Here is a 55318-nt window from a genome sequence, read left to right as displayed (position 1 = left end):
GGCATGAGCCGGATGACGTCGGCGGCGGGCGCGTTCACGAGGAAGCCGGCCTCCTGGGCCGCCTGCTGCGCCTGTTGCGCGTGCGGTCCGGTGAGCACGATACCCAGGAGCAGCCCCGCGCCCCGGACACGGTCGACCAGCGGGTGGCCGAGGGACTCGATCCCCTCGCGCAGTTTCTCGCTCTGCCGCTTGACGTTCTCCAGCAGGCCCTCGTCCTCGATGGTGTCGAGCACGGCGAGTCCGGCGGCGCAGGCGACCGGGTTGCCGCCGAAGGTGGTGCCGTGGTGGCCGGGCCGGAGCAGGTCGGCCGCCCGCCCGAAGGCGACGGTCGCGCCGAGCGGCAGCCCGCCGCCGAGCTGCTTGGCGAGGGTGACGACGTCGGGCAGCACACCCTCGTGGGCCTGGTACTCGAACCAGTTGCCGGTGCGGCCGATGCCGGTCTGCACCTCGTCGAGGACCAGCAGAGCGCCGGACGCGGCGGTGATCGCCCTGGCCGCCTTCAGATAGCCGGCCGGGGGGACCACGACGCCGTTCTCGCCCTGGACGGGCTCGATGACGACGAGCGCGGTCTCCTCGGTGACCGCGGCGGCCAGCGCGTGTGCGTCGCCGTAGGGGACGTGGGTGACGTCGCCGGGCATCGGCTGGAACGGCTCGCGCTTGCCGGGCTGGCCGGTGAGCGCGAGGGCGCCCATCGTACGGCCGTGGAAGCCGCCGTCGGTGGCGACCATGTGGGTGCGCCCGGTCAGCCGGCCGATCTTGAAGGCGGCCTCGTTGGCCTCGGCGCCGGAGTTGCAGAAGAAGACGCGGCCCTCGCGGCCGAAGAGCCGCAGCAGCCGCTCGGCGAGGGCCACGGTCGGCTCGGCCATGAAGAAGTTGGAGATGTGGCCGAGCGAGCCGATCTGGCGGCTGACCGCCTCCACGATCGCCGGGTGGGCGTGGCCGAGGGCGTTGGTGGCGATGCCGCCGACGAAGTCCAGGTACTCGTTGCCCTCGGTGTCCCACACCCGGGTGCCGGCGCCGCGCACGAGCGGCAGGCGCGGGGTGCCGTAGTTGTTCATGAGGGCGCCCTGCCACCGCGCGGTCAGTTCGTCGTTGCTCATGACTTCCCCTGTTTCTGCTGTTCGTCCGGCTTCTCGTCGGGCACGACCATGGTGCCGATGCCCTCGTCGGTGAAGATCTCCAGCAGGATCGAGTGCTGGACCCGGCCGTCGATGACGCGGGCGGTGGTGACGCCGTTGCGGACGGCGTGCAGGCAGCCCTCCATCTTCGGCACCATGCCGGCGGACAGGTCCGGCAGCAGTTTCTCCAGCTGGCTGGCGGTGAGCCGGCTGATCACCTCGTCGGAGTTCGGCCAGTCCTCGTAGAGGCCCTCCACGTCGGTGAGGACCATGAGGGTCTCGGCGCCCAGTGCCGCAGCGAGTGCCGCAGCCGCCGTATCAGCATTGACGTTGTAGACATGATGATCGTCCTGGGAGCGGGCGATCGAGGAGACGACCGGGATGCGGCCGTCGGCGAGCAGGGCCTCGATGGCGCCCGTGTCGATGTCGGTGATCTCGCCCACCCGGCCGATGTCGACCGGCTCGCCGTCGATCTCGGGGGTGTGCTTGATGGCGGTGATGGTGTGCGCGTCCTCGCCGGTGAGGCCGACGGCGAGCGGGCCGTGCTGGTTGAGCAGCCCGACCAGCTCCCGCTGGACCTGCCCGGCCAGCACCATCCGTACGACGTCCATGGCGTCCTCGGTGGTGACGCGCAGGCCCGCCTTGAACTCGCTGACGATGCCGTGCTTGTCCAGGGCGGCGCTGATCTGCGGGCCGCCGCCGTGCACGACGACGGGCCTGAGGCCCGCGTGGTGCAGGAAGACGACGTCCTGGGCGAAGGCCGCCTTCAGGTCCTCGTTCACCATGGCGTTGCCGCCGAACTTGATGACGACGGTCCTGCCGTGGTGGCGGGTCAGCCAGGGCAGCGCCTCGACGAGGATCTGGGCCTTGGGGAGCGCGGTGTGCTTCCGCGTGGATCCGTTGCTCATGACGAGTACGCGCTGTTCTCGTGGACGTAGTCGGCGGTGAGGTCGTTGGTCCAGATGGTGGCGGTCTCGGAGCCGGCGGCGAGGTCGGCGACGATGTGCACCTCGCGGTAGCGCATGTCGACCAAATCCCGGTCCTCTCCCACCCCGCCGTTCTTGCACACCCAGACGCCGTTGATCGCGACGTTGAGCTGGTCGGGCTCGAAGGCGGCCTTCGTGGTGCCGATCGCGGACAGGACGCGGCCCCAGTTGGGGTCCTCGCCGTGGATGGCGCACTTGAGGAGGTTGTTGCGGGCGATGGAGCGGCCCACCTCGACGGCGTCGTCCTCGGTCGCGGCGCCCACCACCTCGACCTTGATGTCCTTGCTGGCGCCCTCGGCGTCCCGGATGAGCTGCTGGCCGAGGTCGTCGCAGACCGTGCGCACGGCGGCCGCGAACTCCTCGGCGCCGGGGGTGACCCCGGAGGCGCCGGAGGCGAGCAGCAGCACGGTGTCGTTGGTGGACATGCAGCCGTCGGAGTCGACCCGGTCGAAGGTGACCTTCGTGGCGGCGCGCAGCGCCCCGTCCAGGGCGTCGCTGTCGAGGTCGGCGTCGGTGGTGAGGACGACGAGCATGGTGGCCAGGCCCGGGGCGAGCATGCCCGCGCCCTTGGCCATGCCGCCGACCGTCCAGCCGTCCCGGGTGACGACGGAGGTCTTGTGGACGGTGTCGGTGGTCTTGATGGCGATGGCGGCCTTCTCGCCGCCGTGCTCGGACAGCCGGGCCGCGGCGGTCTCGATGCCGGGCAGCAGCTTGTCCATCGGGAGCGGGACGCCGATGAGGCCGGTGGAGCAGACGGCGACCTCGACGGCGCCCGTGCCGAGCACCTCGGCGGCCTTCTCGGCGGTGGCGTGGGTGTCCTGGAAGCCCTTGGGGCCGGTACAGGCGTTGGCGCCGCCGGAGTTGAGGACGACGGCCGAGAGCCGGCCGGACTTCAGGACCTGCTCGGACCACTGCACCGGGGCGGCCTTGACGCGGTTGGAGGTGAAGACGCCCGCGGCGGCGCGGCGGGGACCGGTGTTGACCACGAGGGCCAGGTCCGGGTTGCCGTTCTCCTTGATCCCGGCGGCGATGCCCGCCGCTTGGAATCCCTTGGCGGCCGTGACGCTCACGGTGCGACTCCGATCGTGGAAAGTCCGGTGGTCTCGTCGAGTCCGAGGGCGATGTTCATGCTCTGCACGGCGCCGCCCGCGGTGCCCTTGGTCAGGTTGTCGATGGCGCTGATCGCGATGACGCGGTGCGCGGCCGGGTCGTAGGCCACCTGGATCTGGACGGCGTTGGAGCCGTACACGGAGGCGGTGGCGGGCCACCGCCCCTCGGGCAGCAGGTGGACGAACGGCTCGTCGGCGTACGCCTTCTCGTAGGCGGCGCGCACCGATTCGGCGGTGACGCCGTCCTTGGCCTTCGCGCTGCACGTGGCGAGGATGCCGCGGGGCATCGGGGCGAGGGTGGGCGTGAAGGAGACGGTGACCGGCTCGCCCGCCGCCGCGCTCAGGTTCTGGATCATCTCGGGGGTGTGCCGGTGGCCGCCGCCGACGCCGTACGGGGACATGGAGCCCATGACCTCGGAGCCGAGCAGGTGGGGCTTGGCGGCCTTGCCGGCGCCGGAGGTGCCGGAGGCGGCGACGATCACGGCCTCGTTCTCGGTGAGGGAGGCGGCGTAGGCCGGGACGAGCGCGAGGGAGGCGGCGGTCGGGTAGCAACCGGGCACCGCGATGCGCTTGGACCCCTCCAGCGCGGCGCGGGCGCCCGGCAGTTCGGGAAGGCCGTAGGGCCAGGTGCCGGCGTGGGGGGAGCCGTAGAACCGCTCCCAGTCTGCCGGGTCCACGAGCCGGAAGTCGGCGCCCATGTCGATGACGAGGACGTCGGGGCCGAGCCGCTCGGCCACGGCCGCGGACTGACCGTGCGGCAGGGCGAGGAAGACCACGTCATGGCCGGCGAGCGCCTCGGGGGTGGTCTCGGCGAGCACCCGGTCGGCCAGCGGCAGCAGGTGCGGCTGGAGTGCGCCGAGCCGCTGCCCGGCGTTGGAGTTGCCGGTCACGGCGCCGATCTCGACCTCGGGGTGCGCCAGGAGCAGGCGCAGCGCCTCTCCGCCCGCGTACCCACTCGCTCCGGCGACCGCCACACGTACAGCCATGAACCCTCCTCCTCGATGGCATGACTATACGTATCGATGCACGTTTATGCAATCCTATGCGGGGTCTCCCTCTCCCGGCCCGGCCAGTGCCGCGTCCACCTTGGGCAGCATGATCATGCGCGAGACGACGAAGGTCACCGGGATCGCCGCGGCCGAGGCCAGCAGCGGGGCGAAGCGGCTCCCGGCGTGCAGCACGTCGACGATCACGTACACGCCCACCGTGGTGATCACGAAATTGGTGGCGTTCGTCAGCGGGAACAGCAGGAACTTCCGCCAGGTCGGCCGGATCCGGTAGGTGAACCGCGCGTTGAGGAAGAACGAGCCGACCATGCTGATCGCGAAGGCGAGAACGTGCGCGGCCAGATAGGGAAGACGCATGAGGAACAGCAGGTAGAGCAGGTAGTACGTGAGGGTGTTCACCACGCCGACCACGGCGAAGGTGACGATCTGCCTCGTCACCGGGCGTGCGAGCGTCGAGTGCATCAGGGAATGAGGTCCTTCTTCGTGCCGCGCGGCGCACGGCCGTCCGTCGCTTCCACGTTGCTCGCCTTCACCAGGAAGTGCGGGCGGCCCTTGACCTCGTAGTAGATCCGGCCGGTGTACTCCCCGATGACGCCGAGCATCACCATCTGCACCCCGGCGAGCGCGGTGACGGCGGTGATGATCGTGACATAGCCGGGTGTCTCGACTCCGTTGACGAGCGCGGCGCCCACGATCCAGGCAGTGTAGAGCCCGGCGCACAGCAGCAGGCCCATGCCGAGGTGCAGGGCGGCCCGCAGCGGCCGGTTGTTGAACGACAGCAGCCCGTCCAGGCCGTAGTTGAGCAGGGACTTCAGGGTCCAGGAGCTGCGGCCGTGCTCGCGCACCGCGTTCTCGTACTCGAAGGTGGTGGTGGGGAAGCCCACCCAGGCGAACAGGCCCTTGGAGAAGCGGTTGTACTCGGTCAGGGCCAGCACCGCGTCCACCACACGGCGTGACAGCAGCCGGAAGTCCCCGACGCCGTCCTTGAGTTCCACGTCGACGAGCCGGTTGACCAGCCGGTAGTACAGGCGGGCGGTGAGGGTGCGGGTGAAGCGGTCGCCGGCCCGGCTGCGCCGGGCGAGCACCTGGTCGTAGCCCTCGCCGCGCAGTTCGACCATGCGCCGGATCAGCTCCGGCGGGTGCTGGAGGTCGGCGTCCATGACGACCACGCAGTCGCCGGTGGCGTGCCGCAGCCCGGCGAGCAGGGCGGCCTCCTTGCCGAAGTTGCGGCTGAAGGAGACGTAGCGCACCCGCGGGTCGCGGTCCGCCAGTCGCTCCAGCAGGGTCAGGGTGCGGTCGCGGCTGCCGTCGTCGACGTACACGAACTCCATGTCGTGGCCGAGCGGCAGCAGGTCGTCGGCGACCTTCTGGACCGCTTCGTGGAAACGGTCGACGACGTCTTCCTCGTTGTAGCAGGGTGCGACGATCGAGATGAGCATGGTTCTCCCCGGTGCGCGGTCAGAGCGCGGCGGTCGTGCGCTCGCGCGGTGGTGTGGTCGTCGGTGTCGCGGGGCGGTCGGCGGCCCGCCGGCGGCGGACCGTTCCGACGGCGCCGAGCACGGCGAGGGCCAGCAGCGACGCGCCGCCGACGGCGCCGCCCAGGCGCAGGCCCGGCGGGTGGAAGGTGCAGGTGACACTGGTGGCGGTGCCGTCGAGGGGGACGGCGATCAGGCCGTAGTACTGCCGGGCGGGCGCGGCGGGGCCGTCGCCGGCCGCGCACCGCCAGCCGGCGATCCGGGGGGCCGCGACGACGGCGGTGCCCTTGCTGCCGGCCGGGAGCTGGGCCCGGAGGGTGCCGTCCGAGACGCTCACCTTCGTCGCTCCGGCGGTCCTGAGCCGCTGGACGGCGGCGCGCAGCCGGGCGGTGTCGAGGCAGCCGACCGCCTGGTCCGGGACGGCGCCGGCGCGGCTGGGCGACAGCTCGATCCGCAGCCGGCCGGAGGCCGGGACCGTGCCCAGCCGCTGCATGGCGGCGATCTTGGCCGCGTCCGAGGTGAACCGACCGGTCGGGCCGTACGGGCCGCCGCGGGAGCCGTCCGCCGGTTCGGCGGTGAGCCGCGCGGTGCCCGAGTAGTGCGGCGCCCACAGGTAGACCTCGCTGCCGGCCGGGCACAGCGCCGTGATCGTGGGCCCGTGCGAGCCGTCCCCCGCGCGGCGCGGGGCGTCGATCGTCAGGCTGCGCCGGTCGTCGCGGCTCGGCTCCGGCCGCTGCCCGTCGGCGGTGCGCACGGTGAGGCCGGGCACGGTGTAGACGCGCGCGCCGAGCAGCAGCTCCTGGTTGCGGTACGGCGACGGGCCGAGGGCCGCGACACCGCGCGCCGCCCGCGCGGCGTCGTCCGCGGACCGCACGGTGACCAGCGGCGGCGCCTCCTGCCGGGACACGGTGGCGGGGCTGTGGTCCCGCGGGTTCCACCGCTGGTGCTGGTCGGGCGGTGAGTGCACCCGGGCGCCGACGGAGAAGACCGCGTCGGTGACGGCGTTGTCCAGGCTCTGCAGATTGCGGCCGCGTGAGGTCCAGCCGTCGCCGAGGGCGGTGAGCAGGCGGCTGAGGACGTCGGCGGTGAGGCTGCTGTAGTACTGGGCGCCCTGGCCGCCGACCACCATCGGGTCGTTGCCCACCGTCTGTTCCCGGCCCGGGTCGGTGCGGTAGCGGGGCCAGCCGTCGGCCTCGGCGATCAGGTCGGCCTGCTGCCGCTGGCGTGTCCCCCAGGGCGCGTAGTCGTCCAGGTGGGCCAGCCGCAGCCGGGTGGCCACGGCGGAGGTGGCGGTGGCCTCGCCCAGCTGCGCGCCGGTCAGCAGGACGACGGCGAGCGCGGTGAGCAGGGCGCGGCGGCGGCGGAGGGCGGGGCCGCGTCCCGGGGCCGCCCCGGGTGCGGGGGACGCCGGCGCGGGGCTCGCTTCGGGCGTGGGGGCCGCTCCGGGTGTCAGGCCCGCCAGTGGTGCGCGACCCGTCGGCTCGTGGCTCGTCGGCTCGTGGCTCGTCGGCTCGGCGCCCGTCGGCGCGGGAGTCGCGGTGCCGCCCGGCGCCGCGGTGGCTCCCGCCGCCGGGGCGTCCCCCGTTTCCGTACGGGCCAGCAGGAGCAGCCCGCCCAGGGCGCCCGCCGCCCCCAGGAGCAGCACCGGCCAGGCGAAGGGGCGCACCAGGCCGCTGCCGCTCGCGACGGCCGCGACGAGCGCGAGCAGCGCGCCGGCGGCGGCGAGTGCGCGCCGGTCGGGCACGCCGTGGGAGAGGGAGTGCCAGGCGGCGATCACCAGCAGCGCGCACAACACGAAGGCCTGGCGGTACGGGCTGCCGTTCGGGGTGGCGAAGGCGTGCCAGGCAAGGTGGGTGGGCGTCCACTGCATCGACAGCGTCACCGCGAGCACCAGCAGCGGCCATCCGGCGCGCACCCGGCGGGGGGCCCCGCGGTGGAAGGGCAGGGCGAGGGCGAGCAGCAGGGCCGTGGTGCCGACGAAGAGGGCCGGGGAGCCGAAGCCGTAGGTGGTCGGCAGCAGGCGGGCCAGCAGGTCCTGGGTGTCCACCGGCGCGAAGTGCGTGACCCGGCCCGGGTAGGCGTGCTGGGTGCCGAGGTAGATCACCGTGACCAGCGGCGCGGACAGGCCGATGCCTAGGACGACGGTGGCCGCTGCCCGGCCGGCCGTCGTGAGGGCGCGCCGGCGCGGCAGCCCCAGGAGCCACATCCGCAGCAGCAGCACCAGGGCGGCGCCGATGGTGGCCATGTAGGCGGTGTAGAAGTTCGCGATCCAGGCGAACGCGACGACCACCACGCCCAGCAGCCTGTGCCGCCCGGCCAGCGTCCACTCGCCGACCAGGCACAGCAGGGGCAGGGCGACGAGCCCGTCGAGCCACATCGGGTTGTAGGAGGCGTCCGCCACGGACCAGCCGCACAGGGCGTAGGCGGCGCCGAGCAGGCCGGCCGCCCACCAGCGGCCCGGGCGCAGCCGCAGCAGCAGCCAGGCCATGGCGGCTCCGGCGCACGCCGTCTTCAGCACGGTGACCGCGTACACGGCGAGGTCGATCTCGTCGCGCGGGAAGAGCGCCACGAGCAGGGCGAACGGGCTGCTGAGGTACGTCCCGAGGTCGGGCAGGAAACTGGAGCCGTAGCCCGACTGCCAGTTGACGAGGAGTCCGCCGTCGGCCCTGCCGTGCAGCAGGTCCCACAGGTGGGCGTGGAACGGCACGTACTGGTTGCCCAGGTCGTTGACGGCGCGGGTGCGCGGGCCGAAGGGGTAGCTGCCGGCGACGGCGTCGGCCGCGCAGAAAGCGGTGACGGTGATCGCCGCGGCGAGCAGGGCGGCGGCCTGCCGCGGTTTTCCGCGCAGGGTCGGGCGTTGCATTTCCGGCGGGCTCCCAGGCGATTCGGGACACGGGGTGTCTCGGCCGGGGAAGTGGCTCCCCGGACGCGGTCCATTCGCCGGCGCGGGCGGGCGGTCCTCGCGGAAAGTGCGTGCCGTCGCCCGAGAAAATGCCGCGTACATGGAATGCGTAGAGTGGAATTTCGATGAATTCCATGACGCCCGGGGAAACGCGTCCCGTCCCTTGAATGATGCCGTGGTTAATGATGTCCGCGGCCGTTTCGGGCCGGTCGCCGGCGAGGTCGCCTGCCGCCTCCGGAAGAAGATCACGGGCGCGGCTTGACCTGGAGCACGCTCCAGGTTCTACGGTCTTCTCATGACCAGCGGACAGCCCCTCCCGCGGGACCCGGAAGCGACGTTGACCATCGCCCAGGTGGCCGAGCGCACCGGTCTCACGCACGACACCCTGCGCTACTACGAGAAGGCCGGCCTCATCGCGCGGGTCGGCCGCACCACCGGCAACCAGCGGCGCTACGAGGCCGCGGACCTGGCGTGGCTGGAGTTCCTGCTGCGGCTGCGCGAGACCGGCATGTCGATCGCCGACATGCAGCGCTTCGCGCGGCTGCGGGCGGCGGGGGACGCGACGGTCGCCGGCCGGCTGGCGATGCTGCGCGAGCACCGCGCCGAACTGGCCGCACGCATGCGGGCGTTGCGGCGCAGCGCGGGCGCGCTGGACGACAAGATCCGACATTACGAAGGGCTGCTCGACACCATGCCCGAGCAGCCGGGAACGGGAGATGCCCCATGAGCGAGACCACCACCCGCGAGGAGCGCTTCGCCCACGGCCTGGAGGTCCTGAGGCGGGTCGACGGCGAGGCCGGGCAGCGGGTCGTCGACTCGCTCGCCGACATCAGCCCGGAACTGGGCCACCAGGTCGTCGCCTGGGCCTTCGGCGAGGTCTACGACCGTCCCGGGCTCGCCCCTCGCGACCGGCAGTTGGTCACCCTGGGCATGCTCACCGCGCTGGGCGGCTGCGAGGCCCAGCTCGACGTGCACGTCAACGCGGCGCTGAACGTGGGCCTCACGCCCGAGCAGATCACGGAGGCGCTGCTGCACTCGGCGGTCTACTGCGGCATGCCGAAGGCGCTGAACGCCACGTTCGCCGCGAAGAAGGTCTTCGCCGAGCGGGGTCTGCTGCCGCTGGGCGAGCGGCGCGCGCGGTCCGCGCGCTGCTCATAGCGCAGTCCGCGCGGTGCTCGCAGTCCGCGCACTCCTCGTAGCCGCGCACTCCCGCGGTCCGCGCAGCCCGGCGCCGAGTCCGTCTGCGGGCGGTGGGCGGTGGGCGGTGGGCGGGACCACGGTGTCGGCACGGCCGCGAGTGCCTCGTAAGCTCGGTGCCACGGATGCGCACGCCGCCCGCCGCGCGATCCGGGCCCACGCCGGGCGCGGGCCGCCCACCGAGGTCGCGGCCGGGGCCGTGCGGGTGTGCGGGAAGGGACGACGATGGACGCGTGGTGGCCCGTGACGGACGTGCTGGCGCACCTGGCCGGGCGCTGGCGCGTGGAGCGGAGCGTGCGGGACCTGGCGAGCGGTGACGAAGGGGAGTTCGCCGGTGTGACGGTCTTCGGCCCGCTGGAGGGCGGCGGGCTGCTGCACGAGGAGTCGGGGGACTTCACCTGGCAGGGCGTGACCCGGCCGGCGACGCGCACCCTGCGGTTCCTGCCGGGGGGCGTGCCGGGCACGGCCGACGTGCGCTTCGCGGACGGGCGGCCCTTTCACGACCTGGACCTGCGCTCGGGACGGCACGTGGCCGGTCATCCGTGCGCGGCCGACCTCTACCGCGGTGAGTTCACCGTCCGGGACGCGGACCACTGGCGGTCGGTGTGGCGGGTGGGCGGTCCGGCGAAGGACCTGGTGCTCGTCACCGGCTACACCCGCGAGGGCTGAGCCCGCGGCCCCTCGAGACGCAGGTTCCAGCGGCCCGCCCGGCCGGTGACGGTGGCCGTCGACAGGGGGCGGACGTCGATGTTCCAGTACGTCGCCGGCGGCGCCTTCAGCGCGTGGACGAGGGCGGCGCGGATCACCGAGGGCTCGGCCACGGCGACCACGCTGCCGCCGTCCTCGACGGGCCGGGTGTCCAGCCAGCCGCCGACCCGGCCGATGAAGGACAGCAGCGACTCGCCGCCGTGCGGGGTGGCTCGCGGATCGGCGAGCCAGAAGTCCACCGCCTGCGGTTCGCGCGCCATCGCCTCCCCCAGCGTGAGACCGCGCCACCGCCCCATGTCGCAGTCACGCAGGGCGAGTTGGGCGAGGGGGGCGTAGCCGAGCGCGTCGCCGGTGGCGCGGCTGCGCGGGGTCGGCGAGCAGTAGCGCAGGTCGGCGGCGGCCAGCGGCAGCAGGTCGGGGGCCACGCGGCGCACCTCCTCCCAGCCCGCCTGGTCGAGCGGCCGGTCGTCGTCGAACCGTTCGGCGAGCAGCGGGGAGTCGCGCGCGGCGGCGACGAACGTGACCCGTAGTGCCATGCGGCGATCGTGGGCCGCGCGGGTGCGCGGGTCAAGGGGTGTCACACGGGTGTCGGTCGAGAACGAGTGCCATCCACCGCCCGGGGCGCTCCAGCGGCCGGAAGCCGATCTTCTCGTAGACGCCGTGCGCGTCGGCGGTGGCGAGCAGGATCCTGCGCAGTCCGTGCGGCCGCAGGTGGTCGCGTACGGCGGCCACGAGCGCCGTGCCGATCCCCTTGCCGCGCACGGCCGGCTCGACGTACACGTCGCACAGCCAGGCGAAGGTCGCCCGGTCGGTGACCACCCGCGCGTACGCCACCTGCGCGCCGGAGGCGGTGTCGAACACCCCGAAGTTCAGCGACCCGGCGACGGCCAGCTCCTGCTTGTCGCGGGTGCGGCCGAGCGCCCAGTAGGCGTCCGTGGACAGCCAGTGGTGGACGCGTGCGACGTCGATGCGGTCGGTGTCGGTGGAGATCTCGTAGCCGTCGGCGAGCCGTGGGGTGTCGGTCATGGCAGGAGGGTGGCAACCGCGGGCCGCGGTGTCGAACCGTTTTCCCGTCCCGGCCCGAGCACTTCGTCGCAGGCCGCCCGGAGCCGGCGTACGCCCTCGGTGATCTCGGCGGTGCCGGCGACCGCGGCGAAGCTCAGCCGCACGTGGGCGGCGGGGGGTTCGGCGCTGAAATAGGGTCGGCCCGGGGTGAGGGCGACGCCCGCGCGCAGGGCGGCGGTGGCCAGGGCGGACTCTCCCCCGGACCCGAAGGCGGAGCCCCCGGCGCCGTCGGGCAGGCGCAGCCACAGGTGGTAACCGCCGGAGGGGATGTGCGGGAGGGCGAGTTCCGGCAGCCATCGGCGCAGCGCGCTCGTCATGACGTCGCGGCGGGTCTTCAACTCGGTGGCCAGGGAGCGCAGATGGCGCGGCCAGGCGGGCGAGCCGACCAGTTCGAGCGCCGCTTCCTGCAGCGGCCTGGGCACGAAGAAGGTGTCGACGACCTGGATGGCGCGCAGCCGTTCCAGCGCCGGTCCGCGGGCGGCGAGCGCGCACACCCGGAAGCTGGGCGAGGTGGCCTTGGTCAGCGAGCTCACGTGCACGACGACGCCGTCGGGGTCGTCGGCGGCCAGCGGGGGCGGCAGCGGCCCGGCGTCCTCGTGCGCGAGGCGGCGCACGAAGTCGTCCTCGACGACGAACGCGCCCGCCTCGCGGGCGATCCGCAGCACCTCGGCGCGGCGTTCCGGGGCGAGCACGGCGCCGGTGGGGTTCTGGAACAGGGGCTGGCAGACGAACACCCGGGCGCCGCTCGCCCGGAACGCGTCGGCCAGCAGGTGCGGCCGCACGCCGTCGGCGTCGACCGGCACCGGCACGGGCCGCAGCCCGGAGGCCCGTGCGATGGCCAGCATGCCGGGGTAGGTCGGCGACTCGACGAGCACCGGGGCGCCGGGCGGGGCCAGGGCGCGCAGCGCCGTGGTCAGCGCGGACTGGCCGCCGGCGGCGATCAGGACCTCGGCGGCGGTGACCGCGCCGGCGGGGCCGCCGATGTGGCGCGCGAACCACTCGCGCAGTTCCGGCAGCCCCTCCAGCGGCGGGCGCCCCCAGGCGCCGGGGCGGCGGCCCGCGCGGGCGAGCGCGGCGGCCATGGCCCGCTCCGGCTGGAGGGAGGGGTGCGGGTAGCCGCCGCTGAACTCGATCACGCCCGGCGGTGGCACGGCCAGCGAGACCGTGACACCGGAGGCGTCCACCGTGCGCGGCACGAGGTCGGCGGCGCCGTCGGCGCTCAGCGCCACCGCCTGCCAGGAGGTGTCGCCCGTGGGCGCGGCCGGCGCGTGCGGTGCGGCACGGAAGGCGCCCGCGCCGGGCCGGGTCACCACCAGACCCTCGGCGGCCAGTTGCGCGAGGGCCCGGGAGACGGTCACCGGGCTGACCCGGTGGCGCTCCACGAGGGCTCGACTGGAGGGAAGCTTCTCACCTTCCGAGTAGCGCTTCAGCTCCCGCCGCAGCTCTTGGACGAGTTCACCCACACTGCTACGCTCTTGCATGAGAGCCAAGAGTAGCGCTACCGAGGCGGGCAGGATAGCGGTGGACAGCCCGCCGACGACCGGCGGCGACCCGGACACGGGCGCGCCGGGCACCCGCGTGCCGGACACCGGCACCCTCCCAACGGGCACCGGACCCGGCACGGGCACCGGCTCCCGCGCGCGGAACGCCGACGCACCGGGCGGCGGCGCCTCCGACCGGACCGGCCCCGGGCTGGTCCAGGCGGGCCTCGGGGTCGTCGCCTTCTCCCTCACCTTCCCGGCCACCGCCTGGGGTCTGGAGGGCTTCGGGCCCTGGTCGCTGGTCGCCGTGCGCAGCGTGCTCGCCGCCGTCATCGCGGGCGGCGCTCTCCTGGCGCTGCGCGTGCCGCCGCCCGCACGCCGGCACTGGCCCGGGCTCGCGGTCGTGGCCCTCGGCGTCGTCCTCGGCTTCCCCCTGCTCACCACGCTCGCCCTCCAGACGTCGACCACGGCGCACGCCGCCGTCGTCGTGGGCCTGCTTCCGCTCACCACGGCGCTGCTGTCCGCGCTGCGCGTCGGCGTCCGCCCCTCGCGGACGTTCTGGGCGGCGGCGCTGGCGGGCGCGGCGGCGGTGCTCGCCTTCACCGTGCAGCAGAGCGGGGGCGCGCTGACCGCGGCCGACGGCCTCCTCTTCGCCGCGCTGCTCGTGTGCGCGGCGGGGTACACCGAGGGCGGCCGGCTGGCCCGGATCATGCCCGGCTGGCAGGTGATCGGCTGGGCGCTGGTGCTGTGCCTGCCGGTCACCGTGCCGGGCGCGGTGGTCGCCCTGTCGTACGAGCCGGTGCACCTGGGCGCGCACAGCGTGGCCGGGCTGCTGTGGCTGGCCGCGGGCTCGCAGTTCTTCGGAATGGTCGTCTGGTACCGGGGGATGGCGGCGATCGGCATCCCCAAGGCCAGCCAGTTGCAGCTGGCGCAGCCGCTGCTCACACTGGTGTGGTCGGTGCTGCTGCTCGGCGAGCGGCTGACGCCGGCCGCCCCCGTGACGGCCGCCGCCGTGCTCGTCTGCATCGCCGTCACCCAGCGGGCGCGCGGCTGACCGGAGACCTCCGGTTCCGACCGCACATCCCGGTTCCGCCGCACACCGGCCGGCCGTGCTCCGCGCCGTAGACTCGAAAGCCGAGGACCGCTGCTCCCGCACCCGGTGAGGAGGCCCCGCAGATGCGCGCAACCGTGGGCGACAAGCTCGTCCAGCACGGCAGGGTGGTCGGCCAGCACGACCAGATCACCGAAGTCGTCGAGGTCATGGGATCGGAGGGCAATCCGCCCTACCGCGTCCGCTTCCCGGACGGGCACGAGGCCGTCATGTCACCCGGCCCCGACTGCCAGATCCGTCATCACGAGGAACAACAGCAACGACGCTGAGGCCTCGGCCCGGGGCGGTGCCGGCCCCCGCGGGGCGCTGCACCGCCCGGGACGCGGCCCCGGGCCGGACGGGACGTGAACCGGGGCTCAGCGCGGGGACTTCGCCGGCTGCCGGTAGTGGTCGGCGACCACCCGTGCCATCGCGCCGGTCGGGTCCGCGGCGACGTCCTTGGCGGCGAAGAAGACGTGCCCGCGCACCTCCGGGTACTTCTTCGCCAGGGTGAGGTGCCGGGACAGCTCGTCGGGGTCCCGCCAGGCGGAGTCCTTCTCCCCCGCCCGGTACAGCGCCTCCCCCACGTACAGCCGGGTGCGGCTGCCGCGCGCCACCTCGGCCCACCAGGGCACCAGCTCGGCATAGTCGGCGGCGGCCAGGCCGATGGTCCAGTACAGCTGCGGGACGACGTAGTCGATCCAGCCCTCCCGCACCCACTTGCGGGTGTCCGCGTACAGGTCGTCGTACGTCTGCGCGCCCGCCTTGGTGGCGGAGCCGCGCGGGTCGGTGGCGGCGTTGCGCCACACGCCGAAGGGGCTGATCCCGAACTGGGCGCCGGGCCGGACCCGGGCGAGGGCGGCGGCCGTCTCGCGCACCAGCTTGTCGATGTTGTCCCGCCGCCAGGCCGCCCGGCTCGCGAAGCCGCCGCCGTGCCGGTCGTAGGCGGCGTCGTCGTCGAAGGTCTGGCCCGCCTCCGGATAGGGGTAGAAGTAGTCGTCGAAGTGCACGCCGTCCACGGGGTACTTGCGCACCGCGTCGAGCATCGCCTCCTGTACGAAGGCGCGCACCTCGGGCAGGCCCGGGTCGTAGTACAGCTTGCCCGCGTAGGCCACCACCCAGTCGGGGTGCCTGCGGGCCGGGTGCGAGGAGACGAGCTGGGTCCGGTCGGTGCTCAGGGCGACGCGGTAGGGGTTGAACCAGGCGTGCAGCTTCAGGCCGCGCGCGTGCGCCTCCGCGACGGCGGTGCCCAGCGGGTCCCAGCCGGGGTCCTTGCCCTGGGTGCCGGTGAGGTACCGCGACCACGGCTCGTACGACGACGGCCACAGGGCGTCGGCGGCGGGGCGGACCTGGAGGAAGACCGTGTTGAGCCGGCGGCGCACCGCCGCGTCGAGGAGGGCGGTCAGCTCGCCGCGCTGGCGGGCGACGCTCAGTCCGGTGCGCGAGGGCCAGTCGCGGTTGCTCACGGTCGCCAGCCACATGCCCCGCATCTCGGTGACCTGCTCCCGGCGCGCGCCGGCGGCCCCGCCCGGCGGCTGGGGCGCGGCCGGCGCCGCGCTCGCCCCGTGCGTCACCGCCAGCGTCGACAGGGCGGCCACGGTGAACGCGCGTCGGGTCACTCGGCTCATCCGGACACTCCCGGTACGTTCCGGATCCGCGCCGTCACGGATCGTGTACCGGGTCAGCATGCACGACCCGGGCGATCGATCATCGTTATGACAGGGGTAACGTGCACGTTCGGAGCAGGCACCGCACACATGGGCCGCCTGCCCACCCGTTGGATCTGCGAAAGGGACGATGTGACCGGCATTTCGGCAGACATTGCACGCGTCGGTGTGGTGGGCTGCGGCCAGATGGGCGCGGGCATCGCCGAGGTGTGCGCCCGGGCCGGCCTGGACGTGAAGGTCGCCGAGACCACCGGCGAGGCCCTGGAGATCGGCCGCACCCGGCTGTTCAACTCTCTGGGCAAGGCGGCCGAGCGCGGCAAGATCAGCGACGAGGAGCGGGACGCCACGCAGGCGCGCCTGAGCTTCACCACCGACCTCGGCGAGTTCTCCGACCGCGACCTCGTGATCGAGGCCGTCGTGGAGAACGAGCAGGTCAAGACCGAGATCTTCCAGGTCCTCGACCAGGTGGTGACCCGGCCGGACGCGATCCTGGCCTCCAACACCTCCTCGATCCCGCTGGTGAAGCTCGCGGTCGCCACCTCGCGGCCCGACCACGTGATCGGCATCCACTTCTTCAACCCGGCCCCGGTGCAGAGGCTCGTCGAGCTGATCCCGGCGCTGACCACGTCCGAGGGCACGCTGAGCCGGGCCCAGCTGTTCACCGAGAAGGTGCTCGGCAAGCACGCGATCCGCGCCCAGGACCGGTCCGGGTTCGTGGTGAACGCGCTGCTCATCCCGTACCTGCTCTCCGCGATCCGGATGTTCGAGTCGGGGATCGCCAGCCGTGAGGACATCGACAACGGCATGGAGCTGGGGTGCGCGCACCCCATGGGGCCGCTGAAGCTGTCCGACCTGATCGGGCTGGACACGGTCGCCTCCGTCGCGTACTCGATGTACGAGGAGTACAAGGAGCCGCTGTACGCGGCGCCGCCGCTGTTGCAGCGGATGGTGGACGCGGGGCGGCTGGGGCGGAAGTCCGGGTCGGGGTTCTACACGTACGGCTGAACGAGGCCGAGGGGCGTGGGGCGGTCGGGGGCCGAGGTTTTCCACCCCCGACCGCCCCTTCCCGTCCCACCCCGGGGGCGTTGCCCCCGGACCCCCTTCGCGCAGTTCCCCGCGCCCCTTGAGAAGCGGGCGCGGGGCAGATCTGTCATGTGTGGTCGGTCAGCCTCTGGTGGTGGAGGAGGAGCAGGGCCGCCGCCATGTTGGCGGCCGGGATCTCGCCCCGGGCGATCAGGTCGGGGACGATCTTGAGCGGGACCCAGGCGCGGCGGTCGGACTCGAAGTCGTCCACGGGATCGCCGATGTACTCGGCGCGGTCGGTCCAGTAGACGTGGTGCCGGGCGTCGGTGAGGCCGTTGGACGGCTCGACGCTCATGAGGTGGCGCAGGGGGCCGGGGCGCCAGCCCGTCTCCTCCTCCAGCTCCCGGGCCGCGGCGCGGACGACGTCCTCGCCGTCCTCGACGACGCCCGCCGCCAGTTCCCAGCCCCAGCTGTCGGTGATGAAGCGGTGCCGCCACAGCAGCAGCACCTCGTCGGCCTCGTTGACCACGGTGGCCACGGCGACGGGCCGCAGCCGGATCAGGAAGTGGTCCAGATGCCGGCCGTCCGGCAGCTCGACATCCGCGAGGTTGACGGTGAACCAGCGGTTTGCGTACACAGTTTGTTCGTTCTGTTTCGTCCACTGCACGGTTCTGCCACCTTCCGTCAGGTCAGTGGCAATATCGCAGCCGCGACGGCCAGGCAGCAGGCGCACATGAGCCGCGTACGGGGCAGCGGGCGGCGCGCGGCGGGCCGGGAAGCCCTCACAGGGGCACGCGCAGGGCGCCGTCGATGAGTTCGGCCGCCTCCGTCGTACCGGCGCACCCGCTGCGCACCAGGTGCTCGCGCACCGCGCGCAGCCGGTCCCGCAGCCGCTGGGACTCCATCCCGCGGGCCTGCTCGGCCATCCGCACGGCGGTCGCCACCGCGCTGTCGGCGTTGCCCCGGCGCAGTTCGATCGTGCTGAGCATCGCGAGGCGGTGCACCCGGCCGCGGTCGTGCGCCGGGCTGTCCACGGCCGCCGCGGCGTGCTCCTCTGCGGCCGCCAGATCACCGAGGCTGAGCAGCGCCTCCGCCACCTGGACGTTGACCAGGCCCGGCTCGACATAGCCGGTCTCCTCGGGCTCGTAGCCGCGGTGGATGCGCTCGGCGGCCTGCTCCGCGCGCCGGATGCGCGACAGCGCGCTCGTGCCGTCGCCGAGGTGGGCGTACGCCTTGGCCTGCATCGCGTACAGGTCGGAGGCGAGCGCCGGGGTGATGTCGCGGCCCGCGGCGCGCAGCGCGGCCTCGGCGAAGGCGACGGCCTGGCGGTACTCCCGCATGAACAGCGACTGGTTGACCAGCAGCGCTATGACGTAGGCCCCCAGTCCGCGGTCCCCGCTGGCCTTGGCGAGCCGCAGCGCCTGGTGGAAGTAGCGCTGGGCGAGCCCGTGCGCGTCGGAGTCGTAGGCGCAGATGCCCGCGATCGCCACCAACGCACCCGTCGCCCGGTGCAGTTGGCGGCCGGTGGCGTCGGTGTAGCCGCCGCGCAGCAGCGGGGCCGTCTCCGCGTTCAGGAAGCCCACGACCCGGCTGCGGGTGGCCACGCCGCCGGCCTTGCGGTACATCTGCTCGTAGTGCGTGCGGGCCGCGCGCAGCATCTCGACGTCCGCCGGGGTGACCCGGTGCCGCCCGCCCCGGGAGACGTCCGCGTCCTCGGGCGGGTTCTCCCACTCCCACACCGGCATGACGGCCGGGGTGCCGGTCACCGCGGGCGCCCCCAGGACGTGCGGGCGCTGCTGCTCGTCGGAGCGCCACAGGGCGGTGGCCCGTTCCACGAAGCCGGACAGGGAGGTGGTGTGCGGGGCGGACGGTTCTCCGGGCACGCCGAGGCCGATGTCGTCGAGGGTGACGGGCCGGCGCAGCCGGGCGGCCAGCACCTCGCAGATCAGGTCGGGCACCTGGCCGCGGGGCCGCTGGCCCTTGAGCCACCTGGCCACGGCGGTGTGCTCGTAGCGCAGCGTCAGACCGCGGGCGCGGCCCGCCTGGTTGACGTGTGCGGCGAGGCCGGCGTGCGAGATCCCCGCCTCGTCCAGGATCGCGTCGAGCAGAGTGTTGGGCTGCATGTCGGGCCCCCGGTGGCTCGGTGCGCACAGCGTAGTGGGGCCCGGTTCACACGGGGTGTGAACGCAGTGCGCGCATCCGCACCGTGTGCGCGCTGTCGCGGTGCGTGGGCGGCCGGTTGACTGAGGTGCCTCGTCAAGAGGCCGGCCGGGCCGCCGGCTCCCCCTCGTACAGTGCGGCGGCCCGCTGCCACGCCGCCCGTCCCGCCGCCTGCCCGACACTCCGTGGCGGGACGGGCGGCCTCGCCGGGCAGGGGGCTACGTGGCCGCCGGTCGCCGGCCGGGGCCGGTCACGCCCGCGCGCGGCGGGCCCGGACCGCGCGGGAGACCGCCACCGCTTCAGGGGCGGGCCCGCGACCACCTCAGGGGCCCGCCACCGCCTCAGGGGCCCGCCACCACCTCAGGGGCCCGCCACCACCTCAGGGGCCCGCCACCACCTCAGGGGCCCGTCGCGCCCGCGCGCGGCGGAGCCGCTACGGGCAGCGCCCCGCTCCCCTGGGAGGCCGGACGCGGACCGACGCCTTCCGGTCGTTGCGGATCACCAGGACCGCCGCGTCGTCGGCGCGGCGGTGTCCGGTGTGCCGCAGGAGCGAGGCGAACACGGCGCGCAGGACCGACCGGGAGGAGAGCGGGCCGGCGCGGGCCACGTCCCCGAGGACCGACGCCAGCGGGAAGAAGCGGCCCCGGGCGTCCCGGGCGTCCGCCACGCCGTCGGTGTGCAGGACGAGCGTGTCCCCCGGCAGGAGGCGGCCCAGCTCCTCGACGGGCAGGTCGTACGGCAGGGGGAAGGCGCCCAGCGGGGGCAGCGGGCCTACGCGGGAGACCGGTCCCATGTCCTGGCCGCGCAGCCGGTACGGCCACGGGTGGCCGCAGTTCAGCGCCTTCGTGCGGCCGTCGTCGGCGATCTCCAGGAGCAGGACGGTGACGAAGTCCTCGTCGGCCGGGTGCCCGGGTTCCCGGGTGCGCAGGTGGCGGGCGAGCGCGCGGCCCAACCGGCGCAGCACGCCTCCGAGTTCGGGCTCGTCGTGGGCGGCCTCGCGGAAGCTGCCGAGCACGGCCGCCGCGGTGCCGAGGGCGCCGAGGCCGTGGCCCCGCACATCGCCCATGACCACCCGTACGCCGTGCTCGGTGGCGATCACCTCGTACAGGTCCCCGCCGACGGCCGCGCCCCGGTCGGCGGACAGCTGGGCCGCCGCGAGACCGAGCCCCGCGATGTCCGGCGGCAGCGGGCGCAGCAGCGCGCTCTGGGCGGCGCCGGCGACCGCCTGGGCCTGCCGCAGCTCGTGCAGCATGGCGCGCCGGGCGTGCAGGACGATGCCGGTGCCCACGGCGAGGAACACGGCTCCCGGCCGCATCCCGCGCTGCGTACCGGCCCTGAGGCGGATCATGTCCATGGACCCCCGGAAAAGGCGCTGACGGCGCGGACCAGCCCCGCGGGGCCGGTCCGATTGTGTCCACCGCATACCCCTGAAAGGCCGGATCAGGAGCCTTCTCACCCGATCGAGTGAGCAGCTGCGGAGTGCATTTACGCAGGTCACGGCGGAGGGGCGGGTCCGGTGGTCCGGTCCCGCCCCTCGCACACCGCTGGTGAACCGCTCAGCTGCGCAGTGCCGCTCCGGTGCGCTCGGCGGCCAGCGCCACCGCGGCGTCGCGCGCGGCGGACGCCTCGTCGACCGTCAGGGTGCGGTCGGGGGCGCGGAAGCGCAGCGCGTAGGCCAGCGACTTGCGGCCGTCGCCGAGCTGCTCGGCGTTCTCGTAGACGTCGAACAGGCGGATGGACTCCAGGAGTTCACCGGCGCCCTCGCGCAGTGCGGCCTCGACGTCGGCGGCCGGGACCGGCTTGTCGACGACGAGGGCCACGTCCTGCGTGGCGACCGGGAAGGAGGAGATCCGCGGCGCCCGCACGATGCCGTCGCCGGCCTGCTCCAGCAGGTCGAGCTCGACCTCCATGGCGCAGGTGCGCTCCGGCAGGTGCATCGCCTTCACCACACGCGGGTGCAGCTCTCCGGCGTGGCCGACGAGGGTCTCGACGCCGTCCACCCGCGCGTAGAGCGCGGCGCACCGGCCGGGGTGCCACGGGGCGTACTGGTCGGCGCGGACGATCAGCTCCGCGCCGGCCTCGCGGGCCACGGTCCGCGCCGCCTCGACGGCGTCGGCCCAGTCGGCCGGCCGGCCCTTGCCCCACCAGCCGGCCTGCTCACGGGCGCCGGCCAGGACGACGGCGACCCGGCGCGGCTGGCGCGGCAGCGCGGCGTCGAGGGCGGCCAGCTGCTCCTCGGTGGGCCGGCGGTCGGCGGGCAGCCGGGCCGGGACCTCCTCCTGGCCGGTGGGCCGGAAGACCAGGCCGGTCTCGAACAGCGCCAGGTCGTGGCCGCCGCGCCCGTCGTTGCGGCGCAGCGCGCCGAGCAGGCCCGGCAGCAGCGTCGTGCGCAGGGCGGGCTCCTCGTCGGAGAGCGGGTTGACGAGGGTGACGACGGTGCGGCGCGGGTCGTCGGCGTCCAGGCCGAGCTGGTCGAAGGCGGCCTCGCCGAGGAACGGGTAGTTCAGCGCCTCGACGTAGCCCGCGCCGGCCAGCGCGCGGCCGACCCGGCGGTGCAGGCGCTGCCGGCCGGTCAGGCCGTGGCCGGGCAGCGGCCGGGGCAGCGTGGAGGGCAGGTTCTCGTAGCCCTCCAGGCGGATGACCTCTTCGGCCAGGTCGTTCGGGTCGGCCAGGTCGGGCCGCCAGGACGGGACGGTGACGATCAGCTCGTCGGCGCCGTAGACGTCGCAGCCGATCTGCTGGAGCCGCCGCACGACGGTCTCCCGGCCGTAGGTGACGCCCGCGACCTTGTCGGGGTGGTCGGCCGGGATGGTGATGGTGCGCGGCGCGGACGGCGCGACGATCTCGGTGACGCCCGCGTCGGCGGTGCCGCCGGCGAGCAGGACCAGCAGGTCGACGGTGCGCTGCGCGGCGGCGGAGGCGGCCTGCGGGTCGACACCGCGCTCGAAGCGGCGGGAGGCCTCGGAGGGCAGCTTGTGCCGGCGGGCGGTGCGCGCGATGGCGACCGGGTCGAAGTGGGCGGCCTCGATGACGACCTCGGTGGTGGTGCCGTCGGTGTCGTCGATCTCGGTGTCGGCGCCGCCCATGACGCCCGCGAGGCCGATGGGGCCGCGGTCGTCGGTGATGACCAGGTCCTCGGTGGACAGCGTGCGGGTGACGCCGTCGAGGGTGGTGAGCTGCTCGCCGCGCTCGGCCCGGCGCACGCCGATGGCGCCCTGGACGCGGGTGCGGTCGTAGGCGTGCAGCGGCTGGCCGAGTTCGAGCATCACGTAGTTGGTGATGTCGACGGCGAGCGAGATCGGGCGCATGCCCGCCTTCTGCAGCCGGCGCTGGAGCCAGATCGGGGAGCGTGCCTCGGGGTCCAGGCCGGTGACCGTGCGGGCGGTGAAGCGGTCGCAGCCGAACGGGTCGGAGATCTTCACCGGGTGCCCGTAGGCATTGGGCGCCGGCACGTCGAGCAGGGCGGGGTCGAGCAGCGGGCGGCCGTAGGCGATGGCGGCCTCGCGGGCGACGCCGCGGATCGACAGGCAGTCGCCGCGGTTGGCGGTGACGGCGATGTCGAGGACCTCGTCGACGAGCTGGAGCAGCTCGATGGCGTCGGTGCCGACCTCGTGCTCGGGCGGCAGCACGATGATGCCGTGCGTGCCGTCGTCGCCCATGCCCAGCTCGTCGGCGGAGCAGATCATGCCGTGGGAGGTCTTGCCGTACGTCTTGCGGGCGCTGATCGAGAAGCCGCCGGGCAGGGTGGCGCCGGGCAGGACCACGACGACCTTGTCGCCGACGGCGAAGTTGCGGGCGCCGCAGACGATCTCCTGCGGCTCGCCGGTGCCGTTGGCCCGGCCGACGTCCACGGTGCAGAACCGGATCGGCTTCTTGAAGCCCTCCAGCTCCTCGATGGTGAGCACCTGGCCGACGACGAGCGGCCCCTTGAGGTCGGCGCCGAGCTGCTCGACCGTCTCGACCTCGAGGCCGGCCGGGATGAGCTTGGCCTGGACGTCGCGCCCGGTCTCCGTCGCCGGCAGGTCGACGTACTCCCGCAGCCAAGAAAGCGGGACCCGCATCAGATCTCCATCCCGAACGGCCGGGTGAACCGGACGTCACCCTCGACCATGTCTCGCATGTCTTCGACGTTGTGGCGGAACATCAGCATCCGTTCGATGCCGAACCCGAAGGCGAATCCGCTGTACTTCTCCGGGTCGACGCCGCAGGCGATGAGCACCCGGCGGTTGACCATGCCGCAGCCGCCCAGCTCGATCCAGCCCTCGGACGAGCAGGTGCGGCAGGGGCGGTCGGGGTTGCCGACGGACGCGCCGCGGCAGACGTAGCACACCATGTCCATCTCGGCGGACGGCTCGGTGAACGGGAAGAAGTTCGGCCGCAGCCGGGTCTTCATGCCCTCGCCGAACAGCATCTGCACCATGTGGTCCAGGGTGCCCTTGAGGTCGGCCATGGTCAGGCCCTCGTCGATGGCGAGCAGCTCGACCTGGTGGAACACCGGGGTGTGGGTGGCGTCCAGCTCGTCCGTGCGGTACACGCGGCCGGGGCAGATCACGTAGATCGGCAGCTCGCGCGTCAGCATGGAACGCGCCTGCACGGGCGAGGTGTGGGTGCGCAGGACGACACCGGAGTCCGCGCCCTCGGCGCCGCGCACGAAGAAGGTGTCGTGCTCGCTGCGCGCCGGGTGGTCCGGGCCGATGTTCAGGGCGTCGAAGTTGAACCACTCCGCCTCGGCCTCGGGGCCCTCGGCCACCTCGTAGCCCATGGCGACGAAGACGTCCTCGATGCGCTCCGAGAGCGTGGTCAGCGGGTGCCGGGCACCGGCCGGTACGCGGTCGTAGGGCAGCGTGACGTCCACGGCCTCCTCGACCAGGACGCGGGCGTCGCGCTCGGCCTCCAGCTCGCCCTGGCGGGCGGCGAGGGCCTTGTTCACCGCGCCGCGGGCCATGCCGACGCGCTTGCCGGCCTCGGCCTTGGCGTGCGGGGGCAGGGCGCCGATCTCGCGGTTGGCGAGGGCCAGCGGGGAGGCCGGGCCGGTGTGGGCGACCTTGGCCTCGTGGAGCGCGTCGAGCGAGTCCGCGGCGGCGAAGGCGGCGAGCGCCTCGTCCCGCATGCGCTCGATCTCTTCCGGTTTCAACGTCTCGACCTCGACAGGGTCGTACGACTTATTCGGTGCCGACATCTCTTCCCGTGCTTCCGATTGGCTGGCTGACGGTCCCCGTCACCGACTCGTGGACGTGTCGTCTCCAGTGGTGGGACACAAAGGTGCCAAAGGCCGAGTCTAACGGGGGTGAGGGGAGGGAAAGCGCCCGTGGGCCCTCGGCGGGTGCTCAGAGCAGGTGCGCCGGGGTGCCCACGGGCAGGGTAAATCGGAACTGCGCGCCGCCGCCGGGGGCGCGTCCGACCGTGATGGCGCCGCCGTGGGCCTCGACGATGCCCTTGACGATGTAGAGCCCGAGGCCGGTGCCGCCGCGCTTGCTGCCCCGCCAGAAGCGGGTGAAGACGCGGTTCATGGACTCCTCCGGGATGCCGGGCCCCTCGTCGCTCACCGTGACCGACGTGGCTGCGTTCTCCGCGTCGTCCCCTTCTCTCAGGGACGCCGCGGGCGTGACGTCTATGGTGACGGTTCCCTCGCCGTGGCGCACCGCGTTTTCGATGAGGTTGCTCAGCACCTGGTCGATCTTGTCGGGGTCGGCCCACAGTTCGGGCAGCGGTTGCTCCACCCGGACGAGGAACCGGTCGGCGGGCTGGCCGGCGGCGACGTAGGCCTGGACGTGCCGGCCGACGGCGGCGCCGATGTCGACGAGCTGGCGGCGCACCTCCAGGCGGCCGGAGTCGATGCGGGAGATGTCGAGCAGTTCGGCGATGAGCCGGGTGACGCGGTCGGCGTCGGCGTCGACGGTCTCCAGCATGAGCCGCTTCTGGTCGTCGGTGAACCTCTCCCACTTGGCCAGCAGGGTGGCGGTGAAGCCCTTGACGGAGGTCAGCGGCGAGCGCAGTTCGTGCGCCACGGTGGCGATCAGCTCGGCGTGGCTGCGCTCGGTGCGGCGGCGGGCCTCGGTGTCCCGCAGACAGACCACCACCCGGCGCACGGGGCCGGTGGGGCGGACGCGGACGTAGCTCGCCGAGACGAGGACCTCCCGGCCGCCGGGCAGCAGGAGGTTGCGTTCGGGCTGGCCGACGCGGATGGCGAGGCCGCCGTAGGGGTCGGTCAGCTGCCACCAGCGCCGGCCCTCCAGGTCCTCCAGCGGCAGCGCCTCCTCCAGCGGCCGGCCGAGGGCCCGCTCGGCGGGGGTGGCGGTGATCCGGGCGGCGGCGGCGTTGAAGCGGACGACCCGTCCGTCCGCGTCGGCGACGACCAGCCCGTCGGGCAGGTCGTCGGGGTCGACGCCCGGGCCCGCGGGGCCGGGGTCGTGGCCTCGGGAGGGGACGGGGCCGCCGGGCCGGGGCACGGAGGGCTGGCGTGCGGCGTCCGTGTCCGGTGCACCGCTCGTGCCGACACTCATCCCGTACCCCACCTCTCAGCCGGTGCAGCAGGCCCCCGAGCCGGTCACCCTACTAGTTCCGGGCGGCGGAGCGGCATCCTTGGACGGCGCGCTGGGCGCGGGCCGAAGCGTAGAGACATACGGCGGCGGCGGTGGCCAGGTTCAGGCTCTCGGCCTTTCCGTGGATCGGGACGCGCACGACGGCGTCGGCGAGGGCGCGGGTCTCCTCCGGCAGCCCCCAGGCCTCGTTGCCGAACACCCAGGCGGTGGGGCCGCCCATGGTGCCCTTGTCCAGCTCGTCGTCGAGGTCGTGCGCGCCGGCGCCGTCGGCGGCGAGGACGCGCACCCCGGCGTCCTTGAGCCCGGCGACGGCCTGCTCCACGGGGACGCCGACGGCGACGGGCAGGTGGAAGAGCGATCCGACCGAGGCGCGTACGGCCTTCGGGTTGTACAGGTCGACGGAGGCGTCGGTGAGGACGACCGCGTCGGCCCCGGCGGCGTCGGCGCAGCGCAGCACGGTGCCGGCGTTGCCGGGGTCGCGCACGTGCGCGAGGACGGCGACGAGGCGGGGGCGGGCGGTGAGGATGTCCTCGAACGGCGTGTCGAGGAACCGGCAGACGCCGACCAGGCCCTGCGGGGTGACCGTGGTGGAGATGTCGGCGATGACCTCGTCGGCGGCCAGGTGGACGCGGGCGCCGACGGCGCGGGCCTCGCCGACGATGTCGGCGTAGCGCTCGGCGGCCTCGACGGTGGCGAACAGCTCCATGAGGGTGGCCGTCCCGTCCGCGGCCCGGTGCCCGGCGGCCTCCCGCACGGACTGCGGTCCCTCCGCGAGGAACAGCCGGTCCTTCCCCCGGAAGTTCCGCTTGGCCAGCCGGCGGGCGGCGCTCACGCGGGGGGAGCGGGGCGAGATGAGCTCGGGAGTGGCGGGGGGCATCCTCTTGCTTTCGGGACTCGTGGTGGCGGGGGATCGTCGCTCACCGGCGCTGACGGGGTGCCGCTGCGCCCACCCGTGCCGCCCTGGGGGCACGAGCGCCCACAGCGAGGTCGAGGCGAAGGGGCGCGGGGAACCGGGGCGGCCGGCCACGACGAACCCGCGGTCGGCCGACGTGCGGACGCAGCCCTCGAGGGCGCGGGGAACTGCGCGAACAGCCCCCACCGGGCCGCGGTCGGCAACACACCGCAGCCGCCCCCAACGACAGGACCCGCAAGCCCTGAAGCCTGCGGGTCCTACAGTCGCCGGCTCAAGGCCGGCGCGGCGTCACGCGGCCTTCGGCGCGTTGACGTCGCTCGGCAGAGCCTTCTGGGCGACCTCGACGAGCGCGGCGAACGCGTTCGCGTCGTTGACGGCCAGCTCGGCCAGGATCTTGCGGTCGACCTCGACGTTCGCGGCCTTCAGACCCTGGATGAAGCGGTTGTACGTGATGCCGTTGGCGCGGGCAGCGGCGTTGATGCGCTGGATCCACAGCTGGCGGAAGTCACCCTTGCGCTTCTTGCGGTCGTTGTAGTTGTAGACCAGCGAGTGGGTGACCTGCTCCTTGGCCTTGCGGTACAGACGCGAGCGCTGACCGCGGTAGCCGGAGGCCTGCTCGAGGATCGCCCGGCGCTTCTTGTGGGCGTTGACTGCCCGCTTGACGCGTGCCACTTGATTAACTCCTTGTAGCGGGGCCGTGGTTGTGCTCACACGGCCCGGAAACGATTGGGTCCCGGTCCAGACGGACGGCGCGCCGGATCAGTCGATCGCGCGCCGCGGCGTCACTTGCCGAGAAGCTTCTTGATCTTCGCGGCGTCGCCCGGGGCCATCTCGGCGTTGCCGGTGAGGCGACGCGTCACGCGGGACGACTTGTGCTCGAGCAGGTGGCGCTTGCCGGCGCGCTCACGGAGCACCTTGCCGGAGCCGGTGACCTTGAAGCGCTTGCTGGCACCGCTGTGCGACTTGTTCTTCGGCATAGCGCCGTTCTCTCCTCGTCGGTGGCGCTCCGGTGCCCGGTCGCGAGAACCGGGCACGGTGGAGCGTCGCTCTTGTTTCGGTTACATCCTGGGACAGGCGTCCCGGGGGTCACGCCTCGGCGTGCTCCTCGGCCGGCTCCTCGGCCTGCGCCTGGGTGTCCGCGGCGTTCTGCGAGCGGCCCGGGTTGGCCTTCGCGTCGGCCTTGCGGGCCTCCTGCGCCTGGCGGGCCTCGGCCATCGCCTCGGTCTTCTTCTTGTGCGGACCGAGAACCATGATCATGTTGCGGCCGTCCTGCTTCGGGTTCGACTCGACGAAACCGAGGTCCTGGACGTCCTCCGCGAGGCGCTGCAGCAGCCGGTAACCCAGCTCCGGCCGGGACTGCTCGCGACCACGGAACATGATCGTGATCTTGACCTTGTCGCCCTGCTTGAGGAACCGGACGACGTGACCCTTCTTGGTGTCATAGTCGTGCGGGTCGATCTTCGGCCGGAGCTTCATCTCCTTGATGACCGTGTGCGCCTGGTTCTTGCGCGCCTCACGGGCCTTCATGGCCGACTCGTACTTGAACTTCCCGTAGTCCATGAGCTTGCACACGGGCGGACGGGCGTTCGCCGCGACCTCGACCAGGTCCAGGTCGTACTCCTGCGCAAGCTCCAGTGCCTTGGCCAGCGGGACGATGCCCACCTGCTCGCCACTGGGACCGACAAGTCGCACCTCGGGAACGCGAATCCGGTCGTTGATGCGGGGCTCGGCGCTGATGGATCCTCCTCGGTAGCACCACACGGCGGTCTGGCGGACGGCCGCGTACGTCTCTGTTCGACAGACCTAACCGCGCCGAGACACGAAAAATGCCCCGGACGATCACATGCGGGGCTCCTCGAACTACCGGAGCGACCGCCGTGATGCCACGGGGCGCGCTGTTCGGACGGACCGCCGTCGCCGGGACGGGGGCCGTCTGACCGGTGACCCGCCGCCCGAGGGGCGGTCAGGTGGGAGTTCGAAAGCCTCCACTTGTGGGCCGGAACGCTAGCCGTGAGGCATACGTGTCCGACCGGTCGTTACACAAGGTTAGCAGGATCGGACGGGCAGGGCCAATCGGGCCGCAAGGGCCGCGGTGCGGCGCGGGACCGCGCTGCACCTATCGTGTGGGGCATGAGTGAGACCCCCTCTGAGAAGCCCTCCGGGAACCCCGCGGAGAGCACCGAGAGCACCGAGAACCCCGGCGTCGCCGACTTCGACGCCATGACCCGCGACATCGCGGAGGTCCCCGCGGTCGAGGTGATCGTGACGGTCGCCGTCAACCTGATGAGCGCCGCCGCCGTGAAGCTCGGTCTGACCGAGGAGGGCGACAAGTACAAGGACCTCGACGAGGCCCGCAAGCTGGTGACCGCGCTCGCCGGGCTGCTGGACGCGAGCGCGACCGAGATCAGCTCCTTCCACGCGGCGCCGCTGCGCGACGGACTGAAGTCGCTGCAGCTGGCGTTCCGCGAGGCGTCCGTCGTCCCGGACGAGCCGGGGCAGGGCCCGGGCGAGAAGTACACCGGGCCGGTCTACGGCTGAGCTATCCCCGCACGTACAAGGGCTCGCCCGGCGGCGTCGCCCCGGCCGGCAGCAGTGCCAGGTCGAGGCCGCGCACCAGGCGGGCCCTCAGCGTGTCGCTGGCCGCCAGGCGGCCGGCGACGGCGCGGGCGGCCTCGGCCGGGTCGGGGGCGGCGGCCGGGTCGAGGACCAGGGCGAGGGTGCCGTCGGCGCGCCCGGGACCGAGGTGGGCGCGCAGCACGGCCGGCTCGGCGGCCACCGCCTCCCGTACGGCCGCCACGACCGCCGGGTCGGCCAGCGGGTCGGCCGTCGTACGGCCCTCGGCGAGCGCGAGCAGCGCGGACCCGGTCAGTTCGAACGGCACCGGCCCGGCCATGTCCAGCACGACCGTGTCCGCCCTCTCGTGCGCGGCGGCCTGGAGGGCCTGGTGCAGGGGTACGGCGACGGGGCGGGCGGCCGGGTCCCAGCGGGCCAGGGAGCCGGTGGAGGTGAAGGCGGGCAGGGCGGTGCGGTCGCCGGCCTTCAGCGTGGGCACGGCCATGTCGCTGGTCTTCTCGCGGCGCAGCCCGCCCCCCCGGCTCCCGCCGCCGCCCTTCCAAGGAGCTTCGCGCTCCTCCTGACTGGCCTCCTCCACCTCGCCGAGCACGGCGACGACGGGGACCAGCAGCCGGGCGCCCTTCAGGGCCTGGAGCACCGGGTCCACGGCGGTGCGGTCCTCGGCCCAGGCGGCGAGCGCGGCGCTCAGCCGGGGGTCGGCGGAGCCGTCGTCGTCGGAGAAGCCGGGGTCGGGGATGTTCTTGTTCGCCACGCCCCCGAGCCTATCCGGGCCGGTCACGGCTCACCCAGGGTCCCTGGGCCCACATCGCGCGGGTCCCGCGGCGCGGGCGGTCCCGCGCGGAAGGACGCCTCCCAGGGCCTGTCCGACAAGAGCCCGTCGTTTCTGACAGAACCCCGTCGTTCGCCCGTAGGTCGGGCCTCGCGGCGTCCGGTGCGTGCGATCGCGAGGCGCCGAAGCGTCCTCGACGGGGGCCCCCTGCTCGTCAAGCTCGGGAACGGAAGACGTTCTCCCGGCGGCCGCGGCGCCACAGCACGGCCGCGACGGCCAGGAGGACTCCCCCGGCGCCGCCGGCGAGCGGGCCGGCCCAGCCGGACGTGTCGTCGTGGGTCTCGTGGGTGTCGGGACCGGGGCCGAAGTACTCGTCGCCGTAGGCCGCCGCGCGCAGGCCCCGCGGCTTCAGGCGGCCGGCGGCGTCGATGGCGGCGACGGGGTCGATCATGCCGAAGCCGCGCGAGTCGTCCCGGCCGCCCACGGGGGCGTCGCGGGCCGTGTCCTCCAGGAGCTTCTTGATCTGCGCGGGCGTCAGGCCCGGGTGCGCGGCCTCGATCAGGGCGACGGCGCCGGAGACGAAGGCGGAGGCCGCGCTGGTGCCCCAGCCCTCGTAGTACCTGTGGTCCGGGTCGGCGATGACGATGTCGACGCCCGGTGCGCTGACCGCGGCGTACCAGCGGCGGGTGGAGAAGGCGGCCCGGGTGCCGTAGCGGTCGACGGCGGTCGCGGCGATCACGCCCGGGTAGGCGGCCGGGTAGGAGATGTGGTCGCCCTTGTCGCCGCCGTTGCCGGCGGAGGCGACGACGACGGTGCCCTTCTTCAGCGCGTACTGGACGGCCTCGTCCTCGGCGGGCTCCGGGTGCGCGGAGTCGGAGTCGTCGCCGAGGGAGAGGTTGATGACGTCGGCGCCGTGGTCGGCGGCCCAGCGGATGCCGTCGGCGAGGGCGCTGCCCCGGGTGGTGCGGGCGCGGGCCCGGGCCGGGTCGCCGTCCTCCAGGATCACCCGGACGGGCAGGATCTTCGCCTCCGGGGCGAGGCCCATGACGCCGTCGGCGTCGCCGGGGCCGTGACCGTGCCCGGCGATGATGCCGGCCATGGCGGTGCCGTGCCGGGCCCAGTCGCGGTCGCCGGGCCCGGCGCCGAAGCCGATCAGGTCCTTGGCGGGCAGGACGTTGCCGGCGAGGTCGGGGTGGTCGGCCTCCACGCCGGTGTCCAGGACGGCGACGGTGACGCCCTTGCCCTTGGTGGTCCGCCACAGCTGCGGGGTGTGCAGGGCGTCCAGGGCCCACTGCTTGGCGCGGATGCCGTCGGCGTGCGCGGCGGCGGCCGGTACGAGGGCCAGGGAGGCGGCGAGGAGCACGCTCAGGGCCGCGCCGCGGCGGCTGACCACGGGCGCGGCGGGAACGGCCGGCGCGGCGGCGGGCGCGGCGGGGGCCGGTGCGGCGGCGGCTTTCACGAGGGCTTCTCCGTGGCCGGTGCGGCGGTCTTGCGGAAGCCCCGTTCGACGCGGTCGGCGAGGCCCTGCGCCTCGTTGCCGAGGCCCGCCTGGGCGGGTGCCGCGGTGGCGCCGGAGCGCATCGCGTCGGCGGCGGGCTGCGGGGCGTCCACGGTGCGGCCGTCGGCCCAGCCGGAGACGGCGTAGACGACCACCGGGGCCTCGGTCAGCACCGAGACGGTCCAGGACGCGCGCTGCTTGTCGCCGAAGGCGGCGGCGACGGTGCCCTCGGCGGCGTAGGGGCGGGGCATGAGGTCGGTGCGCCGGGCGAGGCCCTCGTTCTCGAACCGGGCGGCCAGCGCGGCCATGTCGGTGGCGTCGGCGTCGGTGAAGAGCAGGCCGACGGTGGTGACGTAGCTCTGGGTGGCGTCGGTGTAGGTGGCGCGCAGCAGGCGGGCGCAGCCGACCGGGGCGAGGGCCTTGCGGAGCAGGGGGTCGAAGGCGTCCGCGCAGCCGCCGTCCGGTGCGACGGCCACGCGGGTCCAGGTGCGGTCCGCTCCACCGGGCCCGGCGCCGGCGCCCAGCACGGTGGGCGGGAACAGCTGGTCGACGGGCACGTCGTGCCACAGCGCCCCGGCGGCGGCGAAGGCGCCGGCCGGGCCGCCGCCCGCGGAGCCCCCGGTGAGCCAGCTCCCGGTCGCGGCGCCGCCGATGAGCCCGAGGCCGAGGACGACGCACGCGGCCGCAACCGCGGTGCGCGGCCGCAACCGCGCGCCGAGGGCCCGCCCCCGTCCGCGCTCGTCGTAGCCCTCCGGCTCCCCGAGCGCGAAGTACGCCCGTGGGGCGTCGAGTACGGGGCCGCGAGCGCCGGCCGCGCTCCAGGACAGGGCGGGGTCGGGCGATGCCGTGCAGACGCGGCCCGGAGAGGCGGCGGACCGGGGCGGTGCCGCGGGCGCGGGCGTCCGGTGCGGGGATACGGGGCGCAGCCGGGTCGTCTCCGAGTCGGTCGCCGCCGGCCGCGCGGCGTCGGCGCCCCACCCGGCGAACGCGTCGGCGCCTTCGGCCGCCGTCGGTGCGCCCGCGGGCCCCGTCGCCGTCGTGCCGCCGGGCCACCCGGTCGGCGCGTCGGCGGGTCGCGGCGTCGGTCCGCCGGCGGGCGGGGCCGCGGATGCGGCACCCGGCCGCGTGAGGGGTCCCACGGCACCCGGCCGCGCGAACGGCCCGCCGCTCCGGCGATCGGCCGCGGGCTCGCCGGGCGGCGCCGACGGCGTACCGGTAGCGCTCGCCGTCGCGTCGCCGGGGCGGGCGGGCGGTGCACCGGCGGGGCGTCCCGCGGCGGACGGGCGGTGTGCCGGGCGGGGTGGGGCGGTGGTGGTCTCGGACGCGGGGCGTGCGGGGGCCTGGTGCGGGCGTGCGGGGGCCTGGCGGGGGGCCGCCGGGCCGGGCCCGGCCGTCCCGCCCGGGAGGCGGGGCCCGCCCGGGGCGCGGCGCCCTGTCGGATCGGCCGGGGCCGGGCCGGCGGTGCTCCGGGCGCCGTCGGGGGCCGCGTCGGGCGCGGCGGGGCGGCCTGTGGCGTTCGGTGGGGTCGGGGGCCGCGTCGGCGGGGCGGGCGGGATGTCCCGGCCCACCGTCGGCGGGGCGTCGGGGAAGCGGGCGGAGGCGGGGGGCGGGGGCGGCGGGTCGGAGGGGCGCGGGGGTATGGGGGTGTGGCGCGCTTCCGTGCTCATGCACCCCCCGTTTCCTCGTGCCCGGGCCGCTTCGTGGCGAGCGGCGGTCCTCGTCGCCCCGCCCGACGCCGACTCGTCGTCACCGGGCACGCATACCCGTACGAACGAAGTGCCATCCCGGCTCAACCGCGCGGCCCGGACAGGCGCGCCGTTCCGCCGGACGTGCGCGTCACTCTACGGGCTGAATCCGGGTGGACGGGAACCCGGTCCGCGGGCCCGGGGCATCTGCCCGGAACGTCCCCCTACCCTGCGGTAATCCTGTCTGGCAGGCTTCGCTCATGACTGCGCGTGCCGCCGACCGGGCCCGGTACGACCGGGCCACCGCCCACCTCGACGCCCCCGTCGCGATCGTCGACCTGGAGGCGTTCGACGCCAACGCCGACGACCTCGTCCGCCGGGCCGGCGGCAAGCCGGTCCGGGTGGCGAGCAAGTCCGTGCGCTGCCGGGCGCTGCTCGAACGCGTCCTCGCCCGGGACGGTTTCGCGGGCGTCATGTCGTTCACCCTGGCGGAGTCGCTGTGGCTGGCCCGCTCCGGGTTCGAGGACGTGCTGCTCGCCTACCCCTCCGCCGACCGCGCCGGCTTCGCCGAGCTCGCCGCCGACCCCAAGCTCGCCGCCGCCGTCACGGTGATGGTCGACGACCCGGCGCAGCTCGACCTGATCGACGCCTCCCGCCAGGGCGGACGCGAGGCCGTGCGGGTCTGCCTGGAGCTGGACACCTCGCTGCGGCTGCTCGGCGGCCGGGTGCGCGTCGGCGCGCTCCGCTCCCCGCTGTTCTCCCCCGCCCAGGTCGCCGAGCTGGCCCGCGCGGTGGCCCGGCGGCCGGGGTTCGAGCTGGTGGGGATCATGGCGTACGAGGGGCACGTCGCCGGTGTCGGCGACGCGGTGGCCGGCCGGCCGCTGCGCTCGCGCGCGATCCGGCTCATGCAGGCGGCCGCCCGGCGGGAGCTGGCGGAGCGGCGGGCGGCCGTGGTGCGGGCGGTCCGGGCGGTGGTGCCGGACCTGGAGTTCGTCAACGGCGGCGGCACGGGCAGCGTCCAGCACACCGCCGGGGAGGACGCGGTCACCGAGATCGCCGCGGGCTCCGGGCTGTACGTGCCGCGCCTGTTCGACAACTACACGTCGTTCCGGGGCCGTCCGGCGGCGCTGTTCGCGCAGCCCGTGGTGCGCCGGCCCGGGGTCGGCGTCGTCACGGTGCTCGGCGGCGGCTACCCGGCGTCCGGCGCGGCCGGCCAGGACCGGCTGCCGGTGCCGTATCTGCCCGAGGGGCTGCGCTACGACCCGCAGGAGGGACCCGGCGAGGTGCAGACGCCGCTACTCGGCTCGCCCGCCGACGACCTGCTGATCGGTGACAAGGTGTGGTTCCGGCACGCCAAGGCGGGCGAGCTGTGCGAGCGGTTCGAGACCCTGCACCTCGTCGAGGGAGACCGGGTGACGGCGTCCGTGCCGACGTACCGGGGCGAGGGGCATACGTTCCTGTAGGGCGTCCGCCCGCCGGGGAGGCGAGACCTCAGCGACCGCGGGACCGGCCGCGCAGGCGAGAGCCGCCTCCGGCGCGGGGCCGCCCGGCCGCGGGATCGCCCCGGACGCGCGAGGCCGAGGAGGGGCTGTGGGCGGACGACCGCTGATCGGCGTCAGTACGTACCTGGAGGCCGGGGCGCGCTGGGGCGTGTGGGAGCTGGAGGCGGTGCTGCTGCCGGCCGCCTGCCCCCGGCTGGTGCAGCGGGCCGGCGGGCTCGCCGCGATGCTGCCGCCGGACGCGCCGGAGCGGGCGGCGGCGACGGTGGCCCGGCTCGACGGGCTGGTGATCGCGGGCGGCCCGGACGTCGAGCCGGCCCGCTACGGCGCCGAGCCGGACCCCCGTACGAACCCGCCCTCACCCGTCCGTGACGCCTGGGAGCTGGCCCTGATCGAGGCCGCGCTGCACGCGCGCGTCCCGCTGCCGGGGATCTGCCGGGGCATGCAGCTGCTCAACGTCGCCCTGGGCGGCACCCTGGTGCAGCACCTGGCGGGGCACGCCGAGGTGACCGGCGTGTTCGGCGGCCATCCCGTCGGGCCGGTCCCCGGCACCCGGTACGCGGCCGCCGTCCCCGAGGCGACGACCGTGCCCACGTACCACCATCAGGCCGTCGACCGCCTCGGCGAGGGCCTGATCGCCTCGGCCCACGCGGCCGACGGCACGGTCGAGGCCGTCGAACCGGCGCCGGAGGGCGCCTGGGTGCTGGGCGTGCAGTGGCATCCGGAGATGGGCGACGACCCGCGCGTGATGCGGGCGCTGGTCCTCGCGGCGGACGCGGGCGCACCGGGCTGAGGCCCCTCGCCCCGCCGGAGCCGGTCGCCGTCGGCTCACCCGGCCCCGGAGCGGGTCAGGGACAGCAGCTCGCGGGCCGGGCCCGCCGGGCGGTGGCCGGCCGGCCAGACGGCGCGCAGGTCGCGCCTGAGCGCGACGCCCTCGACGGGGACGGTGACCAGGCGGCGCAGGGACAGCTCGTCGCCGACGGCCAGTTCGCTCAGCACCGCCGGGCCGGCCCCGCTGACCGCGGCGGCCTTCACCGCCGTCGTCGAGGACAGCTCGATCAGCGGCCGGGCCAGGCCGCCCAGGGCGGCGTCCAGCACCTGCCGGGTGCCGGAGCCGGTCTCCCGCAGGATCAGTGGCGTCGCGGCCAGCTCCGCCGCGTCCAGCGGTCGCCGGCGGCGGGCCCAGGGGTGGGTGGGGGCGGCCACCACGATCAGGCGGTCGTGGGCGATGACGACGGAGTCGAGGCCGGCCGGCACCGAGACGCCCTCGACGAAGCCGAGGTCCGCCTCGCCGGCCAGCAGCCGTTCGGCGACCATCGCGGAGTTCCCGGCGAGCAGCGACACCGCCGTGTCCGGCCGCCGGGCCCTGAGCGCGATCAGCCAGCCGGGCAACAGGTACTCCGCGATCGTCATGCTGGCCGCCACCCGCAGCCGCGAGTCACGGCGGTCGCGCAGCGCCTGCGCCCCCGCGTCGAAGGCCTCCGCGGCCTCCACGACCCGCCGGGCCCAGTCCGTCACCAGCGCGCCCGCGTCCGTGAGGCGGGAGCCGCGCGGCGAGCGGTCCACCAATGCGAGGCCCAGCTGCCGTTCCATGGAGCGGATCCGGCTGCTGGCCGCCGGCTGGGTGATGCCCAGTTCCCGGGCCGCGCCGCCCAGGCTGCCCAGCCGCGCCACCGCCAGCAGCAGTTCCAGCGCCCCCAGGTCCGGGACGCGGTGCGCCAGGGTCGCCGGGACCGGCCGTCCCGCAGCGCCGCCTGTCTCCACCTCCGGCCTCCTCGCCCCGCTCATAAACACAGCTTATGCCCTGATAGAGACAAACCCCCTGGTGGGGGGCGTGGTCCCCGCGAAAGCCTGAACCCATGGTCACCGCAGCGCATTCCCTGTCCGTCCCTGCCGCGCCCCGGCCGCGGCTCCCCGCCCTGCGCCACCTGGGCCCCCACTGGTACGGCTCCGTCATGGGCACGGCCGCCGTCGGCACCGCGGGAGGGGCGCTGCCCGTGCACGTGCCGGGGCTGCGGACCGTGTGCACCGCCGTGTGGGCCCTCTCGCTCGTCTGGCTGCTGGTGCTGCTGACCGCCCGGGCGCTGCACTGGGCGCACCACCGCGACCAGGCCCGCGCCCACCTCCTCGATCCGGCCGCGGCCCCGTTCTACGGCTGTCTGGCCATGGCGCTGCTGGCGGTCGGCGGCGGCGCGCTGTCCGTGGGACGGGACTGGACCGGCTCCTCGGTCGCGCTCGCCCTGGACACCGTGCTGTTCACGGCGGGCACCGTCGTCGGTCTCGTGGCCGCCGTGGCGGTGCCGTACCTGATGGCCGTGCACCACCGGATCGAGCCGCACCAGGTGACGCCGGTGTGGCTGCTGCCGGTGGTCGCGCCGATGGTCTCCGCGGCCCTCGGGCCCGCGCTCGTCGGGCATCTGCCGGCCGGGCAGGCGCGCGAGACGCTGCTGCTGGGGTGCGTGGCGATGTTCGGGCTCAGTCTGCTGGCGACGCTGGCCCTGCTGCCGCTGGTGCTGGGCCGGCTGCTGATCGCCGGGCCGCTGCCCCTGGCGCTCACCCCGACGCTGTTCCTGGTCCTCGGCCCGCTGGGCCAGTCCACGACCGCCGCCGGGGCCTTCGCGGACACGGCCGGCGGTGTCGTCGCGGCCCCCTACGACACCGGCTTCACGGCGTTCGCCCTGCTCTACGGGGTCCCGGTGATGGGCTTCGCGGTGCTCTGGTTCGCCTTCGCCGCCGCCCAGGTGCTGCGCGCCGCCCGGCGGGGCATGGGCTTCGAGATGACGTGGTGGTCCTTCACCTTCCCCGTCGGCACCTGCGTGACGGGCGCCTCGGCCCTGGCCCGGCACACCCGCCTCGCCGTCTACGACGGCCTCGCCCTCGTCCTGTACGCCGTCCTCGTCGCCGCCTGGGCCGCCGCGGCCGTGCACACGGCCCGGGGGCTGGTCAGCGGGGCGCTGCTCGCAGCGCCTCGCCCAGCACCCGCGGAGCCTCGGCCAGCGACGGCCCGTACCAGGTCAGGTGCCGTCCGCTGACCAGGGCGCAGGGCAGGCCCGCGAAGGCCTCGGGCCCGTCGTCGGCGGTGAAGCGGTAGGGCTCGTCGGGCAGGACGACGACGTCCGGCGCCGCCGCGCGCAGCTCCTCGGCCGGGACGCGGGGGTAACGCTCCTCGTGGTCGGCGTAGAGGTGGTCGACGCCGAGGCGGGACAGCACGTCGCCCGCGAAGGTGTCCCGGCCCAGCACCATCCACGGCCGCCGCCAGACGGGCACCACGGCGCTCCTGCGGGGCCCCGCCGGCGGCGACGTCCAGGCGGCCTCCGCCTCCTCCAGCCAGCGCGGCCGGCCGGCCGCGCCGCACGCGGCCAGCACCCGCGCCAGTTCCGAGAAGGCCTGCGGAACGTCGCGCACCTCGGTGACCAGCACCTCGATGCCGGCCGCGCGCAGGGCGCCGAGGTCGGGGGCGCGGTTCTCCTCCTCGTTGGCGACCACCAGATCGGGGGCGAGGTCCGCGATCCGGTCGGTCCTCGGGTTCTTGGTGCCGCCGATCCGGGCGACCTCGAGGCCCGCCGGACGGCGGCACCAGTCCGTGGCGCCGACCAGGACGCCGGGCAGCGTCACGGCGATCGCCTCGGTGAGCGAGGGCACCAGGGAGACGACCCGCATCAGCGCGTCCGGTCCTGTACCGCCTCGATGTGCTCGGCCACGGCCACCACGATCACCCGGGTGTCGGGGACGGTCGCCCGCCAGCGGTGGCGGACCCCGCCGGTCAGGTACATCGTGTCGCCGCGGGCCAGCCGGTAGGCGCGGCCCTCGGCCTCGATCTCCACCGCGCCGTCGGCGACGTACATCAGTTCGTCGTTGCGGTGCTGGAACTCGCGGCCGGCGTCGTGGTCGCCGGTGAACTCGGAGGCGTGCAGCTGGTGGTGGCCGCGCACCAGGGAGCGCACGCGGGGTTCGGGCTCCAGCTCGGTGGCCTCGCCGCGTACGACGTCGACGCTGCACGCCGGGTCGGCGGCCGCCAGCAGTTCGACGGCGGTGGTGCGCAGCGCGTCGGCGACCTTCTCCAGCGATCCCCGGCTGGGGCGGGCCCGGTCGTTCTCGACCTGGCTCAGGAAGGGCACCGACAGGCCGCTGCGCTGGGCCACGACGGCGAGGGTGAGGTCCAGCGCGCGCCGTCGCCGCCGTACGGCGGCGCCCACGCGAAGGGGCTGCTCTTTGTTGTCGCCCATCGCTGCGGCTCCTTCCCTCGCTCGTCGGTCCGTTGTCCGTGGGCCCGCTTCCGGGCGCACCTGTCCTGATGACTTCTCTGCACCCTACGCATGTTCGGCAAACCGTTTCACGTGGCCTTCGCATCGACGTAAGGATCCCGTAGGACCGACCCCCTGGTTCGCGCCAGTGGATCAGGGCCGCCGGGGGGTGCGTGCGGGACCGGCGCGGGGGCGCGGCGACGGGTCCGGCGAGGCGGACGGCGTTCCGTGCGGCCCTCGTCACCCGATCGGCGCCGCCGTCCCCGCGGCGCCCGCCAGAGGTGCGGGGAGCCGGGGCGAGGGGGTGGCTCTCCGTGGTTGGCCTGATTCGTGCCGTCGGCTCCGGCGCCCCGGACGGCGCCCGTACGCGCCCGGCGGGGCCGCCCGGAACGCGCCGAGGGGCGGGCCTCCCCCGCGGTGCCGGGGAGGCCCGCCCCTCGGGCGGCGTACGGCGTTCCGGTCAGCCGGCGGTCATCCGCTGCTCGACGTCCGGGTGCTGCTTGAGCCAGGCGTCGACCGCCTGGTCCTCGTGGCCCTGGCCGCGCTGGTTGATCTCGCTCTCCAGGCTGCCGAGTTCGGCCTCGCTCATCCGGAAGTTCCTGATCCACTTCGTGAGCCGCGGGTACCGCTCGGGGAACTTCAGGCTGGAGATGGTGCGCACCGTGTTGCCGACGCCGAAGAGCTTCTTGTCGTCGGTCAGCTTGGTGAGGTCGTAGCGGCTGTAGGCCCAGTGCGGGGACCACAGCACGACGGCCACGGGCTGCTTCCTGGCGTAGGCGCGCTTGAGCTCGGCCAGCATCGCCGGCGTGGAGCCGTCGACGACCTTGTACTCCTTGTCCAGGCCGTAGCCGGGCAGGACCTTGGTCTTGAGCAGGTTCATCTCGCCGGTGCCCGGCTCGATGCCGATGATCTTCCCGCCGAACAGGGACGACTTGCCCTTGAGGTCCGCGAGGGACTTCACGTCCTTGACGTAGGACGGCACGGCGATCTCCAGGGAGGTCGGCCGGTACCAGGTGCCGAGGTCCTTCAGTCTCGCCTTGTTCCTGTCCCAGTAGTTCTGCTGCGCGTAGGGCAGCCAGGCGTCGAAGTCGAGGTCGATGTCGCCGCCGGCGAGGCCGGTGTAGACGGGGCCGACGTCCATCTGCTTGAGGTTCAGCTCGTAGCCGCGGCGCTCCAGGACGTTCTTCCACAGGTGGGTGACGGCGACGTCCTCGTCCCAGGGGAACCAGGCGACGTTCAGGGGCCGCTTCGCCTCGGCCGGCTTGTCGCCGGAGCCGCCGGGCACGGGGGCGAGCTTGTCGACGAGGCCGGGGTGGGACTTCAGCCAGGCGCGCACGGCGTCCTGCTGGCGGCCCTTGCCCGCCTTGTTGATCTGGGCTTCGAGGCCGGTGAGCTGCTTCTCGTCCAGCTCGAAGTTCTTCAGCCAGGCGCCGACCACCGGGTTGTCGGCCGCGAAGCCCTTGCGGGCCAGGGTGTGCACGCCGTCGCCCTTGCCCCAGGCGCCCTTGGGGTCCTTCAGCTTCTTCAGGCCGTAGTCGCTGTACGCCCAGTGCGGGGACCAGAGCGTGACGACGATGGGTTCCTTCTTGCTGTAGGCGCGCTTGAGCTCGGCCAGCATGGCGGGCGTGGAGCTGTCGACGACCTTGTACTCCTTGTCGAGGCCGTACTCCTTGAGGACCTTGCTCTTGAGCAGGGCCGTCTCGCCGGCGCTGGACTCGATGCCGGTGATCCTCCCGCCGAACTCGGCGGCCTTGCCTTTGAGGTCGTCGAGGCTGTCGACGTCCTTCATGTACGACGGGACGGTCAGCTCCAGGGAGGTCTGGTCGTACCAGGAGCCGAGGTCGTCGAGCTGCTTGCCGTACTTCTTCCAGTACTGGGCGTGGGTGGTCGGCAGCCAGGAGTCGGTCTCGAAGTCGACGCTGCCCTGGGCGAGCGAGGTGTAGAGCGGACCGGCGTCGAACTGCCGTGCGTCCACCCGGTAGCCGCGCTGTTCGAGGATCTCCTTCCACAGGAAGGTGGAGGCGACGCCCTCGTCCCAGGGGATGTAGCCGAGGGTGAGCTTCTTGCCCTTGCCGACGTCCTGCGCGTCGGCGGCGGCCGTGGCGCCGGATCCGCCGCCGAGGACGCCCATGCCGCCGGCGGCGAGGGCGAGGACGACGACGCCGATCACGGCGATCTGCGGGCGCGGACGGTAGGACCAGATCTTCAGGCCCTTGACGGCGCGCGCCCGGGCGGCGGCGCGCCGGCCGAGCGGCGATACCTGGGTGCCCAGCGCGCCGGTCATCCGGTCGAGGTAGATCGCGAGGATCACGATGGCGACGCCGGACTCGGAGCCGAGGCCCACGTTGAGCTGGCCGATGGCCTCGTTGACGTCGCCGCCGAGGCCGCCGGTGCCGACCATGCCGGCGATGGCGGCCATGGAGAGCCCGAGCATGATCACCTGGTTGACGCCGGCCATCACGGTGGGCAGGGCCAGCGGCAGCTGGACGCGCAGCAGGGTGTCGCGGGGGGTGGTGCCGAACGCCTCGGCGGCCTCCACCAGTTCCTTGTCGACCTGGCGGATGCCCAGCTCGGTCATGCGCACGCCGGGGGCCAGGGCGAAGATCAGGGTGGCCACGATGCCCGCGGAGGCGCCCGTGCCGAAGAACAGGATGGCCGGGATGAGGTAGATCATCGCGGGCAGCGTCTGCATGAAGTCCAGAACCGGCCGGACGACGGCGCTGACCCGGTCGGACCGCGCCGCCCAGATGCCGACCGGCACCGAGACCACCAGGGCGATGAGCGTGGCGACCAGGACGAGCGACAGCGTCACCATCGCGTCCGACCACAGCTCCAGGGAGTCGATGAACGCGAAACCCACGAAGGTGAGGACACCGGCGAGGGCGCCGCGCAGCCACCAGGCGAGCACCGCGAAGATGCCCGCGAGCAGCAGCGGCTCGGGCGCCTGGAGGACGGCGTCGATCCCGTCGTAGGTGCCGGTGAACACGGTCTTGAAGAAGTCGAACAGCCAGGCCATGTGGGCCAGCAGCCAGTCGACGGCGGAGTTGACCCAGTCGCCGAGCGGGATCCTAGGCACGGGCGACCTCCTTGCGTCCGCCCTTGCCGCGCGGTGCGTCGCAGGGGCCGGGGGCGTCGGCGCTCTCGTCGCCGAGGAAGCCGACCAGGTGCTGACGCGGGACGACGCCGACCAGGGTGTCGTGTGCGTCGAGCACGGCGACGGGGTGCGAGACCCGGGCGCTGATCGCGCACAGTTCGGTGAACGGGGTGTCCGGCGCGGCCGTCTCGCAGCCGCAGTCCGCCTCGTCGCCGCGCACCTCGCGGTCCATGACCGCCTCGGCGGTCAGCACCCGGGAGCGGTCGACGTCCTGGGTGAAGGAGGCGACGTAGTCGTCGGCGGGGCGCAGCAGGATGTCCTCGGCGGTGCCGGTCTGCACGATCCGGCCGTCCCGCATGACGGCGATGCGGTCGCCCAGGCGCATGGCCTCGTTGAGGTCGTGGGTGATGAAGACGATGGTCTTCTTCAGGGTCTTCTGCAGCTGGAGCAGCTGGTCCTGCATGTCCCGGCGGATCAGCGGGTCCAGGGCGCTGAAGGACTCGTCCATCAGCAGCAGGTCGGCGTCGGTGGCGAGCGCGCGGGCGAGGCCGACGCGCTGCTGCATGCCGCCGGAGAGCTCGTCGGGCCAGGAGTCCTCCCAGCCGGCCAGGCCGCACAGGGCGAGCGCCTCGTCGGCGCGGCGTCCGCGCTCGGCGCGGGGCACGCCCTGCACTTCCAGGCCGTAGGCGGCGTTCTCGCGGACGCTGCGGTGCGGGAAGAGCGCGAAGTGCTGGAAGACCATGCTGATCTTCCTGGAGCGGACCTCACGCAGCTCACGGCCGGTGAGCGCGGTCAGGTCCTGCCCGTCGAAGCGGACCTGGCCGGCGGTCGGTTCCAGCAGTCCGTTGAGCATGCGCAGCAGGGTGGACTTGCCGGAGCCGGACAGTCCCATCACGACGAAGATCTGGCCGGGGTCCACCGTGAAGGAGGCGTCGATCACGGCGGCGGTGGTGCCGTCGGCGCGCAGTTCCTCGCGGTCGGCGCCCTGTTGGAGTTTCTCCACGGCCTGGTCGGGTCGTCTGCCGAACACCTTGTACAGGTGGTGGGCCTCAAGTCTGGATGACACGCGCACCTCTCGTCGTCGGGGACAGGGACGGAGCCAAAGATTCCGTAACAGTTGAATAACGCAACTACTTCTGGCTCGGGCGCGCGCCTGCCCAGACCCCCGAAGGCCAAACACAGAAGTGGCCTGCCTCACACCGGATCCGGTGACTGTCAGTGGTGTACGGCATGATGCGAGGCGTGACCGGACGACTGATGCTCCTCGACACCGCATCCCTGTACTTCCGCGCCTACTTCGGCGTCCCGGACTCGGTCAGGGCCCCGGACGGCACACCGGTGAACGCGGTGCGCGGACTGCTCGACTTCATCGACCGCCTGGTCAAGGACCACCGGCCCGACCATCTGGTGGCCTGCATGGACGCCGACTGGCGGCCGCAGTGGCGGGTCGAGCTGATCCCCTCGTACAAGGCGCACCGCGTCGCCGAGGAGCACCCGGGCGGCCCGGACACCGAGGAGGTGCCGGACACCCTGTCCCCGCAGGTCCCCGTCATCGAGGCGGTCCTGGACGCCGTGGGCATCGCACGCGTGGGCGTCACCGGGTACGAGGCGGACGACGTGATCGGCACGTTCACCGCGCGCTCGAGCGGCCCGGTGGACATCGTCACCGGCGACCGGGACCTGTACCAGCTGGTGGACGACGCGCGCGGCGTGCGCGTGCTGTACCCCGTCAAGGGGGTGGGCACCCTGCAGAGCACGGACGAGGCGGTGCTGCGCGAGAAGTATGGCGTCGACGGCCGCGGGTACGCGGATCTGGCGCTGCTGCGCGGCGACCCCAGCGACGGACTGCCGGGCGTGCCCGGCATCGGCGAGAAGACGGCGGCCAAGCTGCTGGCCGCGTTCGGCGACCTGCCCGGGATCCTGGCGGCCGTCGACGACCCGAGGGCGAAGCTGACGCCTTCGCAGCGCAAGCGGCTCGACGCGGCGCGGCCGTACCTGGCGGTGGCGCCGAAAGTGGTCCGCGTGGCCGACGACGTGCCGCTGCCGGACGTCGACACGGCGGTGCCGCGGGCCCCCCGCGACGCGGACGCGCTGGCGGAGCTGGCCGGCCGCTGGGGCCTCGGCGGCTCCCTGCGGCGGCTGCTCGACACGCTGGCGGCGTGAGAGGCGGGTGCGACGGCCGGGGCACGGCGGCCGCACCTGACACAGACGGGGAAGACGGAGGGAAGAGGTGCCACCCGGCGGAAGGTGCTAACTTAGGCAAGCCTAAGCATGGGGAGAGTGGAGGCCGTCATGGCAGAACGTCCGGCGCGCAAGCCGCGAAGGGTGCACACCGCGCAGGTCGTCCGCACCGAGCGGCTGACCCCGCACATGCAGCGCGTGGTGCTCGGGGGCGAGGGGCTGGCCGAGTTCTCGGCCGGCACGTGCACGGACCACTACGTGAAGCTGCTGTTCCCGGCCGAGGGCGCGACCTATCCCGAGCCCTTCGACATGGAGCGCATCCGCGCGGAGTTCCCGCGCGAGCAGTGGCCGGTGACCCGGACCTACACGGTGCGCTCCTGGGACCCGGATCTGCACGAGCTGACCCTGGACTTCGTGGTGCACGGCGACGAGGGCCTGGCGGGCCCCTGGTCGCTGCTGGCCAGGCCGGGCGAGACCGTGCGCTTCATGGGCCCCGGCGGCGCCTACGCCCCCGACGCGAGCGCCGACTGGCATCTGCTCGCCGGCGACGAGAGCGCCCTGCCGGCGATCGCCCGCTCCCTGGAGGCGATGCCCGGGGGAGTCACGGCACACGTCTTCGTGGAGGTCTCCGGCCCCGAGGAGGAGCAGAAGATCGACTCCGACGTGCCGGTGGTCTGGCTGCACCGCGGCGACCGTCCGGTCGGCGAGGCGCTGGTCGAGGCGGTACGGGCGCTGCGGTGGCGCGAGGGCCGGGTGCAGGCGTTCGTGCACGGCGAGGCGGGCTTCGTGAAGGAGCTGCGGCGGCTGCTGCGGGTCGAGCGGGCCGTCCCGCGCGAGGACCTGTCGATCTCCGGCTACTGGCGCCTCGGCCACAACGAGGACGGCTGGCAGGCCTCCAAGCGGGAGTGGAACGCCCGTATCGAGGCCGAGCAGGAGGGCGCGGCCCCGGCCGCGTGAGACCTGCGGGGATCAGGGCCGGCGTCCGAGGGACAGGGGCCGGCGGTTCTCCCCGCCTCTCGGGCGCCTCGTAGGCTTCACCGGGTGAGACGTAGGACCCGGATTCCGCCCGCTCCCCTGCCCCAGCGTCGCGGGGTGGACCCGGTGCGGGTGCGGCTGCCCGCCGAAGGGCCGTGGGCCACCGTGCGCGAACACCTGGTGGAGCGGCTGTCGGGGGCGGCGCCCGGAGTGGTCGAGGAGATGTTCGAGGCGGGGCGGATCGTCGCGGCCGACGGTCGGGCGGTGGCTCCCGACGCGCCGTACGAGCCGGGGATGTTCGTCTGGTTCCACCGGGAGCTGCCCGCCGAGACGCCGGTGCCCTTCCCGCTGGAGGTGGTCCACCGCGACGAGCACATCGTCGTCGTGGACAAGCCGCACTTCCTCGCCACCACCCCGCGCGGCACACACGTCGCCGAGACCGCGCTGGCCCGGCTCCGCCACGAGCTGGGAGTGCCGGCGCTCGGCGCCGCGCACCGGCTGGACCGGCTCACCGCCGGCCTGGTGCTGTTCACGGTGCGGCCCGAGGAACGCGGCGCCTACCAGACGCTCTTCCGCGACCGCCGGGTGCGCAAGGAGTACGAGGCCGTCGCGCCGTACGACCCGGACCTCGGTCTGCCCCGGACGGTGCGCAGCCGGATCGTGAAGGAGCGCGGGGTGCTGACCGCCGTGGAGGTGGCGGGCGAGCCGAACGCAGTCACGGACGTCGAGCTGATCGGGCGCCGGGCGCACGGTCCGGCCCGCTACCGGCTGGTGCCGCACACCGGGCAGACGCATCAGCTGCGGGTGCACATGAACGCGCTCGGCGTGCCGATCCTCGGGGATCCGCTCTACCCGGTGGTGACCGGGGACGGACCGCCCGGCGACTTCCGGCGCCCGCTGCAACTGCTGGCGCGGGTCCTGGAGTTCACCGATCCGGTCACCGGGGTGGAGCACCGCTTCCGCAGCGGGCGGACGCTCGCGGCCTGGTCCGGTCCCGGGGAGTGGCCGGCCGGCCGGTGACCGCGCCGCGGGCGCGGGACGCCGACCGGCCGGACCTCATCCCTCACTCACCGCGCCACCAGCGAAGGAAGCGCTGCCACCGGCTCGGACGGCTCCGGCCGTCCGCCGCGCCGGCTCCTGCGGCGGCTTCCGGGACGGGCGGCGCGGACGGCGCGGGCGCGTTCACGGCGGTCGGCGCGGATCCGGTGTGCGGCCGGGGCGCCCCGGCACCGGCCTCCGGCCCCCGCGGGCCCGGGGGCGCGGCGGGCGGGGCGGGCCTGCGCACGGTGCCGATCTCCCAGGCGGCGCGCTGCTGCGGAAGCGGCATCGGGGTGTGGCTCGGCTGGGACCGTACGTCCTGCTGCGGCCGCGGGGTGAACCGCACGGGCAGCTCCACCAGGTGCTGCGAGGCCATCGACTCGGTCCAGCGCAGCTCCTCCTCGGGGCAGTCGAGCCGGACGTCCGGCAGCCGCGTCAGCAGCTTGTCGACGCCGATGTCGGCGATGGCACGGCCGATGTCCTGGCCGGGACACTCGTGCGGACCGCCGCTGAAGGCGAGGTGGGAGCGGTTGCCCCGCATGTCGGCGTCGAGGTCGGGGCGCACCCTCGGGTCGACGTTGGCCGGGGCGATGCCGAGCAGCAGTCCGTCGCCGCGGCGGATGCGCCGGCCGCCCAGTTCCGTGTCCTGCTTGGCGAAGTAGCCGAGGATGGTGCTGAACGGCGGCTCGTCCCACAGGGACTGCTCGACCGCCTGCGGCACCGTCATCTGCCCGCCGTTGAGCTGGGCGCGGAACCCGGGGTCGGTGAGCACCCGGCGGAGGGTGTTGGCCAGCAGGTTGGCGGTGGCCTCGTAGGAGGCGATGAGGACGACCCGCAGGTGGGCGCCGACCTCGTCGTCGCTCAGGCCCGCCGGATGGCCGATGAGGTGGCTGGTGAAGTCGTCCGCGGGCTCGGCCCGGCGACGCGCGGTGAGCCGCCGCAGACAGCCCATGATGTATTCGTTGCTGGCGATCGCGGTCTCGGTGCCCTTGAGCATGTCGCGGGCGGCCTGCACGATCCGGTCGTTGTACTCCTCGGGCATGCCGAGGACCTCGCACATCACCGCCATCGGCAGGTGCTCGGCGAACTGGTCGACGAGGTCGGCGCGGCCCGCCTCGCAGAACCGGTTGACCAGCCGCTGCGTGGCGCGGCCGATGTCGCGGCGCAGCCCGCGGTGGTCGATGGTCTCCACCGCCGCGGTGACCGCGCCGCGCAGCCGCTTGTGCTCCTCGCCCTCGGCGTAGGAACAGACCGGCTGCCAGGCGAAGTGCGGCATGAGCGGGTGGTCGGGTTTGACCCTGCCGTCGGTGAGCGGGGTCCAGATCCGGCTGTCCCGGGTGAACTGCGAGGGCGTGCGCACCATGTGGAGGTTCTCGGTGTGGCCGAGGACCACCCAGATCGGCACGTCGTCGTGGAGCAGCACGGGCGCCACCGGGCCGTGCTCCTCGCGAAGCCGGCGGTACAGCGCGCGCAGGTCCCGCACCTCGTGGAGCCGGTACAGGCCCTGGGGCCCGACGGCGTGCGCGGGGCAGCCCGGGGGCGGTCCGGGGGTGAGGTCGTCCGGACCGGTCAGGGAATGGGGTTCAGGCGTCACAGCGGTCGCTTTCGGAACTGAGAGGAAGAGGCAGGCGTGGGGGCTCAGCTGGGCGAGCCGGTCAGGGTGAGGGAGTGCAGGAAGCGCACCAGGGTCAGCAGCACGTCCCGGCTGGAGGCCCGGCGCCGTACGTCGCAGTCGACCATCGGGATGTCCTCGGCCAGGTCGAGCGCCGCACGCAGCTCGGGGATCGGGTGACGGGGCGCGTCCGGGAAGGAGTTGATGGCGACGACGAACGGCACGCCGCGCTCCTCCAGCCGTCCCATGACGTCGAAGCTGACCTCCAGGCGGCGGGTGTCGACCAGGACGACCGCGCCGAGCGCGCCTTCGAACAGGCCGTTCCACAGGAACCAGAAGCGCTGCTGGCCGGGGGTGCCGAAGAGGTAGAGCACCAGCTGGTCGGTGATGCTGATGCGGCCGAAGTCCATCGCCACGGTGGTGGCCGTCTTGGACTCGGAGCCGTAGTTGTCGTCGACGCCGACGCCGGCCTGGGTCATGGTCTCCTCGGTGGTCAGCGGCCTGATCTCGCTGACCGAGCCCACCATGGTGGTCTTGCCGACCCCGAAACCGCCGACGATGACGATCTTCGCCGCGGCCTGGGCCGTGTGCGGCAGATGGTCCTCGGCCCGGGGGCCGGGGAGGGTGTCAGAGCCGTTGAAGTCCATGCATCACCGCTTCGAGAAGGGAACGGTCGGGCACCGCCTTGCGGACGACGGGTGCGCGTGCCTGTACCAGTTCGGCCGTCAGCAGTTCGGTGATCAGGACCGTCATCGCGCTGAACGGCAGGTTGAGATAGGCCGAGAGTTCGGCCACGGACAATGGGGCGGTGCACAGCCGCAGCAGTGCCGCCTGTTCGGGGGTGGCGGACGGGGGCGGATCGGCGTGCGCCACGATCAGCGTCACCAGGTCGATGGCGGCGCGGGCGCCGTCCTCGCCCGCGCCGGCGACCACGTACAGCCGCTCGGGGTTCTTCTCCTCGCCGGACTTGGCGGGTCCGGGCGGCGGGGGTTCGAGGGCGGGAAAGCGCCTCTGGCGCCGCGGAGGCGTCATACGGTCTGCCCGTTGCGGCGGGGCGGACTGGTCAGATGGGCGCCGATGCGGACCACGAGGTCGCGCATGCGGGCGCTCATCATGCCGGGCTCGGTCCGGATGTCGGCGAGCACGGCGAGGTAGGCGTTGGCGCCGGCGGACATCAGGTAGAAGTAGCCGCCGTTGATCTCGATGACCACCAGCTTCATCCGGCCGTCGCTGCCCGGGATCTCGCCGGCGACGGCGGTCGCGAGGCTCTGGAGTCCCGCGCAGGCCGCGGCGACCCGGTCGGCGGCGTCGGGGTCGCCGCCGTAGCGGGCGATGCGCAGGCCGTCGGCCGACAGCACCACGATCATCTCGATGCCCGGTACGCCGTCGTCGAGTTCCTTGAGCATCCAGTCGAAGTTGGCTCGCTGCTGAATCACTTGCGGTCCCCCTCGTCGTCGGCCTCGGCGCGGGCCGGCTCCTCGATCAGGTGCATGAAAGCGGTCGGGTCCTGTGTGAACGCGGTCGGGTCGGGGCCCGGGTTGTCCTTCTTCAAGCCGTCCCAGAAGGCCTCGACCCACAGGCCCGGTTCGGGTTCGTCGTCGGCGGGACGGGGCTCCGGTTCCGGCGGGGTCCACACGGACCGCCCGTGCGTCCGGGCCTCCTCCTCGGCGCGCTCGGCGGCCATCTGCTCGGCGATGCGCCGGCTGAGCGGGACGGTGACCTTGCTGCGGCGCTGCGGCAGGCCGTTCGCGGTCCACTCGGTGACTTCGGGGACGTCGTCCTCCATCGACACCGAGGCGGGGATGCGCGGGCTGGTGGGGCGGCGCTTCTTCGGGGCGCGCTTGGGGCCCTCGACGGCGTCCGCGCCGGGCAGCGGGATGGAGGTGGCGCCGATGCCGTGGGCGAGGCCGGGCGCGGGGTCGGTGGTCATCATGTCGCTGGGCACGACGAGGACGGCGCGCACGCCGCCGTAGGCGGAGGAGCGCAGCGAGACCTGCATCTTGTACGCCGTGCACAGCCGGCCCACGACCGCGAGGCCGAGGCGGGGCATCTCGCCGAGCTCCTGCAGGTCGGTCCCGGCCTTGGCGGCCTCCAGCATCCGCTCGATGCGGGCGCGGGACTCCTCGTTGAGGCTGACGCCGCCGTCCTCGATCTCGATGGCGACGCCGCTCTGCACCTCGATGGCGGTGACGTGCACCTTGGTGTGCGGCGGGGAGTAGCGGGTGGCGTTGTCGAGGAGTTCGGCCGCGGCGTGGATGACCGGTTCGACGTCGGTGCCCTTGATGTTGACCTTGGCGATCGAGTGCAGCTCGATGCGGCGGTACTCCAGGATGCGGGACATCGCGCCGCGCAGCACGCTGTAGAGGGTGACCGGGTTGGGCCACTGGCGGCCGGGCCGGCCGCCGCCGAGGACGGAGACGGAGTCGGCGAGGCGGCCGATCAGCGCGGTGCCGTGGTCGATGCGCAGCAGGTCGTCGAAGACCTCGGGGCTGCGGCCGTGGTCCTCCTCCATCTCCCGCAGCTCGCTGGCCTGTTGGTGCACGATCGCCTGGACGCGCCGGGCGATGCTGACGAAGGAGCGCTGCGTGGAGTCACGCATGTTCTCCTCGTGGTCCACGATCTTGAGGATCATGCGCACCACCGCGCGCTGCGACTCCGGGATCCGGCACCACTCGGGGTCGCCGTCGATGAGGTCTCGCATCACCTCCCGCGGGGTGTGGCCGGCGCGCAGGTGGGCGACCGTGGCGGGCAGGATCTCGTCGCCGAGGTAGGCGACTTCCTCGTCGTGGGCGGCGATGCGCCGTTCCAGGTACGCGGTCCGCTGGGCGTGTTCCGCCCGCTGGTCCCGGATGACGCGTCCGCGGCGCACCGCTTCGGCGGCGGTGGCGAGCACGAGCAGGGTGGCGACGGCGCCGCAGCAGGCGACGGCCAGGCGGGCGGGGACCGTCACCAGCGCGACGGCGGCGCCGGAGGCGGCCGCCATCAGCACGGTCGGCAGCAACAGCACGCGCGCGTAGGGAAGTTCGCGACCACCGGGGGGCGATTGAACACTCACCATGTAAGCCCTCTGAGACGAATCGGCTGGGGTTCGGGGCAGCTTCCAGTGGGGTATCTCATGGAACAGTCGGGATCTTCGGAATCCTTGAGATGTTTGGGAACAAGCGCACGAATACACCTCAACTCGGTGCGCTGCGGGCGAGCCTAGTCCGACCGGATCATCGCCGTGTCATATTCGGCAAGCACCTGAATCGCCGTGCGCCCCAGGAGTACGCTCTGGTGATTTACACGCTGCGATGGTGTTCGAACGCGGAGCGTGATCGCGTACGGGCGTGCGAACGCGGCTCACCGGGACAGGTGAAAAACGCGATGGGGCGTGACCGTGTCCGGCTGCGCCGCACACGGTCACGCCCCATCCCCGGCGTCCGGCGGGGTCACCCCACCGACGAGTAGGCGACCACTCCCCGCAGCAGTCCCTCGACCGCCTTGCGGGCGTTCTTCGCCACGGTCGAGCCCTCGGCGGGCGCCGCCGCCGAGATCTGGCCCAGGACGTCGATGACCTGCTTGCACCAGCGCACGAAGTCGCCGGCGGGCATCTCCGCCTCGCGCAGCACCTCGTCGAGCCCCTTGCCCGAGGCCCACATGTACGCGGCCCAGGCGAAGCCGAGGTCGGGCTCGCGCTGGCCGACGCCCTCGGTCTGGCTGATGCGGAAGTCCTCCTCCAGGGCGTCCAGCCGGCCCCAGATCCGCACCATCTCCCCGAGCGCCGCCTTCGCCTTGCCGGAGGGCAGCTTGGGCGCCATGGCGTCGTCGGCCGCCCGGGCCTCGTAGACCAACGCCGAGACGCAGGCCGCGAGTTCGGCCGGGCCGAGGCCCTCCCAGACCCGTTCGCGCAGGCATTCGCTGGCGAGCAGGTCGAGTTCGCCGTAGAGACGGGCGAGCCGCTTGCCGTGCTCGGTCACCTCGTCGCCGCGCAGGTAGTCGAGTTCGGTCAGCAGCGCGACGATGCGGTCGAAGGTGCGCGCGATGGTGTTCGTGCGGCCCTCGATGCGGTGCTCCAGCTGCTTGGTGTCGCGCAGCAGCCGGTGGTAGCGCTCGGCCCAGCGAGCGTGGTCCTCGCGGTCGTCGCACCCGTGGCACGGGTGGGCGCGCAGCGCCGTGCGCAGCCGGGCGATCTCGCGGTCGTCGGCCGCCTGGGAGCGCCGCTTGCGGTGCCGCTCCGGTGCGATGTGCCCGGCCTTGGTGCGCAGCGCGGAGGCCAGGTCGCGACGGGACTGCGGGGAGCGCGGGTTGAACGACTTCGGGATCCGCATCCGCTCCAGCGCCTCGACGGGCACCGGGAAGTCGATCGCCGCGAGCCGCTTCACCTGCCGCTCGGCGGTCAGGACGAGCGGGCGCGGACCGTCCTGGTGGTCGAAGCCGCGGTGACCGTTCGAGCGGCCGGCCGGCAGACCCGGGTCCAGGACGAGGGCCAGCCCGGCGTACTTGCCGGTGGGGACGTGAATGACGTCGCCGGGCTTGAGCTTCTCCAGGGCGACGGCGGCCTCGGCGCGCCGCTGGGAGGCGCCCTGTCGGGCCAGCTCGGTCTCACGGTCCTTCAGCTCCCGGCGCAGCCGCATGTACTCACCGAAGTCGCCGAGGTGGCAGGTCATCGACTCCTTGTAGCCGCTCAGGCCCTCCTCGTTGCGCTGCACCTGCCGGGAGATCCCGACCACCGACTTGTCGGCCTGGAACTGGGCGAAGGAGGTCTCCAGCAGCTCGCGGGAGCGGTGCCGGCCGAACTGCTCGACCAGGTTGACCGCCATGTTGTACGACGGCTTGAAGCTGGAGCGCAGCGGATAGGTGCGGGTGCCGGCCAGTCCCGCCAGGTGCTCGGGGTTCATGCCACGCTGCCAGAGCACCACCGCATGGCCCTCGACGTCGATGCCGCGGCGGCCGGCCCGGCCGGTGAGCTGCGTGTACTCACCGGGGGTGATGTCGGCGTGCTGCTCGCCGTTCCACTTGACCAGCTTCTCCAGCACCACCGAGCGGGCGGGCATGTTGATGCCGAGGGCGAGGGTCTCGGTGGCGAAGACCGCCTTGACCAGGCCCCGCACGAACAGCTCCTCGACGACCTCCTTGAAGGTCGGCAGCATGCCCGCGTGGTGGGCGGCGATGCCGCGCTCCAGGCCTTCGAGCCACTCGTAGTAGCCGAGGACGTGCAGGTCCTCGCGCGGGATGGCGGCGGTGCGCTCCTCGACCAGGGCGCGGACCTCCTCGCGGGCCTCCTCGTCGTTGAGCCTGAGGCCCGCGTACAGGCACTGCTGGACGGCGGCCTCGCAGGCGGCGCGGCTGAAGATGAAGGTGATCGCGGGCAGCAGGCCCTCGGCGTCCAGCCGCTCGATGACCTCGGGACGGCCGGGCGTCCAGATGCGGGTGCGCTGCCGGCGCTCGCGCTCGCGGTCCGCCTCGCGCATGGCGCGGCCCCGTCTGCGGTCCTGGTAGCTGGGGCGGCTGGCCTCCATGCGGGCCATGCGCGTCAGGTCGGGGTTGACCGCCCTGCGGTGACCCTCGCCCTCCTCGAACAGGTCGTACATCCGGCGCCCGGCCAGCACGTGCTGGAACAGCGGCACCGGGCGGTGCTCGGAGACGATCACCTGGGTGTCCCCGCGCACGGTGTCCAGCCAGTCGCCGAACTCCTCGGCGTTGGACACGGTCGCCGACAGCGACACCAGGGTCACCGACTCGGGCAGGTGGATGATCACTTCCTCCCAGACGGCGCCGCGGAAGCGGTCCGAGAGGTAGTGCACCTCGTCCATCACCACATAGCCCAGGCCGCGCAGGGTCTGGGAGCCGGCGTAGAGCATGTTCCGCAGCACCTCGGTGGTCATCACGACCACGGGGGCGTCGGAGTTCAGGCTGTTGTCGCCGGTGAGCAGGCCGACCTTGCCGCTGCCGTAGCGACGGCACAGGTCGGAGTACTTCTGGTTGGACAGCGCCTTGATGGGCGTCGTGTAGAAGCACTTGCGGCCCTGCTGGAGGGCGAGGTGGACGGCGAACTCGCCCACGATCGTCTTGCCAGAGCCGGTGGGCGCGGCGACCAGCACGCCCTTGCCCTCCTCGAGCGCCTGGCAGGCCTCGATCTGGAAGGGGTCGAGGCCGAAGTCGTACATCTCGCGGAAACCCGCGAGCGCGGTGGCCTGCTCGGCAGCTCGCCTGCGCGCTGCCGCGTACCGCTCGGCCGGTGAGAGGTCCTCTGTCATCGTGCTTTCGAGCGTACCGGGCCGCACTGACAACAGGACGATCATTATCGCGATCGGCCCGGCAGGGGTGCTCCTCGCCCGGCCCCGGACGCGGAACGGCCGGCCGCTCGCGGGGCGAGCGGCCGGCCGGAGACCGTGGGGTGGCTCAGGTCACGTCGTCGTAGCCGTTGACCCGTTCCGGACCGGACTGCTCGGGCAGCGAGCGGCTGGCGCTGACCGGCTCGATCTCGCCGATGGCCTCGGGCGTGAGGTCCAGCTCGGAGGCCTCGTCGTCGGACAGGCCCGTCCCCTCGCGCCGGCGCCTGCGGCGGTCGTTGAGCAGGGAGAACGCCACGGCGATGAAGAACAGGGCCCAGATCGGCGCCGCCAGGGCCAGCATCGTGCCCGGGTCGGGGCTGGGCGTGGCCACGGCCGCGAAGGCCGCGATGCCGACGATCATGCCGCGCCACCAGCCGAGCATGCGCCGCCCGGACAGGATGCCGGTGAGGTTCAGCATGATCAGCAGCAGCGGCATCTCGAAGGCGAGACCGAAGACGACGACCATGCGGATGCTCAGGTCGAGCAGGTCGTCCAGCGGCAGCAGGTTCTCGGCGCCGCTGGGCGTCAGGTCGATCAGGAACTTCGCCGTCGTCGGCAGCACGTTGTAGGCGAGGTAGCCGCCGGCCAGGAAGAGCGGGAAGCCGAAGCCCACGAAGGCGTAGGCGTACTTCTTCTCGTTGCGGTGCAGACCGGGCGCCACGAACGCCCACAGCTGGTAGAGCCACACCGGCGCCGCCAGGACGATGCCGGTGGTCAGCGCGACCTTCAGGGCCAGCGTGAAGGGCGCCAGCAGGCCGCTGACGGTGAGGTGCGCGCAGTGGGCGTCCTTGGACTTCGCGAGCTGCCCGAACGTCTGCGGGCACCCGATGGAGTCCAGGACCGGCCTGGTGACGAAGTCGGTGATGTCCTTGTAGTAGAAGGCCGCCACCACTGTCACGACGAGGATCGCCAGGACACCCTTCGCGAGCCGGTTGCGCAGCTCGCGCAGGTGGTCCGCGAGCGGCATGCGCCCCTCGGGATCCCTCTCCTTCTTAAGGGCAGGCTTGAGCAACCCACTTCCTCATCTCGTGCAAGTGGACCGGAGAGGTCCCGGTCCTCGCGTCAGCGCTGGGTCGTCGTGTTCGTCGGCTCGCTGACCGGCCGGGAGCTGGTCACGTCACCGGGGGATGCCTGGATCGTGCGCTGCGCCTGCTGGGGCTGCTCCTCCTCCGGCTGGGCGGACGTGGAGGCCGCCTTGCCGTCGCCCTTCATGGCCTTGGCCTCGCTCTTCAGGATGCGCGCGGACTTGCCGAGCGAGCGCGCCATGTCCGGAAGCTTCTTCGAGCCGAAAACGAGGACGATCACGACAATCAACAGCACCAGGTGCCACGGCTCGAGTGCGTTGCGGAACATCAGTCTTCACCTTCTCACTGAGGCGGGGCGGCGGGT

Annotated in this window: 50 protein-coding genes (1 of these 50 running past the window's edge); 13 read left to right on the top strand and 37 right to left on the bottom strand. The window is 73.7% G+C overall.

Annotated features, from left to right (window positions below):
- The 7 genes in view from ACH5A8_RS21795 to ACH5A8_RS21765 are tightly spaced (at most 54 nt apart) and all read right to left on the bottom strand, a layout consistent with a single transcriptional unit that may run on beyond the window.
- On the bottom strand, nt 1-1100 hold the 5' portion of the coding sequence (locus ACH5A8_RS21795) for an acetylornithine transaminase (protein WP_399004324.1). The gene continues 97 nt to the left of window position 1, outside the view; only the first 1100 of its 1197 coding nucleotides appear in the window; its start codon is at nt 1098-1100; its stop codon lies beyond the left edge, outside the window.
- Nucleotides 1097-2026, bottom strand: a complete 930-nt coding sequence (gene argB, locus ACH5A8_RS21790) for an acetylglutamate kinase (RefSeq protein WP_399004322.1) — start codon at nt 2024-2026, stop codon at nt 1097-1099. The genes ACH5A8_RS21795 and argB overlap by 4 nt, the downstream gene beginning before the upstream one ends.
- Complete coding sequence (gene argJ, locus ACH5A8_RS21785; protein WP_399004320.1) at nt 2023-3174, bottom strand: bifunctional glutamate N-acetyltransferase/amino-acid acetyltransferase ArgJ; 1152 nt, start codon at nt 3172-3174, stop codon at nt 2023-2025. The genes argB and argJ overlap by 4 nt, the downstream gene beginning before the upstream one ends.
- Nucleotides 3171-4199 carry an N-acetyl-gamma-glutamyl-phosphate reductase gene (argC, locus tag ACH5A8_RS21780; protein ID WP_399004318.1) on the bottom strand — a complete coding sequence of 343 codons (1029 nt, stop codon included), beginning with the start codon at nt 4197-4199 and terminating at the stop codon, nt 3171-3173. The genes argJ and argC overlap by 4 nt, the downstream gene beginning before the upstream one ends.
- A 54-nt stretch (nt 4200-4253) precedes the next feature.
- Complete coding sequence (locus ACH5A8_RS21775) at nt 4254-4682, bottom strand: GtrA family protein (protein ID WP_399004316.1); 429 nt, start codon at nt 4680-4682, stop codon at nt 4254-4256.
- Nucleotides 4682-5659 (bottom strand): glycosyltransferase family 2 protein, encoded by a 978-nt coding sequence (locus tag ACH5A8_RS21770; RefSeq protein WP_399004314.1) that lies wholly within the window; start codon nt 5657-5659, stop codon nt 4682-4684. The genes ACH5A8_RS21775 and ACH5A8_RS21770 overlap by 1 nt, the downstream gene beginning before the upstream one ends.
- A gap of 19 nt (nt 5660-5678) precedes the next feature.
- On the bottom strand, nt 5679-8558 hold the full coding sequence (locus ACH5A8_RS21765; protein ID WP_399004312.1) for a YfhO family protein: 2880 nt from the start codon (nt 8556-8558) through the stop codon (nt 5679-5681).
- Nucleotides 8559-8892: 334 nt separating this feature from the next.
- On the opposite strand from ACH5A8_RS21765, the gene ACH5A8_RS21760 reads away from it, so the two are divergent.
- The 3 genes from ACH5A8_RS21760 to ACH5A8_RS21750 all read left to right on the top strand — a co-directional run bounded on the left by ACH5A8_RS21760 (nt 8893) and on the right by ACH5A8_RS21750 (nt 10463).
- The gene (locus tag ACH5A8_RS21760; protein WP_399004311.1) at nt 8893-9324 is read left to right on the top strand and encodes a MerR family transcriptional regulator; all 432 of its coding nucleotides are present in this window, start codon (nt 8893-8895) and stop codon (nt 9322-9324) included.
- Nucleotides 9321-9755, top strand: a complete 435-nt coding sequence (locus tag ACH5A8_RS21755) for a carboxymuconolactone decarboxylase family protein (protein ID WP_399004309.1) — start codon at nt 9321-9323, stop codon at nt 9753-9755. The genes ACH5A8_RS21760 and ACH5A8_RS21755 overlap by 4 nt, the downstream gene beginning before the upstream one ends.
- A gap of 264 nt (nt 9756-10019) precedes the next feature.
- Complete coding sequence (locus tag ACH5A8_RS21750; RefSeq protein WP_399004307.1) at nt 10020-10463, top strand: DUF6314 family protein; 444 nt, start codon at nt 10020-10022, stop codon at nt 10461-10463.
- Here ACH5A8_RS21750 and ACH5A8_RS21745 read toward each other — a convergent pair.
- The 3 genes from ACH5A8_RS21745 to ACH5A8_RS21735 are packed head-to-tail and all read right to left on the bottom strand — an operon-like array spanning nt 10445 to nt 13048.
- Nucleotides 10445-11038, bottom strand: a complete 594-nt coding sequence (locus ACH5A8_RS21745) for a histidine phosphatase family protein (RefSeq protein ID WP_399004305.1) — start codon at nt 11036-11038, stop codon at nt 10445-10447. The genes ACH5A8_RS21750 and ACH5A8_RS21745 overlap by 19 nt on opposite strands.
- A 31-nt stretch (nt 11039-11069) precedes the next feature.
- On the bottom strand, nt 11070-11528 hold the full coding sequence (locus ACH5A8_RS21740; RefSeq protein WP_399004303.1) for a GNAT family N-acetyltransferase: 459 nt from the start codon (nt 11526-11528) through the stop codon (nt 11070-11072).
- Nucleotides 11525-13048 (bottom strand): PLP-dependent aminotransferase family protein, encoded by a 1524-nt coding sequence (locus ACH5A8_RS21735; protein WP_399004301.1) that lies wholly within the window; start codon nt 13046-13048, stop codon nt 11525-11527. The genes ACH5A8_RS21740 and ACH5A8_RS21735 overlap by 4 nt, the downstream gene beginning before the upstream one ends.
- Here ACH5A8_RS21735 and ACH5A8_RS21730 point away from each other — a divergent pair.
- A complete protein-coding gene (locus ACH5A8_RS21730; protein WP_399004299.1) occupies nt 13047-14102 on the top strand; it encodes a DMT family transporter in 1056 nt (351 codons plus the stop codon). The genes ACH5A8_RS21735 and ACH5A8_RS21730 overlap by 2 nt on opposite strands.
- Nucleotides 14103-14224: 122 nt before the next feature.
- The gene (locus tag ACH5A8_RS21725) at nt 14225-14428 is read left to right on the top strand and encodes a DUF1918 domain-containing protein (RefSeq protein ID WP_399004298.1); all 204 of its coding nucleotides are present in this window, start codon (nt 14225-14227) and stop codon (nt 14426-14428) included.
- Nucleotides 14429-14515: 87 nt separating this feature from the next.
- Here the strand turns inward: ACH5A8_RS21725 and ACH5A8_RS21720 are convergent, their stop codons facing one another.
- A complete protein-coding gene (locus tag ACH5A8_RS21720; RefSeq protein ID WP_399004296.1) occupies nt 14516-15766 on the bottom strand; it encodes a glycoside hydrolase family 10 protein in 1251 nt (416 codons plus the stop codon).
- A gap of 171 nt (nt 15767-15937) precedes the next feature.
- Between ACH5A8_RS21720 and ACH5A8_RS21715 the strand changes: the two genes are divergently transcribed.
- Entirely contained in the window at nt 15938-16810 is an 873-nt protein-coding gene (locus ACH5A8_RS21715) for a 3-hydroxybutyryl-CoA dehydrogenase (RefSeq protein ID WP_399004294.1), read from the top strand.
- A 145-nt stretch (nt 16811-16955) separates the two neighbouring features.
- On the opposite strand, the gene ACH5A8_RS21710 is transcribed toward ACH5A8_RS21715, so the two are convergent.
- The 10 genes from ACH5A8_RS21710 to infC form a co-directional block, all read right to left on the bottom strand.
- On the bottom strand, nt 16956-17495 hold the full coding sequence (locus ACH5A8_RS21710) for an NUDIX hydrolase (RefSeq protein WP_399004292.1): 540 nt from the start codon (nt 17493-17495) through the stop codon (nt 16956-16958).
- Between the two features lie 115 nt (nt 17496-17610).
- Nucleotides 17611-18951: a transcriptional regulator gene (locus ACH5A8_RS21705; protein WP_399004290.1), complete on the bottom strand. Its 1341-nt coding sequence runs from the start codon at nt 18949-18951 to the stop codon at nt 17611-17613.
- 470 nt (nt 18952-19421) lie between these two features.
- Nucleotides 19422-20342, bottom strand: coding sequence for a PP2C family protein-serine/threonine phosphatase (locus tag ACH5A8_RS21700; RefSeq protein WP_399004288.1), 921 nt, complete (start codon nt 20340-20342; stop codon nt 19422-19424).
- 202 nt (nt 20343-20544) lie between these two features.
- Nucleotides 20545-23049, bottom strand: a complete 2505-nt coding sequence (pheT, locus tag ACH5A8_RS21695; RefSeq protein WP_399004286.1) for a phenylalanine--tRNA ligase subunit beta — start codon at nt 23047-23049, stop codon at nt 20545-20547.
- Nucleotides 23049-24167 (bottom strand): phenylalanine--tRNA ligase subunit alpha, encoded by a 1119-nt coding sequence (pheS, locus tag ACH5A8_RS21690; RefSeq protein WP_399004284.1) that lies wholly within the window; start codon nt 24165-24167, stop codon nt 23049-23051. The genes pheT and pheS overlap by 1 nt, the downstream gene beginning before the upstream one ends.
- A 148-nt stretch (nt 24168-24315) precedes the next feature.
- Nucleotides 24316-25491, bottom strand: a complete 1176-nt coding sequence (locus tag ACH5A8_RS21685; RefSeq protein WP_399004282.1) for an ATP-binding protein — start codon at nt 25489-25491, stop codon at nt 24316-24318.
- 52 nt (nt 25492-25543) lie between these two features.
- A complete protein-coding gene (locus tag ACH5A8_RS21680; RefSeq protein ID WP_399004280.1) occupies nt 25544-26407 on the bottom strand; it encodes a TrmH family RNA methyltransferase in 864 nt (287 codons plus the stop codon).
- A gap of 324 nt (nt 26408-26731) precedes the next feature.
- Nucleotides 26732-27115: a 50S ribosomal protein L20 gene (rplT, locus tag ACH5A8_RS21675; RefSeq protein ID WP_006141703.1), complete on the bottom strand. Its 384-nt coding sequence runs from the start codon at nt 27113-27115 to the stop codon at nt 26732-26734.
- Nucleotides 27116-27225: 110 nt separating this feature from the next.
- Complete coding sequence (gene rpmI / locus ACH5A8_RS21670; protein WP_004933563.1) at nt 27226-27420, bottom strand: 50S ribosomal protein L35; 195 nt, start codon at nt 27418-27420, stop codon at nt 27226-27228.
- A gap of 109 nt (nt 27421-27529) precedes the next feature.
- Complete coding sequence (gene infC, locus ACH5A8_RS21665; protein WP_399004278.1) at nt 27530-28204, bottom strand: translation initiation factor IF-3; 675 nt, start codon at nt 28202-28204, stop codon at nt 27530-27532.
- Between the two features lie 369 nt (nt 28205-28573).
- Between infC and ACH5A8_RS21660 the strand changes: the two genes are divergently transcribed.
- The gene (locus tag ACH5A8_RS21660; protein ID WP_399004276.1) at nt 28574-28981 is read left to right on the top strand and encodes a DUF1844 domain-containing protein; all 408 of its coding nucleotides are present in this window, start codon (nt 28574-28576) and stop codon (nt 28979-28981) included.
- A gap of 1 nt (nt 28982) precedes the next feature.
- Here the strand turns inward: ACH5A8_RS21660 and ACH5A8_RS21655 are convergent, their stop codons facing one another.
- From ACH5A8_RS21655 to ACH5A8_RS21645, 3 genes are all read right to left on the bottom strand, one after another.
- A complete protein-coding gene (locus ACH5A8_RS21655) occupies nt 28983-29768 on the bottom strand; it encodes an SseB family protein (protein ID WP_399004274.1) in 786 nt (261 codons plus the stop codon).
- Between the two features lie 232 nt (nt 29769-30000).
- Nucleotides 30001-31179 carry a type VII secretion-associated serine protease mycosin gene (mycP, locus tag ACH5A8_RS21650; RefSeq protein WP_399004624.1) on the bottom strand — a complete coding sequence of 393 codons (1179 nt, stop codon included), beginning with the start codon at nt 31177-31179 and terminating at the stop codon, nt 30001-30003.
- Nucleotides 31180-31241: 62 nt separating this feature from the next.
- Nucleotides 31242-32423, bottom strand: a complete 1182-nt coding sequence (locus tag ACH5A8_RS21645) for a hypothetical protein (RefSeq protein WP_399004272.1) — start codon at nt 32421-32423, stop codon at nt 31242-31244.
- A gap of 806 nt (nt 32424-33229) precedes the next feature.
- On the opposite strand from ACH5A8_RS21645, the gene ACH5A8_RS21640 reads away from it, so the two are divergent.
- Both ACH5A8_RS21640 and ACH5A8_RS21635 read left to right on the top strand, forming a co-directional pair.
- On the top strand, nt 33230-34432 hold the full coding sequence (locus ACH5A8_RS21640; protein ID WP_399004270.1) for an amino acid deaminase/aldolase: 1203 nt from the start codon (nt 33230-33232) through the stop codon (nt 34430-34432).
- 127 nt (nt 34433-34559) lie between these two features.
- Nucleotides 34560-35261 (top strand): gamma-glutamyl-gamma-aminobutyrate hydrolase family protein, encoded by a 702-nt coding sequence (locus tag ACH5A8_RS21635; RefSeq protein ID WP_399004268.1) that lies wholly within the window; start codon nt 34560-34562, stop codon nt 35259-35261.
- Nucleotides 35262-35296: 35 nt separating this feature from the next.
- Here ACH5A8_RS21635 and ACH5A8_RS21630 read toward each other — a convergent pair whose 3' ends face one another.
- Entirely contained in the window at nt 35297-36256 is a 960-nt protein-coding gene (locus tag ACH5A8_RS21630) for a LysR family transcriptional regulator (RefSeq protein ID WP_399004267.1), read from the bottom strand.
- A 71-nt stretch (nt 36257-36327) separates the two neighbouring features.
- Between ACH5A8_RS21630 and ACH5A8_RS21625 the strand changes: the two genes are divergently transcribed.
- Nucleotides 36328-37500, top strand: coding sequence for a TDT family transporter (locus ACH5A8_RS21625; RefSeq protein ID WP_399004266.1), 1173 nt, complete (start codon nt 36328-36330; stop codon nt 37498-37500).
- Here ACH5A8_RS21625 and ACH5A8_RS21620 read toward each other — a convergent pair.
- From ACH5A8_RS21620 to ACH5A8_RS21605, 4 genes are all read right to left on the bottom strand, one after another.
- Entirely contained in the window at nt 37412-38128 is a 717-nt protein-coding gene (locus ACH5A8_RS21620; RefSeq protein ID WP_399004265.1) for a helical backbone metal receptor, read from the bottom strand. The two genes, ACH5A8_RS21625 and ACH5A8_RS21620, sit on opposite strands and share 89 nt — an antisense overlap.
- A complete protein-coding gene (locus ACH5A8_RS21615) occupies nt 38128-38694 on the bottom strand; it encodes a helix-turn-helix domain-containing protein (RefSeq protein ID WP_399004263.1) in 567 nt (188 codons plus the stop codon). Before ACH5A8_RS21615 ends, ACH5A8_RS21620 begins: the two co-directional genes overlap by 1 nt.
- A gap of 478 nt (nt 38695-39172) precedes the next feature.
- Nucleotides 39173-41788: an ABC transporter permease/substrate binding protein gene (locus tag ACH5A8_RS21610; protein ID WP_399004261.1), complete on the bottom strand. Its 2616-nt coding sequence runs from the start codon at nt 41786-41788 to the stop codon at nt 39173-39175.
- Nucleotides 41781-42872 carry a glycine betaine/L-proline ABC transporter ATP-binding protein gene (locus ACH5A8_RS21605; protein WP_399004259.1) on the bottom strand — a complete coding sequence of 364 codons (1092 nt, stop codon included), beginning with the start codon at nt 42870-42872 and terminating at the stop codon, nt 41781-41783. The genes ACH5A8_RS21610 and ACH5A8_RS21605 overlap by 8 nt, the downstream gene beginning before the upstream one ends.
- 167 nt (nt 42873-43039) lie before the next feature.
- Between ACH5A8_RS21605 and ACH5A8_RS21600 the strand changes: the two genes are divergently transcribed.
- The 3 genes from ACH5A8_RS21600 to ACH5A8_RS21590 all read left to right on the top strand — a co-directional run bounded on the left by ACH5A8_RS21600 (nt 43040) and on the right by ACH5A8_RS21590 (nt 45982).
- A complete protein-coding gene (locus ACH5A8_RS21600) occupies nt 43040-43969 on the top strand; it encodes a 5'-3' exonuclease H3TH domain-containing protein (RefSeq protein ID WP_399004622.1) in 930 nt (309 codons plus the stop codon).
- Between the two features lie 129 nt (nt 43970-44098).
- Entirely contained in the window at nt 44099-44944 is an 846-nt protein-coding gene (locus tag ACH5A8_RS21595) for a siderophore-interacting protein (RefSeq protein WP_399004257.1), read from the top strand.
- 84 nt (nt 44945-45028) lie between these two features.
- The gene (locus ACH5A8_RS21590; RefSeq protein WP_399004255.1) at nt 45029-45982 is read left to right on the top strand and encodes an RluA family pseudouridine synthase; all 954 of its coding nucleotides are present in this window, start codon (nt 45029-45031) and stop codon (nt 45980-45982) included.
- A 43-nt stretch (nt 45983-46025) separates the two neighbouring features.
- Here ACH5A8_RS21590 and ACH5A8_RS21585 read toward each other — a convergent pair whose 3' ends face one another.
- The 8 genes from ACH5A8_RS21585 to tatA all read right to left on the bottom strand — a co-directional run bounded on the left by ACH5A8_RS21585 (nt 46026) and on the right by tatA (nt 55282).
- Nucleotides 46026-47594 carry a cytochrome P450 gene (locus tag ACH5A8_RS21585; RefSeq protein ID WP_399004253.1) on the bottom strand — a complete coding sequence of 523 codons (1569 nt, stop codon included), beginning with the start codon at nt 47592-47594 and terminating at the stop codon, nt 46026-46028.
- A 44-nt stretch (nt 47595-47638) separates the two neighbouring features.
- Complete coding sequence (locus tag ACH5A8_RS21580) at nt 47639-48259, bottom strand: GTP-binding protein (RefSeq protein WP_399004251.1); 621 nt, start codon at nt 48257-48259, stop codon at nt 47639-47641.
- Entirely contained in the window at nt 48240-48644 is a 405-nt protein-coding gene (locus ACH5A8_RS21575; protein WP_399004249.1) for a DUF742 domain-containing protein, read from the bottom strand. The genes ACH5A8_RS21580 and ACH5A8_RS21575 overlap by 20 nt, the downstream gene beginning before the upstream one ends.
- A complete protein-coding gene (locus ACH5A8_RS21570; RefSeq protein WP_009187722.1) occupies nt 48641-49048 on the bottom strand; it encodes a roadblock/LC7 domain-containing protein in 408 nt (135 codons plus the stop codon). Before ACH5A8_RS21570 ends, ACH5A8_RS21575 begins: the two co-directional genes overlap by 4 nt.
- Entirely contained in the window at nt 49045-50670 is a 1626-nt protein-coding gene (locus ACH5A8_RS21565; RefSeq protein ID WP_399004247.1) for a sensor histidine kinase, read from the bottom strand. Before ACH5A8_RS21565 ends, ACH5A8_RS21570 begins: the two co-directional genes overlap by 4 nt.
- Nucleotides 50671-51043: 373 nt before the next feature.
- Nucleotides 51044-53896, bottom strand: coding sequence for a DEAD/DEAH box helicase (locus tag ACH5A8_RS21560; protein WP_399004245.1), 2853 nt, complete (start codon nt 53894-53896; stop codon nt 51044-51046).
- 100 nt (nt 53897-53996) lie between these two features.
- Nucleotides 53997-54896 carry a twin-arginine translocase subunit TatC gene (gene tatC / locus ACH5A8_RS21555; RefSeq protein WP_399004243.1) on the bottom strand — a complete coding sequence of 300 codons (900 nt, stop codon included), beginning with the start codon at nt 54894-54896 and terminating at the stop codon, nt 53997-53999.
- A gap of 95 nt (nt 54897-54991) precedes the next feature.
- Nucleotides 54992-55282: a Sec-independent protein translocase subunit TatA gene (gene tatA / locus ACH5A8_RS21550; protein ID WP_396318974.1), complete on the bottom strand. Its 291-nt coding sequence runs from the start codon at nt 55280-55282 to the stop codon at nt 54992-54994.
- Nucleotides 55283-55318: the final 36 nt, after the last annotated feature.

Origin of the sequence: Streptomyces sp. NPDC018610, from assembly GCF_044391765.1 — a bacterium.
Lineage (GTDB): Bacteria > Actinomycetota > Actinomycetes > Streptomycetales > Streptomycetaceae > Streptomyces.
This window is presented reverse-complemented; position numbering and strand designations above follow the sequence as displayed.

What these genes read in the sequence shown, in the direction of transcription:
- argB (WP_399004322.1), bottom strand. Translation starts at nt 2,026, where the DNA reads ATGAGCAACGGATCCACGCGGAAGCACACCGCGCTCCCCAAGGCCCAG.
- argC (WP_399004318.1), bottom strand. Translation starts at nt 4,199, where the DNA reads ATGGCTGTACGTGTGGCGGTCGCCGGAGCGAGTGGGTACGCGGGCGGA.
- ACH5A8_RS21775 (WP_399004316.1), bottom strand. Translation starts at nt 4,682, where the DNA reads ATGCACTCGACGCTCGCACGCCCGGTGACGAGGCAGATCGTCACCTTC.
- ACH5A8_RS21770 (WP_399004314.1), bottom strand. Translation starts at nt 5,659, where the DNA reads ATGCTCATCTCGATCGTCGCACCCTGCTACAACGAGGAAGACGTCGTC.
- ACH5A8_RS21765 (WP_399004312.1), bottom strand. Translation starts at nt 8,558, where the DNA reads ATGCAACGCCCGACCCTGCGCGGAAAACCGCGGCAGGCCGCCGCCCTG.
- ACH5A8_RS21760 (WP_399004311.1), top strand. Translation starts at nt 8,893, where the DNA reads ATGACCAGCGGACAGCCCCTCCCGCGGGACCCGGAAGCGACGTTGACC.
- ACH5A8_RS21755 (WP_399004309.1), top strand. Translation starts at nt 9,321, where the DNA reads ATGAGCGAGACCACCACCCGCGAGGAGCGCTTCGCCCACGGCCTGGAG.
- ACH5A8_RS21750 (WP_399004307.1), top strand. Translation starts at nt 10,020, where the DNA reads ATGGACGCGTGGTGGCCCGTGACGGACGTGCTGGCGCACCTGGCCGGG.
- ACH5A8_RS21745 (WP_399004305.1), bottom strand. Translation starts at nt 11,038, where the DNA reads ATGGCACTACGGGTCACGTTCGTCGCCGCCGCGCGCGACTCCCCGCTG.
- ACH5A8_RS21740 (WP_399004303.1), bottom strand. Translation starts at nt 11,528, where the DNA reads ATGACCGACACCCCACGGCTCGCCGACGGCTACGAGATCTCCACCGAC.
- ACH5A8_RS21730 (WP_399004299.1), top strand. Translation starts at nt 13,047, where the DNA reads ATGAGAGCCAAGAGTAGCGCTACCGAGGCGGGCAGGATAGCGGTGGAC.
- ACH5A8_RS21735 (WP_399004301.1), bottom strand. Translation starts at nt 13,048, where the DNA reads ATGCAAGAGCGTAGCAGTGTGGGTGAACTCGTCCAAGAGCTGCGGCGG.
- ACH5A8_RS21725 (WP_399004298.1), top strand. Translation starts at nt 14,225, where the DNA reads ATGCGCGCAACCGTGGGCGACAAGCTCGTCCAGCACGGCAGGGTGGTC.
- ACH5A8_RS21720 (WP_399004296.1), bottom strand. Translation starts at nt 15,766, where the DNA reads ATGAGCCGAGTGACCCGACGCGCGTTCACCGTGGCCGCCCTGTCGACG.
- ACH5A8_RS21705 (WP_399004290.1), bottom strand. Translation starts at nt 18,951, where the DNA reads ATGCAGCCCAACACTCTGCTCGACGCGATCCTGGACGAGGCGGGGATC.
- ACH5A8_RS21700 (WP_399004288.1), bottom strand. Translation starts at nt 20,342, where the DNA reads ATGGACATGATCCGCCTCAGGGCCGGTACGCAGCGCGGGATGCGGCCG.
- pheT (WP_399004286.1), bottom strand. Translation starts at nt 23,049, where the DNA reads ATGCGGGTCCCGCTTTCTTGGCTGCGGGAGTACGTCGACCTGCCGGCG.
- pheS (WP_399004284.1), bottom strand. Translation starts at nt 24,167, where the DNA reads ATGTCGGCACCGAATAAGTCGTACGACCCTGTCGAGGTCGAGACGTTG.
- ACH5A8_RS21685 (WP_399004282.1), bottom strand. Translation starts at nt 25,491, where the DNA reads ATGAGTGTCGGCACGAGCGGTGCACCGGACACGGACGCCGCACGCCAG.
- ACH5A8_RS21680 (WP_399004280.1), bottom strand. Translation starts at nt 26,407, where the DNA reads ATGCCCCCCGCCACTCCCGAGCTCATCTCGCCCCGCTCCCCCCGCGTG.
- rpmI (WP_004933563.1), bottom strand. Translation starts at nt 27,420, where the DNA reads ATGCCGAAGAACAAGTCGCACAGCGGTGCCAGCAAGCGCTTCAAGGTC.
- ACH5A8_RS21660 (WP_399004276.1), top strand. Translation starts at nt 28,574, where the DNA reads ATGAGTGAGACCCCCTCTGAGAAGCCCTCCGGGAACCCCGCGGAGAGC.
- ACH5A8_RS21640 (WP_399004270.1), top strand. Translation starts at nt 33,230, where the DNA reads ATGACTGCGCGTGCCGCCGACCGGGCCCGGTACGACCGGGCCACCGCC.
- ACH5A8_RS21630 (WP_399004267.1), bottom strand. Translation starts at nt 36,256, where the DNA reads ATGAGCGGGGCGAGGAGGCCGGAGGTGGAGACAGGCGGCGCTGCGGGA.
- ACH5A8_RS21625 (WP_399004266.1), top strand. Translation starts at nt 36,328, where the DNA reads ATGGTCACCGCAGCGCATTCCCTGTCCGTCCCTGCCGCGCCCCGGCCG.
- ACH5A8_RS21620 (WP_399004265.1), bottom strand. Translation starts at nt 38,128, where the DNA reads ATGCGGGTCGTCTCCCTGGTGCCCTCGCTCACCGAGGCGATCGCCGTG.
- ACH5A8_RS21615 (WP_399004263.1), bottom strand. Translation starts at nt 38,694, where the DNA reads ATGGGCGACAACAAAGAGCAGCCCCTTCGCGTGGGCGCCGCCGTACGG.
- ACH5A8_RS21600 (WP_399004622.1), top strand. Translation starts at nt 43,040, where the DNA reads ATGCGAGGCGTGACCGGACGACTGATGCTCCTCGACACCGCATCCCTG.
- ACH5A8_RS21595 (WP_399004257.1), top strand. Translation starts at nt 44,099, where the DNA reads ATGGCAGAACGTCCGGCGCGCAAGCCGCGAAGGGTGCACACCGCGCAG.
- ACH5A8_RS21580 (WP_399004251.1), bottom strand. Translation starts at nt 48,259, where the DNA reads ATGGACTTCAACGGCTCTGACACCCTCCCCGGCCCCCGGGCCGAGGAC.
- ACH5A8_RS21575 (WP_399004249.1), bottom strand. Translation starts at nt 48,644, where the DNA reads ATGACGCCTCCGCGGCGCCAGAGGCGCTTTCCCGCCCTCGAACCCCCG.
- ACH5A8_RS21565 (WP_399004247.1), bottom strand. Translation starts at nt 50,670, where the DNA reads ATGGTGAGTGTTCAATCGCCCCCCGGTGGTCGCGAACTTCCCTACGCG.
- ACH5A8_RS21560 (WP_399004245.1), bottom strand. Translation starts at nt 53,896, where the DNA reads ATGATCGTCCTGTTGTCAGTGCGGCCCGGTACGCTCGAAAGCACGATG.
- tatC (WP_399004243.1), bottom strand. Translation starts at nt 54,896, where the DNA reads ATGCCGCTCGCGGACCACCTGCGCGAGCTGCGCAACCGGCTCGCGAAG.
- tatA (WP_396318974.1), bottom strand. Translation starts at nt 55,282, where the DNA reads ATGTTCCGCAACGCACTCGAGCCGTGGCACCTGGTGCTGTTGATTGTC.